Annotated in this window: 40 protein-coding genes, 1 other RNA gene and 1 pseudogene; 20 read left to right on the top strand and 22 right to left on the bottom strand. The window is 71.5% G+C overall.

Annotated elements, in window-relative coordinates; all coding sequences use genetic code 11:
* The 3 genes from QQM72_RS25585 to QQM72_RS25595 form a co-directional block, all read left to right on the top strand.
* On the top strand, positions 1–914 hold a 914-nt coding region (locus QQM72_RS25585; RefSeq protein ID WP_399078588.1), incomplete at its 5' end, for a ComF family protein.
* Between the two features lie 313 nt (positions 915–1,227).
* Positions 1,228–1,920 (top strand): ribosome hibernation-promoting factor, HPF/YfiA family, encoded by a 693-nt coding sequence (gene hpf / locus QQM72_RS25590; protein ID WP_314223205.1) that lies wholly within the window; start codon positions 1,228–1,230, stop codon positions 1,918–1,920.
* 206 nt (positions 1,921–2,126) lie between these two features.
* Entirely contained in the window at positions 2,127–2,873 is a 747-nt protein-coding gene (locus QQM72_RS25595; RefSeq protein ID WP_020133042.1) for a response regulator, read from the top strand.
* 154 nt (positions 2,874–3,027) lie between these two features.
* On the opposite strand, the gene QQM72_RS25600 is transcribed toward QQM72_RS25595, so the two are convergent.
* The gene (locus QQM72_RS25600; RefSeq protein WP_314223206.1) at positions 3,028–4,227 is read right to left on the bottom strand and encodes a winged helix-turn-helix domain-containing protein; all 1,200 of its coding nucleotides are present in this window, start codon (positions 4,225–4,227) and stop codon (positions 3,028–3,030) included.
* A gap of 256 nt (positions 4,228–4,483) precedes the next feature.
* Positions 4,484–5,140: a GNAT family N-acetyltransferase gene (locus tag QQM72_RS25605; protein ID WP_314223207.1), complete on the bottom strand. Its 657-nt coding sequence runs from the start codon at positions 5,138–5,140 to the stop codon at positions 4,484–4,486.
* A 281-nt stretch (positions 5,141–5,421) separates the two neighbouring features.
* Here QQM72_RS25605 and secA point away from each other — a divergent pair, with 281 nt between their 5' ends.
* A complete protein-coding gene (secA, locus tag QQM72_RS25610) occupies positions 5,422–8,268 on the top strand; it encodes a preprotein translocase subunit SecA (protein WP_314223208.1) in 2,847 nt (948 codons plus the stop codon).
* Positions 8,269–8,443: 175 nt separating this feature from the next.
* On the opposite strand, the gene QQM72_RS25615 is transcribed toward secA, so the two are convergent.
* Positions 8,444–9,175, bottom strand: a complete 732-nt coding sequence (locus QQM72_RS25615) for an Rv3235 family protein (RefSeq protein WP_314223209.1) — start codon at positions 9,173–9,175, stop codon at positions 8,444–8,446.
* A 335-nt stretch (positions 9,176–9,510) separates the two neighbouring features.
* Between QQM72_RS25615 and QQM72_RS25620 the strand changes: the two genes are divergently transcribed.
* Together QQM72_RS25620 and QQM72_RS25625 are read left to right on the top strand one after the other, a co-directional pair.
* Entirely contained in the window at positions 9,511–10,026 is a 516-nt protein-coding gene (locus QQM72_RS25620) for a DUF6912 family protein (protein ID WP_314223210.1), read from the top strand.
* A gap of 308 nt (positions 10,027–10,334) precedes the next feature.
* The gene (locus QQM72_RS25625) at positions 10,335–11,006 is read left to right on the top strand and encodes an HAD family hydrolase (protein WP_267022805.1); all 672 of its coding nucleotides are present in this window, start codon (positions 10,335–10,337) and stop codon (positions 11,004–11,006) included.
* Between the two features lie 95 nt (positions 11,007–11,101).
* On the opposite strand, the gene QQM72_RS25630 is transcribed toward QQM72_RS25625, so the two are convergent.
* On the bottom strand, positions 11,102–11,668 hold the full coding sequence (locus QQM72_RS25630; RefSeq protein WP_314223211.1) for a DJ-1/PfpI family protein: 567 nt from the start codon (positions 11,666–11,668) through the stop codon (positions 11,102–11,104).
* Positions 11,669–12,581: 913 nt separating this feature from the next.
* On the opposite strand from QQM72_RS25630, the gene QQM72_RS25635 reads away from it, so the two are divergent.
* Positions 12,582–17,534, top strand: a complete 4,953-nt coding sequence (locus tag QQM72_RS25635) for an NAD-glutamate dehydrogenase (RefSeq protein ID WP_314223212.1) — start codon at positions 12,582–12,584, stop codon at positions 17,532–17,534.
* Here QQM72_RS25635 and QQM72_RS25640 read toward each other — a convergent pair.
* Together QQM72_RS25640 and QQM72_RS25645 are read right to left on the bottom strand one after the other, a co-directional pair.
* Positions 17,490–18,167 (bottom strand): annotated as a pseudogene (locus QQM72_RS25640) (ABC transporter ATP-binding protein); the annotation flags it as partial. The gene QQM72_RS25635 and the pseudogene QQM72_RS25640 overlap by 45 nt on opposite strands.
* The gene (locus QQM72_RS25645; protein ID WP_314223213.1) at positions 18,160–19,077 is read right to left on the bottom strand and encodes an ABC transporter permease; all 918 of its coding nucleotides are present in this window, start codon (positions 19,075–19,077) and stop codon (positions 18,160–18,162) included. The gene QQM72_RS25645 and the pseudogene QQM72_RS25640, both read right to left, overlap by 8 nt.
* Positions 19,078–19,247: 170 nt before the next feature.
* Between QQM72_RS25645 and QQM72_RS25650 the strand changes: the two genes are divergently transcribed.
* Positions 19,248–19,895 (top strand): TetR/AcrR family transcriptional regulator, encoded by a 648-nt coding sequence (locus tag QQM72_RS25650; RefSeq protein ID WP_314223214.1) that lies wholly within the window; start codon positions 19,248–19,250, stop codon positions 19,893–19,895.
* A gap of 34 nt (positions 19,896–19,929) precedes the next feature.
* Entirely contained in the window at positions 19,930–20,574 is a 645-nt protein-coding gene (locus tag QQM72_RS25655; protein ID WP_054240270.1) for a LuxR C-terminal-related transcriptional regulator, read from the top strand.
* 269 nt (positions 20,575–20,843) lie between these two features.
* Here the strand turns inward: QQM72_RS25655 and QQM72_RS25660 are convergent, their stop codons facing one another.
* The gene (locus tag QQM72_RS25660) at positions 20,844–21,341 is read right to left on the bottom strand and encodes a MarR family winged helix-turn-helix transcriptional regulator (RefSeq protein ID WP_314223215.1); all 498 of its coding nucleotides are present in this window, start codon (positions 21,339–21,341) and stop codon (positions 20,844–20,846) included.
* 142 nt (positions 21,342–21,483) lie between these two features.
* On the opposite strand from QQM72_RS25660, the gene QQM72_RS25665 reads away from it, so the two are divergent.
* The gene (locus QQM72_RS25665) at positions 21,484–21,897 is read left to right on the top strand and encodes an organic hydroperoxide resistance protein (RefSeq protein WP_020132372.1); all 414 of its coding nucleotides are present in this window, start codon (positions 21,484–21,486) and stop codon (positions 21,895–21,897) included.
* Positions 21,898–21,919: 22 nt separating this feature from the next.
* Here QQM72_RS25665 and QQM72_RS25670 read toward each other — a convergent pair whose 3' ends face one another.
* The 9 genes from QQM72_RS25670 to QQM72_RS25710 form a co-directional block, all read right to left on the bottom strand.
* Positions 21,920–23,479 (bottom strand): hypothetical protein, encoded by a 1,560-nt coding sequence (locus tag QQM72_RS25670; protein ID WP_314223216.1) that lies wholly within the window; start codon positions 23,477–23,479, stop codon positions 21,920–21,922.
* A gap of 237 nt (positions 23,480–23,716) precedes the next feature.
* Positions 23,717–24,976 carry a hypothetical protein gene (locus QQM72_RS25675; RefSeq protein WP_314223343.1) on the bottom strand — a complete coding sequence of 420 codons (1,260 nt, stop codon included), beginning with the start codon at positions 24,974–24,976 and terminating at the stop codon, positions 23,717–23,719.
* A gap of 26 nt (positions 24,977–25,002) precedes the next feature.
* A complete protein-coding gene (locus QQM72_RS25680) occupies positions 25,003–27,222 on the bottom strand; it encodes a bifunctional glycosyltransferase/CDP-glycerol:glycerophosphate glycerophosphotransferase (protein ID WP_314223217.1) in 2,220 nt (739 codons plus the stop codon).
* Positions 27,223–27,230: 8 nt separating this feature from the next.
* Positions 27,231–29,435 carry a bifunctional glycosyltransferase/CDP-glycerol:glycerophosphate glycerophosphotransferase gene (locus tag QQM72_RS25685; protein WP_314223218.1) on the bottom strand — a complete coding sequence of 735 codons (2,205 nt, stop codon included), beginning with the start codon at positions 29,433–29,435 and terminating at the stop codon, positions 27,231–27,233.
* Positions 29,436–29,698: 263 nt separating this feature from the next.
* Positions 29,699–31,975, bottom strand: a complete 2,277-nt coding sequence (locus tag QQM72_RS25690; RefSeq protein WP_314223219.1) for a bifunctional glycosyltransferase/CDP-glycerol:glycerophosphate glycerophosphotransferase — start codon at positions 31,973–31,975, stop codon at positions 29,699–29,701.
* Positions 31,976–32,161: 186 nt separating this feature from the next.
* Complete coding sequence (locus tag QQM72_RS25695) at positions 32,162–32,989, bottom strand: carbohydrate ABC transporter permease (protein WP_314223344.1); 828 nt, start codon at positions 32,987–32,989, stop codon at positions 32,162–32,164.
* A gap of 92 nt (positions 32,990–33,081) precedes the next feature.
* The gene (locus QQM72_RS25700; RefSeq protein WP_314223220.1) at positions 33,082–34,425 is read right to left on the bottom strand and encodes a carbohydrate ABC transporter permease; all 1,344 of its coding nucleotides are present in this window, start codon (positions 34,423–34,425) and stop codon (positions 33,082–33,084) included.
* Positions 34,426–34,432: 7 nt separating this feature from the next.
* Positions 34,433–35,815: an ABC transporter substrate-binding protein gene (locus QQM72_RS25705; RefSeq protein ID WP_314223221.1), complete on the bottom strand. Its 1,383-nt coding sequence runs from the start codon at positions 35,813–35,815 to the stop codon at positions 34,433–34,435.
* A gap of 271 nt (positions 35,816–36,086) precedes the next feature.
* Positions 36,087–39,770: an FHA domain-containing protein gene (locus QQM72_RS25710; RefSeq protein WP_314223345.1), complete on the bottom strand. Its 3,684-nt coding sequence runs from the start codon at positions 39,768–39,770 to the stop codon at positions 36,087–36,089.
* Positions 39,771–40,107: 337 nt separating this feature from the next.
* Between QQM72_RS25710 and QQM72_RS25715 the strand changes: the two genes are divergently transcribed.
* The 4 genes from QQM72_RS25715 to QQM72_RS25730 all read left to right on the top strand — a co-directional run bounded on the left by QQM72_RS25715 (position 40,108) and on the right by QQM72_RS25730 (position 45,705).
* Positions 40,108–41,832, top strand: a complete 1,725-nt coding sequence (locus QQM72_RS25715; protein ID WP_314223222.1) for a serine/threonine-protein kinase — start codon at positions 40,108–40,110, stop codon at positions 41,830–41,832.
* Between the two features lie 144 nt (positions 41,833–41,976).
* Positions 41,977–43,230, top strand: a complete 1,254-nt coding sequence (locus QQM72_RS25720) for a serine/threonine-protein kinase (protein WP_314223223.1) — start codon at positions 41,977–41,979, stop codon at positions 43,228–43,230.
* Positions 43,231–43,527: 297 nt separating this feature from the next.
* Complete coding sequence (gene prfB, locus QQM72_RS25725; RefSeq protein WP_054240261.1) at positions 43,528–44,634, top strand: peptide chain release factor 2; 1,107 nt, start codon at positions 43,528–43,530, stop codon at positions 44,632–44,634.
* 270 nt (positions 44,635–44,904) lie between these two features.
* Positions 44,905–45,705 carry a hypothetical protein gene (locus tag QQM72_RS25730; protein ID WP_314223224.1) on the top strand — a complete coding sequence of 267 codons (801 nt, stop codon included), beginning with the start codon at positions 44,905–44,907 and terminating at the stop codon, positions 45,703–45,705.
* An 88-nt stretch (positions 45,706–45,793) separates the two neighbouring features.
* Here the strand turns inward: QQM72_RS25730 and QQM72_RS25735 are convergent, their stop codons facing one another.
* Positions 45,794–45,988 carry a hypothetical protein gene (locus QQM72_RS25735; protein ID WP_020132389.1) on the bottom strand — a complete coding sequence of 65 codons (195 nt, stop codon included), beginning with the start codon at positions 45,986–45,988 and terminating at the stop codon, positions 45,794–45,796.
* Positions 45,989–46,224: 236 nt separating this feature from the next.
* Between QQM72_RS25735 and ftsE the strand changes: the two genes are divergently transcribed.
* The 6 genes from ftsE to QQM72_RS25765 all read left to right on the top strand — a co-directional run bounded on the left by ftsE (position 46,225) and on the right by QQM72_RS25765 (position 50,831).
* Entirely contained in the window at positions 46,225–46,914 is a 690-nt protein-coding gene (gene ftsE / locus QQM72_RS25740; protein ID WP_020132390.1) for a cell division ATP-binding protein FtsE, read from the top strand.
* A 60-nt stretch (positions 46,915–46,974) separates the two neighbouring features.
* On the top strand, positions 46,975–47,892 hold the full coding sequence (ftsX, locus tag QQM72_RS25745) for a permease-like cell division protein FtsX (RefSeq protein WP_020132391.1): 918 nt from the start codon (positions 46,975–46,977) through the stop codon (positions 47,890–47,892).
* A 67-nt stretch (positions 47,893–47,959) separates the two neighbouring features.
* The gene (locus QQM72_RS25750; RefSeq protein ID WP_314223225.1) at positions 47,960–49,138 is read left to right on the top strand and encodes a S41 family peptidase; all 1,179 of its coding nucleotides are present in this window, start codon (positions 47,960–47,962) and stop codon (positions 49,136–49,138) included.
* Between the two features lie 61 nt (positions 49,139–49,199).
* Complete coding sequence (smpB, locus tag QQM72_RS25755; protein WP_037736523.1) at positions 49,200–49,748, top strand: SsrA-binding protein SmpB; 549 nt, start codon at positions 49,200–49,202, stop codon at positions 49,746–49,748.
* A gap of 168 nt (positions 49,749–49,916) precedes the next feature.
* Positions 49,917–50,303, top strand: a transfer-messenger RNA (tmRNA) gene (gene ssrA / locus QQM72_RS25760).
* Between the two features lie 165 nt (positions 50,304–50,468).
* A complete protein-coding gene (locus QQM72_RS25765) occupies positions 50,469–50,831 on the top strand; it encodes a hypothetical protein (RefSeq protein WP_314223226.1) in 363 nt (120 codons plus the stop codon).
* On the opposite strand, the gene QQM72_RS25770 is transcribed toward QQM72_RS25765, so the two are convergent.
* Genes QQM72_RS25770 through QQM72_RS25790 form a run of 5 tightly spaced genes read right to left on the bottom strand, consistent with a single transcriptional unit; the run spans position 50,818 to position 57,233 of the window.
* The gene (locus QQM72_RS25770; RefSeq protein ID WP_314223227.1) at positions 50,818–51,834 is read right to left on the bottom strand and encodes a LacI family DNA-binding transcriptional regulator; all 1,017 of its coding nucleotides are present in this window, start codon (positions 51,832–51,834) and stop codon (positions 50,818–50,820) included. The genes QQM72_RS25765 and QQM72_RS25770 overlap by 14 nt on opposite strands.
* Entirely contained in the window at positions 51,834–54,101 is a 2,268-nt protein-coding gene (gene yicI / locus QQM72_RS25775; RefSeq protein ID WP_314223228.1) for an alpha-xylosidase, read from the bottom strand. The genes QQM72_RS25770 and yicI overlap by 1 nt, the downstream gene beginning before the upstream one ends.
* A gap of 29 nt (positions 54,102–54,130) precedes the next feature.
* Positions 54,131–54,961, bottom strand: a complete 831-nt coding sequence (locus QQM72_RS25780; RefSeq protein WP_314223229.1) for a carbohydrate ABC transporter permease — start codon at positions 54,959–54,961, stop codon at positions 54,131–54,133.
* Positions 54,958–55,923, bottom strand: coding sequence for a carbohydrate ABC transporter permease (locus QQM72_RS25785; protein ID WP_314223230.1), 966 nt, complete (start codon positions 55,921–55,923; stop codon positions 54,958–54,960). Before QQM72_RS25785 ends, QQM72_RS25780 begins: the two co-directional genes overlap by 4 nt.
* A complete protein-coding gene (locus QQM72_RS25790; protein WP_314223231.1) occupies positions 55,920–57,233 on the bottom strand; it encodes an ABC transporter substrate-binding protein in 1,314 nt (437 codons plus the stop codon). Before QQM72_RS25790 ends, QQM72_RS25785 begins: the two co-directional genes overlap by 4 nt.
* Between the last annotated feature and the right edge of the window lie 438 nt (positions 57,234–57,671).

The following is a 57,671-nucleotide window of genomic DNA, read 5'->3' on the forward strand; positions in this document are numbered from 1 at the left end:
AGGCACTCGCCGGCCTGGAGCTGCCCGCCGAGTGCGGGGGCTGCGGAAGTGCGCGTACGGTGCTCTGCCCGCAGTGCCGTGCGGCGCTGAGCGGGGCCGAGCCGTTCCGGGTCCGTCCGGTGCCGGAGCCGCCAGGGCTGCCCGCCGTGCACGCGGCGGCCCGGTACGCGGACGAGGCACGGGCGGCGCTGCTGGCCCACAAGGAACGCGGCGCGCTGGCACTGGCGCGACCGCTGGGCGCGGCGTTGGCGGGGGCTGTGCGGGCGGGGATGGGGGAGGTGGGGTGGGGGGAGGGGGAGGGCCCCCAGGCCACCGGAGATCTCCTGCTCGTCCCGGTCCCCTCCACCCGGGCCGCCGTGCGGGCGCGTGGGCATGATCCGGCTCGGCGGATCGCGTTGGCGGCCGCCGGTGAGTTGCGGAGGGCGGGGGTGCCGGCGCGGGTGGCCGCGGTGTTGCGGCAGCGGCGGGCGGTGGCCGACCAGTCGGGGCTCGGCTCCCGGCAGCGGCTGGACAACCTGGTGGGCGCGCTGACGGTGGTGCCCGGGGGTGCGCGGGTGCTGGGCGGTGGGCCGGTGGTTCTCGTGGACGACGTGGTGACGACGGGGGCCTCGCTGGCGGAGGCCGCGCGGGCGGTTCGGGCGGTTCGGGTGGCTGCGGCGGCGCAGTGGGCGGGACAGGGGGAGAGTGGGCTGTGTGAGGAGGAGGAGACGAAGGGTGCGTTGTGTGGTGAAGCGGCGACGGCCGGGTACGTGGGTAGGACTCGGGAAGACAGTAGGAAGCCGTCGGAAGCGGAGGTGGCAGGCGTGTACGGGGTGTCGGTGAGACCGCTGGGCGACGCGGGCGGAGCCGGTGACGTGCTCTGCGCGGCCGTGGTCGCCGCGTCGCCGGACTCTTTCGAAATAAACCGGAACTGAGTGGGAACTTGCGTCGTTGCAGGTAATGAGAGGGCCAATTCGCCTGAACGGAGGTACGCCGCGGTAGAGGGTGACGACATCCGTCCGGGCGAGATATGTTCGGTTGTGAGGGAAAGCCGCAGGCCACACCTCTCATATCTGAATGTCGTGCTGCGGTTTTCGAAATCTTCCGCAGCACCTGGGGTGTAGATCTCGCTCATGGGGGAGGAGGAGGTGGAAGTCACCGAGTCCGAGGTTCCGGTGCTCACCGGAGCCTGGTGCAAAAGGGAGACGCTCCGCACCGAAGCGGAGTGATCCGGGAACGGAGTTCTGCGTGGACATCGTCGTCAAGGGCCGCAAGACCGAGGTGCCCGAGCGGTTCCGCAAGCACGTGGCCGACAAGCTGAACCTGGAGAAGATCCAGAAGCTCGACGGCAAGGTGATCAGCCTCGACGTGGAGGTGTCCAAGGAGCCCAACCCCCGACAGGCCGACCGGTGCGACCGAGTGGAGATCACACTCCGGTCCCGCGGCCCTGTGATCCGGGCGGAGGCGGCCGCCAGCGACGCGTACGCGGCACTCGACCTGGCGGCGGAGAAGCTGGATGCCCAGCTGCGCAAGCAGCACGACAAGCGTTACACGCGCCGCGGCGCCCGCAGGATCTCCGCGGCGGAGGTTTCCGACTACGTCCCCGGTGTGGCGACGCTCAACGGCAACGGCCGTCCCGTCCCCGCCGACGAGTCGGACAGCGTGCCGACCAAGCGGATCGGTTCGCTGGAGGTGCAGGGCGACGGCCCCCTCGTGGTGCGCGAGAAGACCCACGTCGCCGCTCCGATGACTCTCGACCAGGCCCTCTACGAGATGGAACTGGTCGGACACGACTTCTATCTGTTCGTCGACTCCGAGACCAAGCAGCCCAGCGTCGTCTACCGGCGTCACGCCTACGACTACGGCGTGATCTACCTCGACACCGACCCGATGGTGGCCCAGGCGCACGCGCCCGAGGCGGGCGGCGTGTTGGGTGGCTGACGCTGCCCGGTGACAGCTGAGCGGTGTGCCCCTGGAGCGCTGTGTGCGCCCCCAGGGGCACCCGTGTGCGACCCCTTCGGGCACCGCTCTGTCACCGCGTTGTCGTCCGGGCATGGAATCATGGCCAGGGCGGCTCAACCGGTGGGCCGCTGCCTTGGGTTGGCGACGGCACAGGACCACGGCCACAGCCTTCAGGGGGAGGAACGATGGCGGACAGCTTCGGACCGATGCGGGACGACGATGCCGACGACGGCGTCGTCGGCATGGGCCCGGACGGCGGCACCTCGCGCAAGGAGCCGATCAGAGTCCTTGTCGTGGACGACCACGCCCTGTTCCGCCGCGGACTGGAGATCGTGCTCGCGGCCGAGGAGGACATCCAGGTCGTCGGCGAGGCGGGTGACGGCGCCGAGGCCGTGGACAAGGCGGCCGACCTGCTGCCGGACATCGTGCTGATGGACGTACGGATGCCCAAGCGCGGCGGCATCGAGGCCTGCACCTCCATCAAGGAGGTGGCTCCCAGCGCGAAGATCATCATGCTGACGATCAGCGACGAGGAGGCCGACCTCTACGAGGCGATCAAGGCGGGCGCGACCGGCTATCTCCTCAAGGAGATCTCCACGGACGAGGTCGCCACCGCGATCCGCGCGGTCGCCGACGGGCAGTCGCAGATCAGCCCCTCCATGGCGTCGAAGCTGCTCACCGAGTTCAAGTCGATGATCCAGCGGACCGACGAGCGTCGCCTCGTCCCCGCGCCTCGGCTGACGGACCGGGAGCTGGAGGTGCTCAAGCTGGTCGCCACGGGAATGAACAACCGTGACATCGCCAAGGAGTTGTTCATCTCCGAGAACACCGTGAAGAACCACGTGCGCAACATCCTGGAGAAGCTTCAGCTGCACTCCCGGATGGAGGCGGTCGTGTACGCGATGCGGGAGAAGATTCTCGAGATCCGGTGAGCCGGATCGCCGGATCATCGTCGTTGGTCCGGATCGCCTGTGGTCCGGATCGCCTGTGGTCCTTGAGCCAGGCCCGGGCCTGGCTCGGATCAGTCTCGACGCAGTCCTGACGCAGTCCTGACGCAGCCCGGCTCGGACGCGGCTCGGGCCCGGGTCAGGCCAGTGCGCGGGTGAGTTCCCTGGCGAGGGGCTCGCGCAGGTCAGGGGTGTCCACGCGCTCGACGCGTACGTCCGTGCAGTCCACCCAGGTGGCCGCCTCGAGCAGGGCCTGGGCCACCGCCGGGACCGCCTTCGGGCCGTCCAGCGTGATCTGCCTGGCGATCAGGGTGCGGCCCTCGCGCGCCGGGTCCACGCGGCCGACGAGCCGGCCGCCGGCCAGGACCGGCATCGCGAAGTAGCCGTGGATCCGCTTCGGCTTGGGGACGTAGGCCTCCAGGCGGTGGGTGAAGCCGAAGATCCGCTCGGTGCGCGCCCGCTCCCAGATCAGGGAGTCGAAGGGGGACAGGAGCGTGGTGCGGTGGCGGCCGCGCGGGGGCGTTTCCAGAGCCGCCGGGTCGGCCCAGGCGGGCTTGCCCCAGCCTTCGACCGTGACCGGTACCAGGCCCGAGTCGGCGATCACGGTGTCGACCTGCTCGCCCCTGAGACGGTGGTAGTCGGCGATGTCCGCGCGCGTGCCCACGCCGAGCGACTGGCCGGCCAGGCGGACGAGGCGACGCAGGCACTCGGTGTCGTCCAGCTCGTCGTGCAGCAGGCCGGCGGGGACGGCGCGTTCGGCGAGGTCGTACACGCGCTTCCAGCCGCGGCGCTCGACGCAGACCACCTCGCCGTACATCAGCGCGCGTTCCACCGCGACCTTGGTGCCGGACCAGTCCCACCACTCGCTCGTCTTCTTCGCCCCGCCCAACTCGGTCGCGGTGAGGGGGCCTTCGGTGCGGAGCTGCTTGACGACCTGGTCGTACGTGCCGTCCGGGAGAGCGTGGTTCCAGTGCGGGCGGGCCCGGTAGGCGCGGCGGCGGAAGGCGAAGTGGGGCCATTCCTCGATGGGGAGGATGCAGGCGGCGTGGGACCAGTACTCGAAGGCGTGCGGTCGTGCCGTGGGCGTGCCCGCGGACTCGGGCTTCCAGTACGCGTCCTCGATCGTCTTGCGGCCTACCGATCCCAGGCGGGCGTAGGGGATCAGCTCGTGGGAGCGGGCCAGGACCGAGATGGTGTCGAGCTGGACCGCGCCGAGATGACGGAGGACGCCGCGGACTCCGGCCTTGCGGTCGGGTGTGCCGAGGAAGCCTTGCGCGCGTAGGGCGATGCGGCGGGCTTCGTCTGCCGAGAGGGCGGTGTCGGGGCGCGGGGTCGTCATGGCTCGCACGATAGGGGGTGGGACTGACAGTGCCGGGTGAGCTGGGGGTTTGAGGGGGCGGGGTTGGGGTGAGGGCGGCTTCGCCGCGTCCTTCGCCCCCCGCCGCCCCTGCTCCCGCCCCTGCCCTTCCCGTCCCTGGGCCCTTCCCGTTCCCGTTCCCGGGCCCTTCCCCTTCCCCTTCCCGTTCCTGGGCCCTTCCCGTTCCCGGGGGCTGCTGCCCCCCGGACTCCCGCTTTCGGCCTGGACGGCCTCGTCCTCAAGCGCCGGACAGGCTGGCTGTACCGCCGGACGCCCCGGACGCCCCGGACGCCCCGGACGGGCTGGGCGGGCTGGGCGGGCTGGACGGTGCCGGGACGTACGGTGCCGTCGAGGGCAGTCCCAGGTCCGACGGGAGCAGGGAGGCCAGCCAGCAGTCGCGGCGTACGCCCTTGTTGGCGATGGCCGAGCGGAGGGTGCCTTCCAGGGTGAAGCCGGCTTTCTCGGCGACCGTGCGAGAGGCGGTGTTGCCGATTTCGGCCCGCCATTCGAGGCGGTCGACGGGCAGGGTGGTGAAGGCCCAGCGGGCCGCGGTGAGGGTGGCCTCGGTGGTGTAGCCGTGGCCGCGGTGTTCCTCGGCCGCCCAGAAGCCGACCTCGGCCGTGCCGGGGGAGCGCATGGTGAGGCTGAGGACGCCGGTGAGGGCTCCGTCGGGGAGGAAGACGCCGAAGGTGAACATGGAGCCGCTCGCCCAGCCCTCCGGGGCGAGCAGTTCGGTGAAGCTGCGGGCGTGCTCGGGGAGGTAGGGGGAGGGGATCGTGGTCCAGCGCTGGATGTCGGGGTCCTGGGCGGCGGTGTACACGGCGTCGGCGTCCTGCGGGCCGAGGGGGCGCAGGACGAGTCGGGGGGTGGTGAGGGTGACGGGCTCGGGCTCCATCGGCCGATTCTGCGCGGGGTGTCCCGGCGGGCGCCATCTTTTTGCCGTGTGTGAGCGCGTGATCACAATTCGCGCAATTCGTCCGGCGGACGCGGCACCATCGGCGGGGCCCGGCCGTTGTCCCCTTTGAAGAAGATTTTGGAGCAGGTGCGCAGCAGTGTGTGGTCCTCGTCGCGGCAGGCCTCCCAGGGTGGCGGGGTCCTCGCATACGATGGCCGTTGCTCAGCAAGTCCACTGGAAACCGACCGTCCCAGGCCCGACCGGCAAGGAGACCAACCCCCGTGTCCGTCCTCTCGAAGATCATGCGTGCAGGCGAAGGCAAGATCCTGCGCAAGCTGCACCGCATCGCGGACCAGGTCAACTCCATCGAAGAGGACTTCGTCGACCTCTCCGACGCCGAGCTGCGGGCCCTCACCGATGAGTACAAGCAGCGGTACGCCGACGGTGAGAGCTTGGACGACCTGCTGCCCGAGGCGTTCGCCACTGTGCGCGAGGCCGCCAAGCGTGTCCTCGGTCAGCGTCACTACGACGTGCAGATCATGGGTGGTGCCGCCCTGCACCTCGGCTATGTGGCCGAGATGAAGACCGGTGAGGGCAAGACGCTCGTCGGCACGCTGCCCGCGTATCTGAACGCGCTGTCCGGCAAGGGCGTCCACCTGATCACGGTCAACGACTATCTGGCCGAGCGCGACTCCGAGATGATGGGTCGTGTCCACAAGTTCCTGGGCCTGGAAGTCGGCTGCATCCTCGCCAACATGACGCCGGCGCAGCGCCGTGAGATGTACGCGTGCGACATCACGTACGGCACGAACAACGAGTTCGGCTTCGACTACCTGCGTGACAACATGGCGTGGGCGCAGGACGAGCTGGTCCAGCGCGGCCACAACTTCGCCATTGTCGACGAGGTCGACTCCATCCTGGTCGACGAGGCGCGTACGCCGCTGATCATCTCCGGTCCGGCGGACCAGGCCACCAAGTGGTACGGCGACTTCGCCAAGCTGGTGACGCGCCTGAAGAAGGGCGAGGCCGGCAACCCGCTCAAGGGCCTCGAGGAGACCGGCGACTACGAGGTCGACGAGAAGAAGCGCACGGTCGCCATCCACGAGACCGGTGTCAGCAAGGTCGAGGACTGGCTGGGCATCGACAACCTCTACGAGTCGGTGAACACCCCTCTGGTGGGCTACCTGAACAACGCCATCAAGGCGAAGGAGCTCTTCAAGAAGGACAAGGACTACGTCGTCATGGACGGCGAAGTCATGATCGTCGACGAGCACACGGGTCGTATCCTCGCGGGCCGCCGGTACAACGAGGGCATGCACCAGGCGATCGAGGCGAAGGAAGGGGTGGACATCAAGGACGAGAACCAGACGCTCGCCACGATCACCCTTCAGAACTTCTTCCGCCTCTACAAGCGCCACGACCACAACGAGAAGGAACAGCCCGGCCTCTGCGGCATGACCGGTACGGCGATGACCGAGGCCGCCGAGTTCCACCAGATCTACAAGCTCGGCGTGGTCCCGATCCCGACGAACCGGCCGATGGTCCGCAAGGACCAGTCCGACCTGATCTACCGCACCGAGGTCGCGAAGTTCGAGGCGGTAGTCGACGACATCGCCGAGAAGCACGAGAAGGGCCAGCCGATCCTCGTCGGTACGACGTCGGTCGAGAAGTCCGAGTACCTGTCGCAGCAGCTCTCCAAGCGGGGTGTCCAGCACGAGGTGCTGAACGCCAAGCACCACGAGCGTGAGGCGTCGATCGTCGCCCAGGCCGGTCGCAAGGGTGCCGTGACGGTCGCCACGAACATGGCCGGCCGTGGTACCGACATCAAGCTCGGCGGCAACCCCGACGACCTCGCGGAGGCGGAGCTGCGCCAGCGTGGCCTCGACCCCGAGGAGCACATCGAGGAGTGGGCCGCCGCGCTGCCCGCCGCCCTGGAGAAGGCCGAGCAGGCGGTCAAGGCCGAGTTCAACGAGGTCAAGGAGCTGGGCGGCCTCTACGTGCTGGGTACCGAGCGGCACGAGTCGCGTCGTATCGACAACCAGCTGCGCGGTCGTTCCGGCCGTCAGGGCGACCCGGGCGAGTCCCGTTTCTACCTGTCGCTGGGTGACGACCTGATGCGGCTGTTCAAGGCGCAGATGGTCGAGCGCGTGATGTCGATGGCGAACGTGCCGGACGACGTGCCGATCGAGAACAAGATGGTCACGCGCGCGATCGCGTCCGCGCAGTCGCAGGTGGAGCAGCAGAACTTCGAGACGCGTAAGAACGTCCTGAAGTACGACGAGGTGCTCAACCGTCAGCGTGAGGTCATCTACGGTGAGCGGCGCCGCGTTCTGGAGGGCGAGGACCTGCAGGAGCAGATCCACCACTTCATGGACGACACGATCGACGCGTACGTCGGCGCGGAGACCGCCGAGGGTTTCCCGGAGGACTGGGACCTGGACCGGCTGTGGGGCGCCTTCAAGCAGCTCTACCCGGTGAAGGTCACCGTCGAGGAGCTGGAGGAGGCGGCGGGTGACCGGGCCGGTCTGACCGCCGAGTTCATCTCCGAGTCCATCAAGGACGACATCCGCGAGCAGTACGAGTCGCGGGAGTCGCAGCTCGGTTCCGAGATCATGCGTGAGCTGGAGCGGCGGGTCGTGCTGTCGGTCCTGGACCGCAAGTGGCGCGAGCACCTCTACGAGATGGACTACCTCCAGGAGGGCATCGGTCTGCGCGCGATGGCGCAGAAGGACCCGCTGGTCGAGTACCAGCGCGAGGGCTTCGACATGTTCTCCGCGATGATGGACGGCATCAAGGAGGAGTCCGTCGGCTACCTGTTCAACCTGGAGGTCCAGGTCGAGCAGCAGGTCGAGGAGGTCCCGGTGGCGGACGCCGCGCCGGTGGACATGGAGAAGCAGGACGTGGTGCCGGCGCAGGCGGGTTCGCGTCCGGAGATCCGGGCGAAGGGCCTGGACGCTCCGCAGCGTCGTCAGCTGCACTTCTCGGCCCCGACGGTGGACGGCGAGGGCGGCACGATCGAGGGCGACTTCGACAGTGACGAGGACGAGCCGGTGCGCTCGGAGGCCGATGGCCTGACGCGCGCGGAGCGTCGCAAGCAGGCGAAGGCCGGGCGACGCCGGAAGAAGTAGGGCGGGCGCGGCCGCCCGCGGCGCGGCGTCTGCCGGGCCGTGATGCGTGACGGTGTGGCGTGCCGTGTGCCGTGTGCCGTGTGACGTGACGGAGCCGTGGGCTTCGTAGCGGCTTGAGGGCCGGGTCACCTTCGGGTGAGCCCGGCCCTTTGCTGTCCGGCGGTTCCGGGACGGCTCAGTCGTCCTGGGAGTGTGGCCTGCGGGTGCCGTCGAGTTCCACGGCGGTGCAGCGCCAGCGGTGGTCGGTGCCGAGCTCCAGGCGGAAGGCCATGGCCCGTAGGCGGTCGCCGGCGCTGATGCGGGCGAAGGCCTCGATGGCGCCGGTGCGGGGGACGTAGTAGCCGATGTCCCGGACGACGGGGCGGGCGCCGCGGGTGGTGCGCAGGGGGCCGTGTTCGGCGAGGTGGGCCAGGTCGTCGTAGGCGTGGCCGAGGGTGTGCCGGAGCATGAAGTGCACGGGGCGCCGGCCGGTCAGGACCGCGAGGAGGCGGTCGGCGAAGAGGTCGGTGGGGCGAGGCTGGGAGACGGGGCGACGGAGGGTCTGGGGGGGGGCGGGGGCGGGGACGGTCGGGGAGCCGGTGGGAGCCTTGGTGGCGATTCCCGTTCCGGTACCTGTACTGGCACCTGCACTGACACCGGCACCGGCACCGGCACCGCCACCGCCACCGGGTCGGAGGGTCGGGTGGTGGGTGAGGGACCGGGGGGTCGCGGGGCGGCCGTCGGTGGGGCGGGTGCCGGTGGGGGACGTGGTGCCGGAGGGACCGGGTGGGCGGCCGCCGCCGGGTGCCGTGCGGGCGGCGCCGCCGCTCGGGGTGCGGGGTGGGGCGCCCGTGGGGCGGCGGGTGTCGCGTCGGCCGGGAGGGCGGGCGCCGGGGTGGTGTTGCGTCCTCGTCATGACCTTGTTCATGGGTGTCCCCGTTCGGTGGGCTCGGCTCTACCAGTCGGTAACTTGCCGTTGTGGATCTTGTACGTGGTCGCGGTGTGTGACGGCAAGGAAGCGGAGAGTCCTCGGTCAAGGGTCGGGAAGTTCACCTATCAGGGGTGGTGGGGGGTGGTGGAAGCCTGATGCTGCGGGGGCGGGCCGGGTGAGTGGCGTGGCTCGGGGTTGACGGTCGCGGGGGTGCGGGCAGGGGCTCGAAAGGGGACGGCCGCACGTATCCTGAAGGCCTTCGGGGACACGCGGAACCGTCTTTGCCCCGGGGTACCGAGTCCGAGCCTGCGACCACGAAAGAGCGGCCAGTCATGCGCGTCTACGTCCCCCTGACCCTCCCTGGTCTCGCCGAGGCGCACAAGACGGGTGAGCTGGGGTCCGGGCCGCTCGTCGCGTACGCCGTCACGCCCGCGTTGCGCGAGTGGTATGTCTCCGACGACATCGAGGAGCTGGAGTACGCGGCGCTCAGCAGGGCCGCGCTCGCCTCGCTGCGGATGCTCGCGGCGGATCCGGGTGCCCCGCGGCGCCGGGTCGTGCTCGCCGTCGACGTACCCGACCGCGCGGCCGCCGCGGATCCCGGCCGGGCGCTCGATCCGGCGGCGCTGGGCGAGGTCCGGGTGACGGGTGCCGTGCCGCTGACCAAGGCGGCCGCGGTGCACGTCGACGCCGGTGAGGCCGAGGCGGACGTGACCGCCGCGGCGGAGGCGGTAGTGGCGGCGGACGGCGGGGACGACGACGCGCAGTTCGTCGTCGACGGGGCCGAGGACCATGAGCTGCTGTGGTTCGCCAGGCAGGAGATCCCGACTCTGGTGGGGTCGGGCGACTGAGTTCGCGCGGTCGGCTGCTGGTTGCCGGTCCGTGGGCGGGTCGATGTGCGGGCGGATCGGTCTGCGGGCGGGTCGATGTGCGGGCGGATCGGTCCGTGGGCGGGTCGATGTGCGGGCGGATCGGTCCGTGGGCGGGTCGATGTGCGGGCGGGCCGGTCTGTGGGCGGGTCGATGTGCGGGCGGGTCGGTCTGTGGGCGTTGCCGACCTGTCGAGCTGCCCGGAGCCGCCGGAGTGCCTGGTCCGGTGGGGTGGGGCGCCGCTTCGGCCGGTCACTTGATTGTCGGCGGTGGCGGGTACGTTTGCAGGTATGGGGAAGCAGGAAGCGGCGCACATCGTCTGGGACTGGAACGGGACGCTGTTCCACGACAACGACGCGATCATCGGGGCGACGAACGCGGCGTTCGTCGAGCTGGGCCTGGAGCCGATCACGCTGGAGCGGTACCGGGCGCTGTACTGCGTTCCGGTGCCGAAGTTCTACGAGCGGCTGATGGGCAGGCTGCCCACCGATGCCGAGTGGGAGGTCATGGACGACGTCTTCCATCGGTACTACGCCGAGCACCGGGTGCGGTGCGGGCTCACCGAGGGCGCGGTGGAGCTGCTCGCGGGGTGGCGGTCGGCGGGGCACAGTCAGTCCCTGCTGAGCATGTACGTGCACGATGAACTCGTGCCGCTGGTCCGGGGGTTCGGGATCGAGCCGCACTTCGTACGGGTCGACGGGCGGACCGGGCCCTCAGGCGGCAGCAAGGCCGAGCACATGGTGCGGCACCTCGAGGCGCTGACCGGCGTGCAGGCGGCGCGCACGGTGGTGATCGGGGATGCCGCCGATGACGCGGTGGCCGCGTTGCATGTGGGCGCGCGGGCCGTCCTGTACACCGGCGGGTCGCACAGCCGGGCCAGCCTGGAGGTGGTGGGGGTGCCCGTGGTGGACACGCTGGGGGAGGCGGTCGAGGTCGCGGGGCGGTTGGCTGCGGCTGCGTAGGGGTTTGCGGGTCGGTGCCTCGAGCGTCGGATCGGGTGCGGCGTCCTGCGGCGTCCTGGGGGACGCCGCACCCGGGAGGGTCAGGTCAGGTCACGTCAGGTCACTGGCGCCTTGGTGCGGAGCACCTTCAGGAACTCGCGCATCCAGGCCGAGTGGTCCGGCCAGGCGCGGGCGGAGACCAGGGTGCCGTCGACCACGGCCTCGGCGTCCTGGAAGGTGGCGCCTGCCGACTGCATGTCGAGCTCCAGGGCCGGGTACGCCGTGACGCGTCGGCCGCGGAGGGCGTCGGCGGCCGCGGTGAGCAGGGGGCCGTGGCAGATCTGGGCGACGGGTTTGTCGGCGTCGAAGAACGACTTGAGGATCTTGCGGAGTTCGGGGTCGTTGCGGAGGTACTCGGGGGCCCGGCCGCCGGGGATGACGACGGCGGCGTACTGGCCGGGGTCGACCTCGGAGAAGGCGAGGTCGGCGGGCCAGGTGTAGCCGGGCTTCTCGGTGTAGGTGTCGAAACCGGGTTCGAAGTCGTGGACGACGAACTGGAGCTTCTTGCGGGCGGGGGCGGCGATGTGCACCTCGTAGCCTTCCTCGCGGAGGCGCTGGTAGGGGTAGAGGACTTCCAGGGATTCCGCTGCGTCGCCGGTGACGATGAGGATCTTCGAGGACATGGTGGGCGGCTCCTCTCGGGCGGGCGTTGCTCTGGGCAACGTGTCTCTTGGGGGTGGGCTTGCCAAGAGGGGGCGCTTTCAGCGTCCCGCGGGGTGAGGCCGGCGTCGACTTTTCTCGCCCCCGCCGCCCCTGCCCTTCCCATCCCAGGGGCTCCGCCCCTTCCACCCGGCCTCGGGTCCCCGGCCTCGGGTCCCCCGTGCGCCCGGGCCAGCGCGCGGGTCGCTCGGGTCTCCCACCTGGGGTCCCCCACCCCGGGTCCCCGACCCGTCTCCCACCTCGGGTCCCCCACCTCGGGTCCCCGACCCGTCTCCCACCTCGGGTCCCCCACCTCCGGTCCCCGACCCGTCTCCCGCCCCCGGTCCCCGACCCGTCTCCCGCCCCCGGTCCCCGACCCGGCTCCGCCCCGGGTCCCCGACCCGTCTCCCGCCCTGGGCTCCGCCCTCGCCCCCTTCCCACGTCACCCCCCGTTCTGCCTCTGTGCAGAACGGCAAAGTTCTGGGCTGGGTTTTGTACACATACGGCTCATGACGGGAGGCCTGGGAGGGGCGATAGCCTTGGTGGCGTGATCAGCGCGATAGCTTGCGGAGGCAGTGTTGCCTCCGCCCTGCGCCCGGTGTGTGCGGACCATCTCCGCAGCCGGGTGGCGGACGCTGGTCGGGCGCGGGCGGGACGGGGCCGAAGGGGCCCCCAGGACGCCGTGTACCCCCCGGATGCACCTGGCGCGGAGAGCAGCGTCACACCCGGGAGTGGTGTCGAGAATGGCTGATAACCCCCCGCTCATCTCACCTTGCGGCATAGCGTCGGAGCAGACCGGAGAACCCGGGCCGTGGCGTCGAGCCGCAGGGGAAGAGACCGTACTTCACGTACTTCCTTCTACGTCACGCAACGGCGCGCGACAGGAGCCAGAGGACAATGCAGACCAAGCTGGACGAAGCCAAGGCCGAGCTGCTCGAGAGGGCGGCGCGGGTCGCTGAGAACAGCCCGGTCGGGGGGCATCTACCGACTGGGACGACGGGCGAGGGCGGCGGTACTCCGGGGACCCCGGACCACGTCTCCCTCCTCGCGTTCCTCCAGCGCTACTACCTGCACACCGCCCCGGAGGACCTGAACGGCCGTGACCCGGTCGACGTCTTCGGAGCCGCGCTCTCGCACTACCGGCTGGCCGAGAACCGGCCGCAGGGGACGGCCAACGTACGGGTCCACACGCCGACCGTCGAGGAGAACGGGTGGACGTGCAGCCACTCGGTCGTCGAGGTCGTGACCGACGACATGCCGTTCCTCGTCGACTCCGTCACCAACGAGCTGACCCGGCAGGGGCGGGGGATCCACCTCGTCATCCACCCGCAGGTCGTCGTGCGGCGCGATGTGGCCGGCAAGCTCATCGAGGTGCTCAGCGCCCCGCCCGCCGCGGGCGAGCTGCCGCACGACGGGCATGTCGAGTCGTGGATCCACGTCGAGATCGACCGTGAGACCGACCGGGCCGACCTGAAGCAGATCACCGCCGACCTGGTGCGCGTCCTGTCCGACGTGCGGGAGGCCGTCGAGGACTGGGAGAAGATGCGGGACACCGCGCTGCGGGTCGCCGATCAGCTCCGGGAGGAGCCCGTCCCCGGTGATCTGGCGCGGCCCGAGGTCGAGGAGGCCCGTGAGCTGCTGCGCTGGCTGGCCGCCGACCACTTCACGTTCCTCGGCTACCGGGAGTACCAGCTGCGCGGGGACGACTCCCTCACCGCCGTTCCCGGGACCGGGCTCGGCATTCTGCGCTCCGACCCGCATCACGCCGACGCCGACAGCCACCCCGTCAGCCCCTCCTTCGAGCGGCTGCCCGCCGACGCCCGCGCCAAGGCGCGTGAGCACAAGCTGCTGGTGCTGACCAAGGCGAACAGCCGGGCCACCGTGCACCGGCCCTCCTACCTCGACTACGTCGGTGTGAAGAAGTTCGACGAGGACGGGAACGTCGTCGGGGAGCGGCGTTTCCTCGGGCTGTTCTCCTCCGCCGCCTACACCGAGTCGGTGGTGCGGGTGCCGGTCGTGCGGCGCAAGGTCGAGGCCGTGCTGAAGGGCGCCGGGTTCTCGCCCAACAGCCATGACGGGCGCGACCTGCTCCAGATCATGGAGACCTACCCGCGCGACGAGCTCTTCCAGACGCCGGTGGACGAACTCCGGTCCATCGTCACGTCCGTGCTCTACCTCCAGGAGCGGCGCAGGCTGCGGCTGTACCTGCGGCAGGACGAGTACGGGCGCTACTACTCGGCGATCGTCTACCTGCCCCGCGACCGGTACACGACGGGCGTGCGGCTGCGGATCATCGACATCCTCAAGGAGGAGCTGGGCGGGACGAACGTCGACTTCACCGCCTGGAACACCGAGTCGATCCTGTCCCGGCTGCACTTCGTCGTGCGGGTCCCGCAGGGCACCGAGCTGCCGGAGCTGTCCGACGCCGACAAGGAGCGCATCGAGGCGCGGCTCGTCGAGGCGGCGCGTTCCTGGGCCGACGCGTTCCAGGAGGCGCTGAACGCCGAACTCGGCGAGGAGCGGGCCGCGGAGCTGCTGCGGCGCTACAACAACGCCTTCGCCGAGGGGTACAAGGCCGACCACAGTCCGCGTTCCGCCGTCGCCGACCTGTGCCATCTGGAGCGGCTCACCGAGGAGCGGAACTTCTCGCTCAGCCTGTACGAGCCGGTGGGCGCGGCGCCCGACGAGCGCCGCTTCAAGATCTACCGCAAGGGTGACGCGATCTCCCTGTCGGCGGTGCTGCCGGTCCTGAACCGGCTCGGTGTCGAGGTGATCGACGAGCGGCCGTACGAACTGCGCTGCGCGGACCGCAGCAACGCCTGGATCTACGACTTCGGTCTGCGTATCCCCAAGTCGCCGGCGGGTCCCGGTGGGGACTTGCTCGGTGACGACGGGCGTGAGCGGTTCCAGGAGGCGTTCTCGGCGACCTGGACCGGCAAGGCGGAGAACGACGGGTTCAACGCGCTGGTGCTGGGCGCCGGGCTGCACTGGCGGCAGGCGATGGTGCTGCGTGCGTACGCCAAGTACCTGCGTCAGGCCGGGTCCACGTTCAGCCAGGACTACATGGAGGACACCCTCCGGACCAATGTCCACACCACCCGGCTGCTCGTGTCGCTGTTCGAGGCGCGGATGTCGCCCGACCGGCAGCGTGCCGGGCACGAGATCGTCGACGCGCTGCTCGAGGAGCTGGACGCGGCCCTCGACGAGGTGGCCTCGCTCGACGAGGACCGGATCCTGCGGTCCTTCCTCACGGTCATCAAGGCGACCCTGCGGACGAACTTCTTCCAGGAGCGCGCGGGCGGCGAGCCGCACGACTACGTGTCCATGAAGTTCGACCCGCAGGCCATCCCGGACCTGCCGGCGCCCCGGCCGGCGTTCGAGATCTGGGTGTACTCGCCGCAGGTGGAGGGCGTGCACCTGCGGTTCGGGAAGGTCGCGCGCGGTGGTCTGCGCTGGTCCGACCGGCGTGAGGACTTCCGTACCGAGGTGCTCGGCCTGGTCAAGGCGCAGATGGTGAAGAACACCGTCATCGTGCCGGTCGGCGCCAAGGGCGGCTTCGTCGCCAAGCAGCTGCCCGACCCGGGCGTGGACCGTGACGCGTGGCTGGCCGAGGGCATCGCCAGCTACAAGACGTTCATCTCGGCGCTGCTCGACATCACCGACAACCTGGTCGGCGGGGAGGTCGTGCCGCCGGCCGACGTCGTGCGGCACGACGAGGACGACACCTACCTGGTGGTCGCCGCCGACAAGGGCACGGCGACGTTCTCCGACATCGCCAACCAGGTCGCGGAGTCGTACAACTTCTGGCTCGGCGACGCCTTCGCCTCCGGTGGCTCGGCCGGCTACGACCACAAGGGCATGGGCATCACCGCCCGCGGCGCCTGGGAGTCCGTGAAGCGGCACTTCCGGGAGCTGGGCGTGGACACCCAGACCGAGGACTTCACGGTCGTCGGCGTCGGGGACATGTCGGGTGACGTGTTCGGCAACGGCATGCTGCTCAGCGAGCACATCCGGCTGATCGCCGCCTTCGACCACCGGCACATCTTCATCGACCCGAAGCCGGACGCGGCGACCTCCTACGCGGAGCGCCGCCGGCTGTTCGAGCTGCCCCGCTCCAGCTGGGCCGACTACGACGGCGACCTGATCTCGGCCGGCGGCGGTGTCTTCCCGCGGACGGCGAAGGCGATCCCGGTCAACGCTCACATCCGTGAGGCGCTGGGCATCGAGGCGGCCGTCACCAAGCTGACCCCGGCCGACCTGATGAAGGCGATCCTGCGGGCGCAGGTGGACCTGCTGTGGAACGGCGGCATCGGCACGTACGTGAAGTCCGGTGCGGAGTCGAACGCCGACGTCGGCGACAAGGCCAACGACCCGATCCGGGTGGACGGCGCCGACCTGCGCGTCAGGGTCGTCGGCGAGGGCGGCAACCTGGGCCTGACCCAGCTCGGCCGGATCGAGTTCGCGCTGCACGGCGGCAAGATCAACACGGATGCCATCGACAACAGCGCGGGCGTGGACACCTCCGACCACGAGGTGAACATCAAGATCCTGCTCAACGGTCTGGTCGGCGAGGGCGACATGACCGTCAAGCAGCGCAACAAGGTGCTCGCGGAGATGACCGACGAGGTCGGCGCTCTCGTCCTGCGCAACAACTACGCGCAGAACACGGCGATCGCCAACGCCCTCGCCCAGTCCAAGGACATGCTCCACGCCCAGCAGCGCTTCATGCGCCACCTGGTCAGGGAGAAGCACCTGGACCGGGCCCTGGAGTTCCTGCCCACCGACCGGCAGATCCGTGAGCGTCTCGGCGCCGGCCAGGGCCTGACCAGCCCGGAGACGGCCGTCCTGATGGCCTACACGAAGATCACGGTGTCGGACGAGCTGCTGCACACCTCGCTGCCCGACGACCCGTACCTGCGCGGCCTGCTGCACGCGTACTTCCCGACGGCGTTGCGCGAGCGGTTCCCCGAGGGCATCGACAGCCACCCGCTGCGCCGCGAGATCACCACGACCGTCCTCGTCAACGACACGGTCAACACGGGCGGTACGACGTATCTGCACCGGCTGCGGGAGGAGACCGGCGCCTCGCTCGAGGAGATCGTGCGGGCCCAGACCGCGGCCCGGGCGATCTTCCGCTCGGCGCCGGTGTGGGATGCGGTGGAGGCACTCGACAACCAGGTCGAGGCCGATGTCCAGACCCGTATCCGGCTGCACTCGCGGCGGCTCGTCGAGCGCGGTACGCGCTGGCTGCTGAACAACCGGCCGCAGCCGCTCCAGCTCGCCGAGACCGTCGACTTCTTCGCCGAGCGCGTCGAGCAGGTGTGGTCCCAGCTGACGAAGCTGCTGCGGGGCGCGGACCTGGAGTGGTGGCAGCGGATCCACGACGAGCTGGCCGACGCCGGTGTCCCGGACGAGCTGGCCACCCGGGTGGCCGGGTTCTCCTCGGCCTTCCCGGCACTGGACATCGTCTCCGTGGCCGACCGCATGGGGCGGGACCCGCTGGACGTCGCCGAGGTCTACTACGACCTCGCCGACCGTCTGCGCATCGCCCAGCTCATGGACCGCATCATCGAGCTGCCGCGTGCCGACCGCTGGCAGTCCATGGCCCGCGCCTCCATCCGCGAGGACCTGTACGCGGCCCACGCGGCGCTGACGGCGGACGTGCTGGCCGTCGGCAACGGCACCTCGACGCCCGAGCAGCGCTTCAAGGCCTGGGACGAGAAGAACGCGGCGATCCTGGGCCGGGCGCGCACCACGCTGGAGGAGATCCAGAGCTCGGAGACGTTCGACCTGGCCAACCTGTCGGTGGCCATGCGCACGATGCGTACGCTGCTGCGGACGCACTCGTAAGCACCGGGCGTCGCCGGTCGACAGCGCCTCGTCGATGAGGAGTACGTCGTGGTCCTTGGCGGCGGCGATGGAGAAGCGCAGCCGGGAGCCCATGCCGGAGGAGTAGGTGCGCATCGGCAGGGAGATGAAGTCGCCCTTCTCGTTGATGCCGGAGAAGTCGACGATCTCCTGGTAGCGCTCCTTGATCTGCTCGCGCGTCATCCCCATGGCGAGCCCGCCCAGGTAGACGTTGCGTTCGCCGGTCAGATCGCCCATCAGGGCCGCGTTGACGCCGAGGAGGGAGGGCTGGCCGTCGGTGTAGATCTTGCCGTTCTCCACCGGCTGGAGGCCCGCGATCCCCTTGAGCAGGGTCGACTTGCCGGAGCCGTTGGTGCCGATGAGGCCGATCGCCTCGCCCTTGTACGCGACGAAGGTGACGTTCTTGACGGCGTGCACCGTGCGCATGCCGGCGGCCTTCTGGGCCTGCCGGGGGCGCATGATGCGGTTGAGGGCCGCCGTCGCGCTGCCCCGGCCGCTGCCGGTGCCGTTGATCCGGTAGACGATGTCGACGCCGTCCGCGATGACGGTGGGGGCCCGCTCGTCGACGGGCTCGGTGGGCGCGGTGGGTGCGGTGCGCGTTGCGTTCTCAGCCACGGCCGTACGTCTCCTCAGCCTTCCAGAAGTAGATGAAGCCGCCGACGCCGGCGAGCAGCGCCCAGCCGGTCGCGACCAGCCACACGTGGGGCGGCAGCTGGCTCGCGTGGAAGCTGTCGATCAGCGCGAAGCGCATCAGGTCGATGTAGACGGCGGCGGGGTTGGCCCGCAGCAGGTCGGCGACCCAGGTCGGCATGCCCTGGTGCTTCTCGAGCAGGTTGTCGATGCTCCACATCACGCCCGAGATGTACATCCAGGTGCGCAGGATGAACGGCATCAGCTGGGAGATGTCCGGGGTGTTCGCGCCGAGCCGGGCCAGGATCATCGAGACGCCGGCGTTGAAGACGAACTGGAGTGTCAGGGCCGGGATGACGAGGACCCAGGACAGCGCCGGCGGCACGCCCACGGCGAACAGGATGATCAGCAGGGCGGCCATCGAGAACAGCAGCTGCTGGAGTTGCTGGAGGCAGAACGAGATCGGCAGGGCGGCCCGGGGGAAGTGCAGGGCCCGCACCAGTCCGATGCTGCCGCCGATGGCCCGGGTGCCCGCCATGATCGAGCTCTGCGTGAACGTCCAGACGAACACGCCCGTGACCAGGAACGGGATGAAGTCCGCCACGCCCTTCTTGGTCTCCAGCAGGACACCGAAGATGAAGTAGTAGACCGCCGCGTTCAGCAGGGGGGTCATCACCTGCCAGACCTGGCCCAGCTTCGCCTGGCTGTACTGGGCGGTGAGCTTGGCGGTGGCGAACGCGGTGATGAAGTGGCGGCGCGCCCAGAGCTGGCGAATGTACTCGGGCAGGGACGGGCGGGCACCGCTGACCGTGAGGCCGTGACGGGCGGCCAGAGCCGCGAGGTCGCCGTGGGGGGCGGCCTGTGTCTGGGGCGGTGTGTGGAGGACCTGACTCACATCCGCTGCTTTCGCTCGGGGGAAGGTGCGGGCGGCGGCGTTTCCGTGGCCGCTCGACGTTTCCTTACGCTTTTCTTTACGTTTTCTTACGTCGGGACGGGACCGTATCGTCGCAACGTGAGAGTAGGCCGATTCATCGTCGCAACGCAACCGTTTCGTCGTAACGCCCTATGCTGGTCCGCATGACGACGAACGCGACGAACGCCGATGGACCCCAGGTGCGCCCGCGCCGCCGGGCCCCCGCGGGCGCGGCCGTGCTCCGCGAGGACGTGACGGAGGCCATCCGGGCCGCCGTGTTCGAGGAGCTCGCGACCGTCGGCTACGCGCGGATGTCCATCGAGGGGATCGCCCGGCGGGCCGGGGTGGGCAAGACCGCGGTGTACCGGCGCTGGCGCTCCAAGCTGCACCTGGTCCTCGACATCGTCTCGGTGATAGCCGTGCAGGGCCTGCCGGCCCCGGAGACGGGCAGCCTGGAGGGCGACCTGCGCATGCTCTACGAGGTGAGCTCCCGGGCCCTGCGGCATCCGGTGGCCTCGCAGATCATCCCCGACCTCCAGGCGGAGGCGGCCCGCAACCCGGAGATCGCCGAGGCCCTGCAGAAGGCGCTGAAGCAGGGTCAGGAGGAGGTCGCCCTGAAGATCGTGGCGGCGGCGCAGCGGCGCGGCGAGGTCCGCGCGGGGCTGGACGAGGAGCTGGCGCTCGACCTGATCTCGGGTCCGCTTTACTGGCGTTCGGTGGTGATCCGCAGCCCGAAGCTGCCCAAGGGCTACCTGGGCGCGCTGGCTCGTGCGACCACCGAGGCGATCAAGGCGCTGTAAGGGGCGCGGACGCCGTGACGGGAGCCGAGGTGGCATGAGAATCGTGATGGCCGAGGACAACGCCCTGCTCAGGGAGGGCCTGGTCCTGCTCCTGACATCGGCCGGGCACGAGGTCGTGGCCGTCGTCGGCTCCGGCCCCGAGGTCCTGCCGGCGCTCCTGCGGCACCGGCCTGACGTGGCGGTGCTCGACGTACGGATGCCGCCGGGCTTCCGTGACGAGGGGCTGCGGGCGGCGCTGGAGGCTCGCGAGAGGATTCCGGGCCTGCCGGTGCTGGTGCTCTCCCAGTACGTCGAGGAGTCCTACGCCGCCGAACTGCTGGGCGGGGGCGCGAGCGGGGTCGGCTATCTGCTGAAGGACCGCGTCGGCCGGGTGGACGAGTTCCTCGACGCCCTGGAGCGGGTCGCCTCCGGCGGTACGGCTCTCGACCCCGAGGTCGTCACGGAGCTGATGTCCCGCCGCCGCGACTCACCGCTGGACTCGCTCACCCCGCGCGAGCGCGAGGTGCTGAAGCTCATGGCCGAGGGCCGCGACAACGCCACCATCGCCGACACCCTCGTCATCACCGAACGGTCCGTCAGCAAGCACATCGGCAACGTGTTCCTGAAGCTGAGCCTCCCCCCGAGCGACAGCGGCCACCGTCGGGTGCTGGCGGTGCTGGCGTATCTGAACAACGCCTGACCCGGGTCGGCGGGGGAGCCGGCGGACCCGCTCCGCCGGCTCGGCGCGCGGCAGCCGGCCGAGGGCGGGAGCGGTGAGGGCGGGGGCGGTGAGGGGGTGCGGGGAGGGCGGGGAGAAGGCTGCGTTCCGGCACGCGCGGATCGTGAGTCCGGCGCGACTTGGCCGGACGCCCATCGGCGCCGAACTGCCTGCCGATGACGCGAACTGCCTGCCGATGACGCGAACGGTCTGTCACCGGCGCCGGTATCGCGCCCGTGGGGACCGGCCGGTCAGCCGCGCTCCGGCTCCTCCTCCAGGGCCGCCGCGTCGAGGGCCGAGGTGAGCTGGTCGAGGTGCTCGCGCAGGTCCCGGATCTCGTCCAGGTCGAACCCGGTCGCCGAAACGATCCGGCGCGGCACCAACAGCGCCCGCTCGCGCAGGGCCGTGCCCTCCTCGGTGAGCCGGATCTCCACCGAGCGCTCGTCGCGCGCACTGCGCTCCCTGCGCACCAGGCCGGCCGACTCCAGCCGCTTGAGCAGCGGGGACAGCGTGCCGGAGTCGAGGCGCAGGTGCTCGCCGAGCTTCTTGACGGGCAGTTCGCCGTGCTCCCACAGGACCAGCAGCACCAGGTACTGCGGGTAGGTCAGCCCGAGTTCCTTGAGGATCACGCGGTACACGCCGTTGAAGGCGCGCGAGGCGGCGTGCAGGGAGAAGCAGATCTGGCTGTCCAGGCGGAGCCAGTTCTCCTCGGCGTTCTCCTGCGCTGCGGGTGTGGGCGTCGCGGTCATGCCTCCAGGGTAGCTCCAGCGAGCCATTTAGTTGTGCACAACTTAATTGTGTGCTCTACTTATCTCCGTGAGGCGGTCCGGACGCGAACAGCGCGAGGGCCGGCCACCCCCCGACACGACTTCCGAGAGGGATGGTTCATCCATGGACGCGCTCTACACCGCAGTCGCCACCGCCACCCACGGCCGCGACGGTCGCGCCGTCTCCTCCGACGGCAGGATCGACCTCCAGCTGGCCCCGCCGGTGGAGCTGGGCGGCAACGGTCAGGGCACCAACCCCGAGCAGCTCTTCGCCGCCGGCTACGCGGCCTGCTTCGGCAGCGCCCTCGGTCTCGTCGGACGCCAGGCGAAGGTCGACGTCACCGACGCCGCCGTGACCGCCGAGGTCGGCATAGGCAAGCAGGGCGAGGGCTTCGGCCTCAAGGTGACGCTGCGCGTCGAGCTGCCCGAAGGCCTGGACGAGGCGACCGGCCGCAAGCTGGTCGAGACCGCCCACCAGGTCTGCCCCTACTCCAACGCCACCCGCGGCAACATCGAGGTCGACCTCGTCATCGAGTAGTCGCCGACCGCTTCCGGGCGGTTCAGCGGTTCCCGACCCGTGCCAGCACCTCCCCCGTCCGCCTGCTCCACGCCACCACCACGGCCTCCTCGGGCACCGGGTGCCAGCGCGTCAGCAGCAGCCAGCGGATGCGGTAGCGGTGGGCGATCCCCACCCGCTCGGCGCGGGTCGACCCGGGGGAGAGGTAGGTGCGGACGTCGTCGAGCCGCCGTAGCCGCTCCCGTTCGTCCAGGGCCGCGTCCGGCCAGGCCGGCGCGGCCAGGTTCGGCCCGTACCCGGCGATCGTGTGGACGGCGTAGTACCCGTCGGTGACCACCACCTCGCCGGGCCCGATGTGCCGCGCGGCCCAGTCGTACGCGGGCCAGCGCGGCGGCGGCTCGAAGCCGACCGGGTCCAGTGCGCGCGGCACGACCGCCCCCGCCTGCACCGTGAGGAAACCGAGGCAGGCCGCGCCCGCCGCGACCGCGCCCAGCACCCGCCGCCCCACCCGCCAGGGCCGGGGCGCCGCCAGTTCCACGGCCAGCGCGAACTGGAGCGGCACCAGGGTGAGCCCGAGGATCCGCCCACACGTGTAGTGGCCGCTGACGAAGCCGTACGCCACCACCAGGCACTCCAGGGCGAACATCAGCACCAGCGGGTCGCGCACCGAGCGGCGGCCCCGCGCCCACAGCGCCGGCACTCCCAGCAGCGCCAGCCAGAAGTGGCCCGGCAGATCGTCGTACAGCCGCCGGTGCATCGCGTCCACGCTGCCGTCCCCGACCAGCCCGAACACGTCGAAGTACGGCCAGAGAGCCGCCACCAGCAGCGCCACGGCCCCCGCCGCCGCCCACCGGGCGGCCACCGCGGCCCGCCACCCGCGCTGCCACCCCACGACGAAGGCCGCGCCCCCGGCCACCGCCGCGATCGCCGTGATCGGATGCACCAGCAGGATCACCCCGTACAGCGCGCCCAGGGTCACGTACCCCGAGTAGCCGCGCAGCCCGCTCGGACCCACGTAGCGCACCCGGCGCGCGTCACGCGCGCGCGTGCCCGCCAGAGCCCACGCCCAGAAGGTGAGCCCGATGGCGAAGGTGGACGGGTAGCCGAGGTTGCCGGTCATCGACATCAGGCCCAGGTAGCCGCTCCACCAGGCCCGCTCCGTGCCCCACAGCAGTGTCATCGCCGCCAGCGCGAGCACCGGCGCCCACGGCCTCGGCGTCAGCACGCGCGTGAAGCGGCCGATGCCGGTCAGCAGCACCAGCAGGTTCACCGGGCCGGCGACCCGCAACACCGCCCAGCCCGTCAGCCCGCTCACCCGGGCGAACGCGCCCTCCGCCACCGCGTACGGCGAGTAGTAGGGGCTGCCCGCGCCCGGCAGGTCGCCCATCGGGTGCCGCGGGTTCAGCAGACGGTCCTTCAGGCGTTCGACGACCGCCGCGTGCTGGCCGGCGTCGCAGCACTGCGGCACCCGCCAGTACGCCAGCGACATCAGCAGCCAGAACAGGAACCCGAGGGCCTGGTACGGGGTCGGCCGCCACCCCCGACCGCCGTGCAGCGCCGTCGCGCCGAGCGTGGGCCGCCGGGTCTGGACACCGGTGCTCAAAGGACGGCACCGGACCGGACGGCACCACATCCGGCCGCACCACATCCGGCCGCACCGGGGAGGGCCCCGCTGCATCGGTCCGGGCCGCATCGGTCCGCACCGGACCGGGCCGCGCCGGGGAGGGAGTCGAACAGGGAACCGGGCAGGGAACGCGACAGCGCGCCGCACCGGGGTCCGAGCTGGGCAAAGAGGGGCATTGGCCGTATCTTCCCGCCCGGTCAACGCCCTTGCCGAAAGTCACCTCAAGGAGTGAGCCCGATCGGAGCCTTCCTGGGCCGGGAGGGCCACCCGCCCCCGCAGCACGGGCTCCAGCAGCAGCGGCACCCCCAGCACCGGCAGCAGCCACGCCAGCACGATCAACCGGTCGCCCCAGATGCCGATGTCCGGGTGTCCGGCCTGGGTGAGGACCCCGGTGCAGGCGGCGCCGAGCACGAAGACGCCGAACGCCCGCCGCCGCCCCCGCGCCACCCCCCACGCCCCGGCCGCCAGCGCGGCCACGAACAGCGGTTCCCACAGCTGCCGCCGCAGCCACTCCACCCAGAAGTTCCCCTGCAGACGCAGGAACTCCGGCCACACCTGCGCGCGGTCCGGCCGGTCGAAGTGGTGGGTCAGCAGATCCTGGAGACTCTCCGACTCCGACGGATAGTGCAGCAGCCTCGCCAGTACCAGCGTCCCCAGCACCCCGAAACCACCCACGACGGCCACCACGACCACCCCCCGCCCCGGCGGCCGCCCGCGCCGCCGGCGCCGTACGGCGATCAGCGCGCCCGCGCCCGCCAGACACAGCCCGAGGAACAGCGCCTGCGAGTGCTTGACGGTGAACAGGGCGGCCAGCGAACCGCCGACCAGCCACGCCCCCGCCCGCACCTCGTCGTCCAGTGCCAGCGCGCACCCCCACACCGCCGCCAGCGTCAGCGCCAGCATCAGGCCCTCGGTCATGGGGCGCATGGCGGTCGTCCCGCACGGCAGCACGTAGTACAGGGCCTGCCCGGTCAGACAGGCACAGGCCGGCGCGCGCCGGGTGCGCAGGATCAGGAACACCAGCACCCCGCCCGCCGCCGTCACCGCGACACCCGCCAGCCACACACCCCAGGTCACGCCGAACAGGGTGAGGAACGGCAGCAGGAACACCGGGTAGCCGGGCCGCGCCTCGAAGATGCGCATGAACCGCTCCGGCATGAACGGCACGGTGTGCCCGCCGGTCTGCCCCGCCCGCAGCCGCGCGTCGACGGCGCGCCACTCCCGCTCGCCGCACTCGGCGGTGACCCGGCGGCCCGGGTCGGGAGCGTCGAAGCGGAGCACGTCCACGCTCTGCCGGCGGGCCGCGATCGAGGCCTCGCCCGCGCAGACGTAGGCGATGGTCACGGCCGCCGCCTCGCGCTTGCCCTCACCGCGCAGACTCAGCGCGTACGACAGGTAGTTCTTGCTGTCCGGGGTGTCCCGGCCGGTCACGTTCGCGAGCTGGAGCAGCGCGAAGACGGCGGCCAGGACCAGCACCCAGGTGCGCGGCCGCGGGGGAGGTGTCACGTCGACGCGAGCAGATCGCGGGCCCCGGCCTGGCCGGGCACCTTCGGGACGGCGGCCCCTTCGGGGAGCTCCTCGCCCAGCAGCAGCCGCCGGACGACCCGCTCGGCGGCCCGCCCGTCGTCGTAGGCGCAGAACCGCTCCCGGAAGCCCGCCCGCAGCCGTGCCGACTCCTCGTCGCGCCAGCTGCCGGAGGCCAGCAGCCGGGCCAGCTCCCGGTAGCTGCGCGAGACCTGGCCGGGCGCGTCGGCGGTGATGTCGAAGTAGGCGCCCCGGCTCGCCGTGTACGCGGCCCAGTCGTCGGCGTGGACGACGATCGGCCGGTCCAGGTTGGCGTAGTCGAACATCAGGGCCGAGTAGTCGGTGACCAGGACGTCGGAGGCGAGCATGACGTCCTCGACGCGCGGCTCGTCGGTCGCGTCCACCAGCACCCCGCGCCGGTGCAGGTCGGCCAGGCCCGTCCCGCGCGCCGGACCGGTCGCCAGCGACGGGTGCAGCCGTACGACGAGGGTGTGCCCTTCGCCCAGGTCGGCGGCGAGCCGGGCCAGGTCGAGCCGGTCGACGTGCCCGCCGCGCACGTACTCGCGGCGGGTCGGCGCGTACAGCACGACCGTGTGACCGGGCGGGATCCCGAGCCGCGCGCGGACCGCGAGACCCGCCTGCGCGTCGGCGTTCACCAGCACGTCGTTGCGCGGGCTCCCGGTCCGCACCGAGGTGAAGTGGCACGGGTACGCCCGCTCCCACACCAGCTCGGAGTGCTGGTTGGCGACCAGGCTGTAGTCCCAGCGGTCGGCGCGGCGCAGCATCTGCGGCACGTCCACGCCGTACCGGGCGCCGGGCCGCCGGAGCAGGTCGGCCGCCATGTACTTCAGCGGGGTGCCCTGGTGGGTGTGGATGTGGACGCTGCCCGGCCGTTTGGCCAGGGTGCCGGGCCAGTTGACGTTGTTGACGAGGAAGCCGGCCCGCGCGCCGGCCCGGCGGTAGGCGGGTGAGTCGAGCAGTACGTGCTCCACGCCCGCCGGGAGCCGCTCGGCCGTCTCCTCGTCGCGCACCACCCACACCCCGCGCAGTTGCGGTGCGATCTCCCGCGCCTTCTCGTAGACGGCTCCGGGATCGCCGAGGACGCCCCGGTGGGAGAACGCGGAGTACAGGACGAGGTGCGGGTCCAACGGACGAAGCCGGCGCAGGGCGTTCGGCCCCCGGCGCAGCCGCCCGGCGGCCGCCCGGCCCGCCTGCCCGCCGCGCCGGGCGAACTCCCGGCCCGTCTGCCCGGCCTTCCGCTTGATCCGATAGGCCGCGTAACCGCCTTCCAGCAGGCGGAGTTCGGCGGGCACCGGCTCACCGGCCGGTTTGTGGCGGGCGAACAGCTCGGCCGTACGGCGGAAGAACTCGTGCTTGTCCGACGGCGGCAGCCGGTCCGGCTTGGCGAGGATGTCGAGACAGTGCTCGCCCATCTTGCGGTGCAGATACGGCCGCCAGCCGGCCAGTGCGGGGCGGGAGTCGACGAAGGCGAAGACCCGCTCGTACTGGTCGTGGATGTCGAAGTGCTTACGGCTGGTGGTGGACAGGATGTTGCCCTGCCTCCGCTGGCGGTAGTTCAGGCAGATCCGGTCCAGCGTGGCGATCCGCTCCGCGCTGAGCATGACCGGGAACGTCCAGGGGGTGTCCTCGTAGTAGCCGGGCGGGAAGGAGAAGCCGTTCCGCTCGACGAACTCCCGCCGGTGGACCTTGTTCCACACGACCATCAACAGGTCGAGGATCTCCGGGCGTTCGACGGCCGTGAAGGTGCCGTCACCCGCCTCCGCGAGGATGTGGGCCAGGGCGTTCCTGCGGGTGCCGCCCCACCAGTAGGTGCGCGCGTAGTCGAAGACCAGCACGTCCGGGTCGCCGGTCTCGTCGAGCCGGTCGGCCATCGCGCGCAGCGCGCCCGGAGTGAGGGCGTCGTCGCTGTCGAGGAAGAACAGGTAGTCGCCGCCCGCGAGCGGCATACCGGCGTTGCGGGCGCGGCCGAGGCCCGCGTTCTCCGGCAGGTGCAGGACCCGGACACGGTCGTCGCGGGCCGCGTACTCGTCGAGGATCGCACCGCAGCCGTCGGGCGAGCGGTCGTCGACGGCGATCACCTCGATGTCCCGGTACGACTGCTCCAGGACCGAGTCGAGACACTCGCGCAGGAAGCCCTGCACCTTGAAGCAGGGGACGATGATGCTGAAGCGGGGCACTGCGGAGGTCAGCTCCTTACGAGGGTGGAGGCGGCGGGGGCCGGGACGCGCTCGGCGAGCGGCCGCACGGGCTCGATCGCCTCCGGCGGCTCGCCGAGCAGCACCCGGCGCACCACGCGCTCGGCGGCCCGGCCGTCGTCGAACTGGCAGAAACGGGACCGGAACGCGGCCCGGCGGGCGGCGGCCCCGGCGTCCGCGTACGAGCCGTCGCGGAACAACCGGGCCAGCTCCTCGGGCGTGCCGGCGACCGGCCCGGGCGGGGACTCCAGCAGGTCGAAGTAGACGCCGCGGGTCTCCCGGTAGACGTCCCAGTCGTCGGCGTACACGACGATCGGGCGGTCCAGGTTGGCGTAGTCGAACATGATCGACGAGTAGTCGGTGACCAGCGCGTCGGCGGCCAGACAGACCTCCTCGGAGGAGCGGTGACCGGTGACGTCGATGACCCGGCCGGTGCCGCGCCGGCCGCCCCCGTCGTAGAAGTAGTGCGCCCGCAGCAGCACGACCACGTCCTCGCCGGCCGCCTCGCAGAAGGCCTCCAGGTCCAGGCCCGGCTCGAAGCCGGTGCGGTAGTCGCGGTGGGTGGGCGCGTACAGGACGGCCGTGCTGCCCTCCGGCACCCCGAGCTCCCGCCGGACCCGGGCCACGTCGGCCGCGGTCGCCGTGTAGAAGACGTCGTTGCGCGGATAGCCGTACTCCAGCTGCTCGTAGGAGCCAGGGAAGGCGCGCTCCCACATCTGGGTGGAGTGGGTGTTGGAGGAGAGGTTGTAGTCCCAGCGGTCCACGCGGCCCAGCAGCTTGGTGAAGGAGCCGGTCGCGGCGGCGACGACCGGGTACGTCGACTGGTCGACGCCCATCTTCTTGAGCGGGGTGCCGTGCTGGGTCTGCACATGCACACTGCCCTCGCGCTTGACCACGCCCTCCGCGAAGTTGGCGTTGTTGACGAGGTACTTGGCGCGGGCCAGGACCTCCCAGCAGCGGCGGCTGCCGATGACGGCGTGGTCGACGCCGGCCGGCATCGCGTGCGCCTGGCCCGCCTCGACGAGGAACACCGAGCGGATGTGCGGGGCGAGTTCGGCGGCCTTGGCGTGGATCGCGGCCGGGCTGCACGCGTAGCCGCGCCCCCAGTAGGCGCAGTACACCGCCAGGTTCGGGTCGATAGGGCGGCGCAGCCGGCGCCGGTAGAACAGGCGGGTGCGCAGACCCTGGGGACGCGGGAGGCGCTCGAGCGCGCCCGCGGCCTTCCGGTTGGCGCCGCGCAGCGCGCGGAACGCGGTGTACGCCCCCGCCGCCAGCAGCCGGTGCTGCACCCCCAGGCTGCCGCCCGGCCCGCGGAAGCCGGCCGGGCGGTGACGCCGGTACAGCCGGCCCGCGCGGCGGAAGAAGGCCCGGCGGCGGCGCCCGGTCAGCCGGGCCGGATCCGCGGCCGTCTTCAGGACGGCCGCGAAGAGCTGTTCGAAGAGGGCGCCCGACCGTTCGCCGGACAGCCCGCATTCGGCAGCCCGGGTCAGCACCGCCTCGGTCCGGTCGAGAAGCTCAGGATGGTGCGCGCCCGGCAGGTTCAGCCGGTTGCCCTGCCGCCGCAGCAGATGCCGTACGACGACCGAGCGCAGCACCGCGATCCGCTCGGCGTGCACGGTGACCAGGCCGCCGAAGCCGACGTCCGTGAAGTGCCCGTCGGGGAAGTCGAGCCGGTGCTCGGCGACGAAGGAGCGCCGGTAGACCGTGCCCCACGCGGGCAGCCGCACGCCGGTGACGTGCGGGGCCTCGGCGGGGGAGAAGGCGCCCTTCGGTGTCCCCGCCAGCAGCGGGGCGGCCGGGTTGGCCGGCTCGCCGTCCCACCACGGGGTGCGCTCGTGCTCGGTGTACAGCACGTCGACGTCGCCGGTCTCGGTCAGCCGGGCGTCCAGCGTCGCCAGGGCGCCCGGGGCGAGGACGTCGTCGCCGTCGAGGAACAGCAGATACGCGCCGGTCGCCGCCCGCATCCCGGTGTTGCGCGCCCCGCTCAGCCCGGCGGACGGTGGCGAGTGCACCGGGGCCACCCGGGAGTCCCGCCGCGCGTACCCGGCGGCGAGGGCCGCGGCCGGGGTGCCGGGCGCGTCGCTGACCGGGATCAGCTCGAAGTCGCCGAAGGACTGGGCCAGGACGGAGTCCAGCGCCAGGGACAACCGGCCCGCGACCCCATGGGACGGGACGATGATGCTGAAGCGGGGCATGCTGCTCTTTCTCTGTCGTTGCGGCGGACGGTCCCCGGCGGAGGGTCTGCGGCGGACCTCTGTGGCGGATCGTCTGCGGCTGTCGGGCCGTGGCGGTCGGTCTGCGGCGGTCGGACTGGGGCGGGGGCCGTGGCGGTCGGTCTCGGCGGCGTTCTTCAGGCGGTACGGCCGGGCCGCCCGGCGGGCCGCCGGCTGGACGGCCGGGTCGGGGTGGGCCGTGACGGGCCGGAGGGCATGGCAACTCCCCTGAGGGCGGGCGGGGTTCAGCGTCGGTCGGTGACGGGGAGGGCCGGGCCGGCGGGCGGTGGCACATGGGCGAGCGCCGGGCGCCCCGCGGGCATCGTCGCCGAGGCGGCGGCCGACGGCACCGGACGGCGCTGGGCGAGCGGCACGACCGGGGGCAGCAGCGTCTCGCCCAGCACCACCCGCCGCACGACGCGCTCGGCGGCGCGGCCGTCGTCGTACGGGCAGAACCGCTCGCGGAACGCGGCCCGCAGCTGGGTGGAACGGGAGCCGCGCCAGTGACCGGTCGCGAAGATGCCGACCAGTTCGTCCTCGCTGCGGGCGAGTGCGCCCGGCGGGCAGGCGCGCAGGTCGAAGTAGGTGCCGCGGGCCGCCTCGTAGGCCTCCCGGTCGTCGGCGTGGATCACGATCGGGCGGTCCAGGCCGGCGTAGTCGAACATGAGGGACGAGTAGTCGGTGACCAGGGCGTCCGAGGCCAGGCAGAGGGACTCCACGCTCGGGTGGTCGGTGACGTCGATGACGCCGGGCACCGGCCGGCCGGCCGGCGCCTCCTGCCAGTAGTGGGACCGGGCCAGGATCACGAAGCGGGGCCCCAGCCGGCGCAGGACCCGCTCCAGGTCGAGGGGGGAGCGCTGGACGCGGCGGTAGTCGCGGTGGGTGGGCGCGTAGAGGACGGCGACCGTGTCGCGGGGGATGCCGAGGGACTCGCGCAGCCGGGCCACGTCCGCCGGGGTCGCCCGCTGGAAGACGTCGTTGCGGGGATAGCCGTACTCGAGGGTCTCGTACCGCCCCGGGTAGACGCGCTCCCAGGTGAGGGTGGTGTGGCGGTTGGCCGACAGGACGTAGTCCCATTTGTCGACGCCTCTCAGCAGCTCGGCGAAGTCCATGCCGCGGGCGGCCGCCGGGCGCTCCTGGAGGTCGAGGCCCATGTGCTTGAGGGGCGTGCCGTGCTGGGTCTGCACGAAGACCTGGCCGGGGCGCTTGACCAGCCGCCGGTCGAAGTTGACGTTGTTCACCAGGTACTTGGAGCGGGCCAGCGCCGTCCAGTAGGCGGCCGTCCCGGGACGCACCTGGCGGGGGCCCGGCGGGACGGACGCCTGGTGCTCGGGGCGGGCGATCCACGCCGTGCGCACCTGCGGCGCGAAGGTACGGAACGCGGCCTCCAGCGCCCCCGGGTTGCAGCTGTGCCCGCGGCCCCAGTACGCGGCGAACACGGCCCGGTCGGCGCGCAGCGGCAGCTTCAACTGGACGCGGTAGTGGGCCTGGAGGACGGCCGCCCGCAGCCCGCGGGCGAGTTTCGAGACGGCCTTGTGGGTGCGCCGGCGCACGGTCATGGACGCCTGGAGCACCCGGTAGGTGCGGTGCACGCCGAAGTGGACCAGCGTGTGGCGCAGCCGGGAGCGCAACGGGACCGGGACGCCCGGGGTGCGGTAGCGGCGGTAGTGCGCGCGGGCCCTGCGCAGGAACTCGGCGCGCGAACCGCGCGGGAGCCGGTCGCGCTTGGTGAAGACCGTCGAGAGGTGGTCGACCATGCGGCGGAACAACACCGGTCGCCAGTGGGCGAGTTCGGGCCGCTGCTCGACGAACGCGAAGACCCGGTCGTACTGCTCGAAGACGTCGAAGTGGCCCCGGCTGGTGGTGGACAGGATGTTGCCCCGGCGGCGCTGGCGGTAGTGCACGCAGACCCGGTCGAGCGTCGCGAGCGACTCCGCGGCCATCAGCGCCGGGTACGTCCACGGGGTGTCCTCGTAGTAGCCGGACGGGAACGTCAGGCCCACGCCCTCGACGAACTCCCGCCGGTAGGCCTTGTTCCAGGCCACCATCAGCACCCTGAGCAGCCCCGGGCGGTCCTCGAGCCGGAAGGGCGCGGTGCCCTCCTCGGAGAGCTGCGCCGCGAACTGGTTGCGGACGGTCTCGCCCGACCAGTACGTGCTCGCGTAGTCGTAGACCAGGACGTCCGGCTCGTCCGTCTCCCGCAACCGGTCGGCGATCGCGCGCAGGGCGTCCGGGGTGAGCGTGTCGTCGGAGTCCAGGAACAGCAGGTAGTCGCCGGTCGCCCGCTCCAGCCCGGCATTGCGGGCCTGCCCCAGGCCGACGTTCTCCGGGAGGTGCACGGCGCGCACGCGCGTGTCACGGGCCGCGAACTCGTCGATGATCTCGCCGCAGGCGTCCGGCGAACGGTCGTCGACGACGATCAGCTCGAGATCGGCGAACGACTGGGACAGCACCGATTCGAGGCACTCGTGCAGGTACGCCTGAACCTTGTACGCGGGGACGATGACACTGAACCTGGGCAAGGCACATCCATGGGTCGGCGCGGACGGAAGACAGGGCCTTGCCCGGGAACGGCCGATGGAGTGAATTGGTTACGGTTCGTACGGCATACGGGGGATTGCGGGTGAACGGAAAGGGGCGGGCCGATGACCCGGCCCGCCCCTGCTCCACCGGCCACTTGACCAGCCGCCCGACGACCGCACGCTCGGCTACTTGACCGCGCCCGCCATCACGCCGGACACGAACTGCCGCTGGAACGCGAAGAACACGGCCAGCGGGATCACCATCGAGATGAACGCGCCGGGCGCGAGCACGTCGATGTTGTTGCCGAACTGCCGTACCTGTGTCTGGAGGGCGACCGTGATCGGCTGGCTGTCGGCGTTGGTGAACACCAGCGCGACCAGCATGTCGTTCCACACCCACAGGAACTGGAAGATGCCCAGGGACGCGATCGCGGGGGCGCCCAGCGGCATCACGACACGGGCGAACAGCCGCAGTTCACCGGCTCCGTCGAGACGGGCCGCCTCCAGCAGCTCGCGCGGGATCTCCGCGAAGAAGTTCCGCAGCAGGAACACCGAGAAGGGCAGTCCGAACCCGACGTGGAACAGGATCACGCCCAGGATGTTCCCGAACAGGCCGACTTTGCCGAACAGTTCGGCGATCGGGATGAGCGCCACCTGCACGGGCACGACCAGCAGCCCCACGACGCCCAGGAACCACCAGTCCCGGCCCGGGAACTCCATCCACGCGAACGCGTAGCCCGCGAGCGCGCCGATGACGACGACCAGGACCGTCGCCGGCACCGTGATCAGCACGGTGTTGACCAGGGAGCCGGTGATGTCGCCGTTCTCCAGCAGCTTCCGGTAGCTGTCGAAGGTGAGTTGGGAGGGTTCGCTGAACACCGTCCACCAGCCGTCGGCGCTCATGTCCTCCGGGGAGCGCAGCGAGGAGATGAGCAGCCCGATGGTCGGCACCAGCCAGAACAGGCCGACGACGACCAGGAAGGCGCGCACCAGCCCGCCGTTGAGCTTCTCCAGGACCCACTCGAGCCGCTTCCTCGCCCCTGTCGGCCCCGTCGCCCCTGTCGGCCCCGTCGGCCCCGTCGCCCTCGTCGTCTCCGTCGTCCCCGTCACCGCCGCACCTCCCGCCTGAGCCGACGCACGTTGAACCACATCACCGGGATCACCAGCAGCAGCAGGAACACCGCGATGGCGCTGGCGATGCCGGGCTGGTCCTCGGAGAAGCCCTTGCGGTACAGCTCCAGGGCGAGCACGTTCGCGTCGTCCTGCGAGGAACCGGGGGCGATGATGAAGACCAGGTCGAAGACCTTCAGCACGTTGATCATCAGGGTGACGGCGACGACCGCGAGGACCGGCGCCAGCAGCGGGACGGTGACTCTGCGGAACACCTGCCACTCGTTGGCGCCGTCCACCCGGGCCGCTTCGAGCAGCTCCCGCGGGATCCCCGCCAGGCCGGCCGCGATCAGCACCATCGCGAAGCCCGCCCACATCCAGATGTACGAGCCGATGATGGCCGGCGTGACCAGCGACGGGCCGAGCCAGTCCAGGCCGTTGTACGCCTCCTTGAAGTTGCCCGCGGGCAAACGGAGTCGGGCTCCGTCGGCCTTGGCGGGAAGCGTGAAGGTGCCGTCGTCGGCCGCCTTCGTCGAGGCCACCACCCTGCCGTCCTTGACCGCCTCGATCTTCATTCCGGCGTAGCCCAGTTCGGACGGGTCGGGCGTGCCGAGGGTGCCGACGCCCTTGCCGCGGGTGAAGTCCTGCCAGGCGGTACCGGTGATCTTCCCTTGCTCGGGCCGCGCCTGCACGGCCTTCTCCGCGCCGCCGGGCATCTGGTCGGGGGCGACGCCGACCAGCGGAAGGGCGACCGGGACGCCGGTGCGGACCGGGGCCTTGGTGATGAAGCCGCCGTCCTGCGGTCGCAGCGGCGAGTCGCGGCCCGGGTGGGCCTTCGGGAACGCCGACGACTCGGCGAACGTGTCGTGGACGCCCACCCACACCGCGTTGGCGACGCCCTTGTCCGGGTCCTGGTCGTAGACCAGCCGGAAGATGATGCCGGCGGCGAGCATCGAGATCGCCATCGGCATGAAGACGACCAGCTTGAACGCGGTGCCCCAGCGCACCCGTTCGGTCAGTACCGCGAAGACGAGACCGAGCGCGGTCGCGACGGTCGGCGCGAACACCACCCAGATCACGTTGTTCTTCAGGGCGGTACGGATGCCCTCGTCCGTGAAGAGGGCCTTGTAGTTGTCGACGCCGGCGAAGCCGTCGCCGGACTGGTCGTAGAAACTGCGCACGACCGAGTACCCGATCGGGTAGACCACGAGCGCGCCGAGCAGCACCAGGGCGGGCAGCAGGAACAGCGCTGCCACGGTCCTTCGGGTGCCGGTCACACTCCTGCGCGGGCGAGGAGGGGCGGGGGCCCCGGGGGCCCCCGCCGCCGCGGGCGTCGCCATCTCCGCGTCAGTTCCCGTACGCCGCTGCCGCGTCCGACTCCAGTTTCGCCTGGATGCCGGCCACGTCCGTCGGGTTCTTCAGGAAGTCCTGGAGGTCCTTCCACTCGCCCTTGCCGGGGGTGCCGCCGAAGGCCTGCGGGGCCTGGTCGGACATGTCGAAGCGGAAGTCGTCGCCGGCCGCGATCAGCGCCTTGGCGATCGTGCGCTGGACCTCGTTCGGGTACACGGAGACATCGACGTTCTTGTTCGGCGAGAGATAGCCGCCGAGCTTCGCCTGGATCTCCGCCGCGTCCGGCGAGGCCAGGAAGGTCGCCAGCGCCTGCGCGCCCTTGGAGTCCTTCAGGATGACGGCCGCGTCACCGCCGGAGACCACCGGCGCGGTGTCGCCGGCCTTCGGGAACGGGAACACCTTGGCGTCCGTGCCGACCTTCGACTTGGTGTCGGCGATGTTGACCTGGACGAAGTCGCCCTCGTAGACCATGGCCGCCTTCGGCTGCTCGCCGCCGGTGAAGGTCTGGGTCACCGAGGCGGGGAACTCGGTCTGGAGCGCGCCGCTCGCGCCGCCCGCCACCCAGTCCTTCTTGCCCCAGATCTGGGCCAGGGTGGTCAGGGCCTCCTTCACGGAGGGGTCCGTCCACTTGATCTTGTGCTGGGCGAGCTGGTCGTACTTCTCCGGACCCGCCTGGGAGAGGTAGACGTTCTCGAACCAGTCGGTGAGGGTCCAGCCGTCGGCGCCGCCGATGGAGAACGGGGTGACGCCGGAGTCGTACACCGTCTGCGCGGTGGTCAGCAGGTCCTTCCACGTCGCGGGGTCGGTGGCGCCCGCGTTCTCGAAGACCTTGGCGTTGTACCAGATCAGCGACTTGTTGGCGGCCTTGTAGTAGACGCCGTACTGCTTGTCGCCCACCTTCCCGATGTCCTGCCAGCCCTGCGAGTAGTTCTTCGCGAGCTCCGCCTGGGCCTCGACGCCCAGCGGTTTGGCCCAGCCCTTGTCGGCGGCCTGCTTGATGGCGCCGGGCTGCGGCAGCATCGCGACGTCCGGCGGTGAGCCGCCCGCGATCTTCGAGCCCAGGAAGTTGATGATCGGGTCCTGGGCGGGCACGAAGGTGATCTTCGCGCCGGTGCGTTTCTCGAACTCGGCGAGGACCTTCTTGAAGTTCGCCTGTTCGGTGCCGGTCCATACGGCGGCCACTTCGAGCGTGGTGCCGTCGAGCTTGGGGAGGGTGAGGGTGCCGCCGGATTCCTTGGCTCCGGTGCTGCTTTCGCTTCCGCCGCTCTTGTCGTCGTCGCTGCCGCACGCCGTGAGCGAGAGCGCGAGCGCTCCCGCCAGGAGCGTGGCGGCCGCCTTCACGGTCCTGCGTGTCCGGATGGTGTTGCTCGTGCTGCGCATCACTGCCCCGTTCTTCGTCCTCGTCGACTCGTGAACGTTCGAGCGCTGTCCCGTGAGCACTGGTCTACGCCGGGTGCCTGGGCTCGGCAAGGGCGCCTGTGCTGTCAAGCGGGGGATCGTGACCGCGTCGTGATCGCGAGGTGCGCGAATTTCGATGCGGGGGCGGTGCGTGTGGCCCGACGCGCGCGCCGACCGGGGGCCACCGCCCCCGGTCACCCGTTCAGGTCACCCGTTGCGGACCCGCTCGGACCGGCTTCGGCCCGGACGGGCCTCACGCGCCCCCGGCGGGTGCGCCCCCGGACGGGCTGAGCTGCCGCGCGGCTCGCTCCAGGGCGCTGGCCAGCAGGGCCAGGTCCGTCGGGCCGTTGCCCAGTTCCCGTACCGGGCGACGGGCCGGGGGGTCGCCCATGCGCTGCCACTCCAGGGGGACCACCGTGGGGCGCAGCGTCGCCGTACGGGGGATGCGGCCCGTGACGCGGCCGCCCTGGAAGGGGGTGAGGCGGCCGTCCGCGCCCTTGAGCCGGCCGCGGCCCGGCGCCGGTTCGTCCGTGCCGGAACCCGGCGGGTCCAGAGTGATCCGAACGGTGGACAGCCGGGCCGGTTCCGACTCCGCCGTGCGGCCCCCGGGGCCCGCCGCGGCCACCAGGTGCACGCCGAGCCGCTCGCCCTCGCGGGCCACCGCCTCCAGCGCGCGCATGACCGAGCCGGCGGCCGGCCGGCCCGGGGAGCCGAGGGCGGGGGAGACGAGAGCGTCCAGGTCGTCGACGACCACCACCAGACGGGGCAGCGGGGGTATCGTCTCGGCCCGCTGCCGGGCGGCCGCTCCCGGGCGCAGCCGCAGCGTGGTGCTGGGCGGGGCCTCGATGTCGGCGGCGCCGCCGCCGGAGCCGCCGGGTCCGGCCCCCGGCGACGGGGCGTTCGGGGTGCGCTGCGGGACGATCCGGCCGGACACCGCGCGCTGCGTGTGCCACTCCACGAAGCCGCAACGGCCCAGCAGTTCGGACCGCCGCTTCAGCTCGGCGCTCAGTGACTGCGCGAACTCCCGCATGCGGACCGGGTCGTTGGCGGTGAGGTGGGTGGTGACATGCGGTACGTCCGTACAGATCCGCAGGCCGTCGCCGTGACCGCCGCCGCCCTTGCCGACGCTGTCACGGCCGTCCAGCAGGATGATGCCCAGCCGGTCCGGCCGCTCGGCCGCGGCCAGCGAGGCCACGACAGCCCGCAGCAGCTCCGTACGCCCGCTGCCGGTCGGGCCCTCGATCAGCAGGTGCGGGCCCTCGGCGACCAGGTCCACGCCGACCGGTCCGCGCGGCCCGGCGCCGAGCACGGCCCACGCCCGTCCGCCGAGCGCCTCGGCGTCGTCGGCCGCGTCCGCCCAGCGGGCCATCAGTGAGGCGGGCGTGGCCCGGGCGAGGCCCAGCTTGTCCAGGAGCCGGGCCGACTGGGGCAGCGGAGCCGACACCCGCGTGTGCCGCTCGCCGCCGCCCGCGCCGTCCGGGCGCAGTGGCGCGAGGGCGCGCGCGAAGCGTTCGGCCCAGGCGAGGGAGACCGCGTCCACCGCGCCGACCGTGCCGGGTCCCACCGGTCCTGGCCGCTCCGTCTCCGCCCCGGCCGGCGCGACCCGCAGCAGCCGCAGCGCCGTCGCCACGTCCCCGCTGAGCAGCGCGACGGCTCCGCACGCGCGGAAGGTGGGCGCCGCCGCGCAGGCCGCTTCGTAGGTGTCGGTCACCGGAGAGGAAGGGGAGGCGGCGGGCGTCTCGGCCAGGCAGACGACGTGTATCCCGGCGCGCGGTCCGGCCACCGCCAGCCGGGCCACCGCCTCGCGCAGGTCCGCGCCGCCGGGATCGCCGTCCACGACGACGACGGTGTACGGGCCGGGGAAACCGCCCTCGTCGGTCTCGTCCGGCACGGCCCAGGAGGGGCGGCGGCCGGCGCCGCGGGGCGCGGGTACCTGGACCGGTGCCGTACCGCTCTGGCCGCTCGTACCGCTCGGGCCGCCCGCGCTGTCGGCCAGGTGGTCCTCCAGACGGCGCAGCAGTTCGTCGGCGCGGGCCGTGGCCTGGTCGCGGTCGTAGGCGAGCAGGAGACGGCAGTCCTGTCCGTGCCCCGGGCGCAGCTGCGGCAGCCAGCCCAGCCAGGCCCACTCGGCGACCCGCTCCTCCTCGGAACGCGCGCGGTCCGTGCTGATCAGGACGATTTCCAGGGTGTCGGGGGAGTGCAGCGCGGCGAGCTGGGCCAGCACCGCGCGCGCCAGCCCGGACAGCCGGGGGCGCGGCCCGGCCAGACCGAGCGCGCCGACCTCGCGCAGCCCCGTCGTCACCGGTACGGCGGGCAGCAGGCCCGAGCCGTCGGGCGCCGGCCGGTCGGCGGTGCCGAGCCGCACGGTGAGCGCCTCGGGGTGCCCCGGGCCGCGTTCCCACAGCCGGGGGCCGGGGCCCAGCGCCGTCAGCAGCAGCGCGGCCGGGTCCGGCCAGGTCTCCGGCGCGGGGGACGCGGCGGCCGACGGGTACGACCGCGCTGCGGCCTCCTCGTCCTCGTGGGTCCCGGGGGCGTCCGTGTCCTGCGTGTCGCCGCGACCGCCGGCCAGCCGGCGCGCCCACGCGGAGAGACCGCCGCGTTTGCGCATGCCCGGGGGCACGTCGGTGCCGCGCAGCGGGGTGCCTTTACGGCGGGAGGACGCGCGCGGATCGGCTTCGGACGCGTCGTCGTAGGGGGACGCGGCCGGGGAACCGGACGAAGGGTGGGACGAAGGGCCGGACAGGGCGGCGGGGTCGGGAGCGGAGGCGGCGGGGCGGTGCGGGGTGCCCGCGTCCTCCGGCGCGCCGTGCGGTCCCCTGACGTCGTCGTACGGCCCCGTGAACGAGCCGAGGCCCGAGCGTCCGGCGTGGGTGGCAGAGGAACCCTCACCCGCTCCGGACCCACCACCGGAAGCAGCCGCTCCGGGCGGGTTCCGGCGTGCGGGGTCCCCCGCGCGTGCCTCGCCGCCGCGCCGGCTCTCGATGCGCGGCGCCGTGCCCTGGCCGGGCACCACCGGAGGTGTCGCGTGGGATTCCCCGGTGCCGCGCGTCCGCCCGCCCCGGCCCTCCGACGAGCCGTTCCAGTCGACCGTGCCGTGGGCGTGGCCGGTCGGGCCGGAGGGGCCTTCCCGGTCGCCCGCGCCGCCGCCCGCCGCCCGCGCGTGTGCCGCGCCCGTGGCCGGGCCGTGGCTTCCGCCGGACGGGCCGTCGCCCGCCGCCGGGTCCGTGCCGGCGCAGGGCACCCGGACATGGCCCTCGCCGTCCGGAGTGGTCGCCGCCCGTGGACCCGGACCGCCGGGCGGGGCCAGGCGCAGGGCCGACTCGCCGACGCGCAGCAGAGCGCCGGGGGTGAGGCGGACGGGACGGTCCTGTACCCGGGCGCCGTCCAGGGTGGTGCCGTTGGTGGAGCCGAGGTCGGCGACCGTGACACGGCCCTCGGGGGAGAGCGTCACCGTGCAGTGCAGGCGCGAGACGTCCGGGTCGTCGAGGGGCACGTCGGCGTCGGCGGAGCGGCCCACACGGACCTGGCCGCCGTGCAGCAGATGGACCCCGCCCGAGTCGGGCCCGGCCACCACGTGCAGACGCGCCGGGGCTTCGTCCACCTCGGGATGCGGTTCGGGGTCGGCCGGGGTGCCCAGGGACAGCACGGCGCCGTCGATCAACGGCGGCTCGCCGAGCGTGCAGCGCTGGGTGTCGAGCCGCTCCACGCCCGCGTAGAGCACGACCGCCGCCGCGGAGGAGGCCGACGCGGCGCCCTCCCCGGAGACCGCCGCGGCCAGCGCGGACGCCACCGCGGCCAGCGCCGTGCCGGCGGGCGCGGTGACCAGCACGTCGCAGCTCGCGGTGCGGGCCCTCGCCTGAACTCCCCCCGCGCGAGCGGAGCCCGGCGCGGGGAAGGGCGGGCCCGCCGGGTCTACGACGGTCAGCCGGATCTGCATCGCCGTCAGCGGTCCCTTCTGCACGGGCGCGGGCTTCCCCCCCACCCCACACGAGCACAGCGGCCAGTACTGAAGGCATCCTCGCACCTGTCACTGACAACGCGCCCCACACCCGGGGACAAGTGATCTTGATTGGTCGGCTCTGCCCGCAAAAGTGCCTGACAAGTGGGTCACCGACGATCAGTTGAGATCGGTCACGTACGGCCCCGGCAACCAGGAAGACCGCTCTGAGCGTCTTTCCTTCGGACCACGACGACAGCCCGGTGTCCGCACTGCGGCACTACAGTGGGTCGGAACACGGACAGGACAGGCAAGCAAGCAGCAGGGAGCGCGTGACGTGCGGCCAGTCGGCAGCAAGTACCTGCTCGAGGAGCCGCTCGGACGCGGCGCCACGGGCACCGTCTGGCGAGCGCGCCAGCGCGAGACCGCGGGCGCCGAGGCGGCCGTGGCCGGTCAGCCCGGGGAGACCGTCGCGATCAAGGTCCTCAAGGAGGAGCTCGCGAACGACCCCGATGTCGTGATGCGCTTCCTGCGCGAGCGTTCGGTGCTGCTGCGCCTGACCCACCCGAACATCGTCCGGGTCCGCGACCTGGTCGTCGAGGGCGATCTGCTGGCGCTGGTCATGGACCTCGTCGACGGCCCCGACCTGCACCGCTACCTGCGCGAGAACGGCCCCTTCACACCCGTCGCCGCCGCCCTGCTCACCGCGCAGGTCGCCGACGCGCTCGCCGCCAGCCACGCCGACGGCGTCGTGCACCGCGACCTGAAGCCGGCCAACGTCCTGCTGATGCAGAACGGCGGGCAGATGCACCCGCTGCTCACCGACTTCGGCATCGCGCGCCTCGCCGACTCCCCGGGCCTGACCCGGACCAGCGAGTTCGTCGGCACGCCCGCGTACGTCGCGCCGGAGTCCGCCGAGGGCCGTCCGCAGACCTCGGCCGTGGACATCTACGGCGCCGGCATCCTGCTGTACGAGCTGGTCACCGGGCGTCCGCCGTTCTCCGGCGGCTCCGCCCTCGAGGTCCTGCACCAGCACCTGAACGCCGAGCCGCGCCGTCCGTCCACGGTCCCCGACCCGCTCTGGACGGTCATCGAGCGCTGTCTGCGCAAGAACCCCGACGACCGGCCGGGCGCCGAGAACCTCGCGCGCGGGCTGCGCATCGTGGCCGAGGGCATCGGGGTGCACGCGAACTCGATGCAGATCGCCGCCGCCGACGGCGTCGGCCACCTCCTCGCGCCCGACCCGACGCCCGCGACCGTGCCGGGCGGCGCCTACGGCCCGAACGCCGCGACCAGCGTGCTGCCGCACACCAGCGGTCCCGCCGGCGCAGCCGACCCCACCGCCGTGCTGCCGCACACCAGCGGTCCGGCGGGCGCCGCCGATCCGACGGCCGTCCTGCCGCCGGTGCCGCCGCACCAGGCGGGACACCAGGGCCAGGGCCAGCAGGGACAGCAGGGCCAGGAGCCGCATCCCTGGCAGTCCCAGATGCGGGCCGCCCGCGACCGCAACGAGCCGACCCAGGTCCAGCAGTACCTCGACCCCGGCGAGGACCCGCTGCGCCGCCGCCCCCAGCGGCAGGTCTCCCGCCAGCAGCAGCAGCCGCAGCAGCAGTACCCGCAGCAGAACCAGCAGCAACAGCAGCGCCGGCAGCAGCCCCCCGGCTACGGCTACCCGGGGCAGCCGCAGGCGCAGCCGCAGCAGCAGTACGCGCCGCCGCAGCACCAGCAGCCGCAGCACCAGCCCCAGCGGTACGCGCCGGCGCCCCAGCAGCAGCCGAGGCAGCGGCCGGAGCCGGAACCCCGGCAACCGCGGGAGCCGAGGCAGCGCGGTGCCAACCCGATGAAGATCCCCGGGCTGGGCTGCCTGAAGGGCTGTCTGTTCACGATCGTCATCCTGTTCGTGGCCGGATGGCTGATCTGGGAGCTGAGCCCGCTCCAGGGCTGGATCGGCACCGGCAAGAACTACTGGCAGCTGATCAGCGGCTGGTTCAACGACGTCACCGGCTGGATCGGCGACCTGGCCGACTCGGGCGGCAGCGGCACGGGCGGCACGGGCAACTGAGGCACCGGCGAGCGCCACGGGCTCCGGTTCCGACCGTGAGCTTGTGTACTTGTCGACATCCGGCGGGTGATTTCCGTCTCCGCGGTGAAGGTTGGCTCCTCGGACGCGTACTTTGATGGGCAACACGCGTCTGTAGGAGCAGCCTTGGCACGGAAGATCGGCAGCCGGTACACCGCCCACCAGATCCTGGGACGGGGCAGCGCCGGCACGGTGTGGCTGGGCGACGGACCGGACGGGCCCGTCGCCGTCAAGCTGCTGCGCGAGGACCTCGCCTCCGACGAGGAGCTCGTGGGCCGCTTCGTGCAGGAGCGCACGGCACTGCTCGGCCTGGAGCACCCGCACGTGGTCTCCGTACGGGACCTGGTGGTCGACGGCAACGACCTGGCCCTGGTCATGGACCTCGTCCGCGGCACGGACCTGCGCACCCGCCTCGAACGGGACCGACGGCTCGCGCCCGAGGCCGCCGTGGCGATCGTCGCGGACATCGCCGAGGGACTGGCCGCCGCGCACGCGGCCGGGATCGTCCACCGCGACGTGAAGCCCGAGAACATCCTGCTCGACATGCAGGGTCCGCTCGGCCCCGGCGGCTCGCACCGCGCGCTGCTGACCGACTTCGGCGTCGCGAAACTGATCGACACCCCCAAACGGACCCGCGCCACGAAGATCATCGGCACCCCGGACTACCTGGCCCCGGAGATCGTGGAGGGCCTGCCGCCGCGCGCCTCGGTGGACATCTACGCCCTGGCGACCGTGCTGTACGAGCTCCTCGCGGGCTTCACCCCGTTCGGCGGCGGCCATCCCGGCGCGGTGCTGCGCCGGCACGTCACGGAGTCCGTCGCCCCGCTCCCCGGCATCACGGACGAGCTGTGGCAGCTTCTCGTGCAGTGCCTGGCGAAGGCGCCGGCCTCCCGGCTGCGGGCGTCCGAACTGGCGGCGCGGCTGCGGGAGCAGCTGCCGACGCTGGCCGGGATGCCGCCGCTGGACGTCGACGAGCCGGACCCGGAGCAGGAGGAGGGGGAGGGCGAGCCGGCCGAGGCCGCGCCCTCCGCGTCCTCGCCCGCGGCGCCCTCCGGGCGGGCGCGGCGCGGGTCGGTCCCGCTGGTGCCCGGCGCGAAGCCGGACTCCAACCGGGACACCCACACGTCGATGCGGGTGCCCGCGCCGGACGAGCTGGCGGGCGGGGCGCACGGCACGGCACGGGTGCCGAGGGCGGCGGGCGCGCCGCGGCCCGGCTCGGCACGGAACCGTTCCGCCACCCGGCGGCGGCGGATCACGCTCGGCGTGGCGGCGGTGGCCCTGGTCGCCGCCGCGGGCATCGGCACCTGGGCGGCCACCTCCGGCGACGACGCGGGGGCGACTCCGCAGGACACGAAGAACTCGGCGCCGGATTCTCCCTGACCCTGGGCGCCGCCGCCCCCCGGACCCCCGCATCGGCCCTGAAGGGGACCCGTCCTCGATTCGCCGGACGGGGCCGGGACGTGCTGCCCCAGGCCCGTCGGCCGGCGTAGGGCGGGTTGGGATGTGTCGAGCGGGCTCGCCGGTCGGGGCCGGCGGTCGAGGTCGGATGGGCTGGGATGTCCAGGCCGGGGCGAGGCGGGCCGGGTCGAGGCGAGGCGAGGCGGGGCGGGGCGGGGTGGTCGGGCTCGGCGGCCGAGGCCGGGCGGGCCCGGATGCCGGGTCCGTTAGGCTGGAGGCGTGGCAGTCGTCGATGTATCCGAAGAGCTCAAGTCCCTCTCCTCGACCATGGAGTCGATCGAGGCCGTTCTGGACCTCGACAAGCTGAGGGCAGATATCGCCGTGCTCGAGGAGCAGGCGGCCGCGCCGTCCCTGTGGGACAACCCGGACGAGGCGCAGAAGATCACCAGCAAGCTGTCCCACCTCCAGGCCGAGGTCAGGAAGGCGGACGCGCTGCGCAGCCGGATCGACGATCTCTCCGTGCTGTTCGAGATGGCCCAGGAGGAGGACGACCCGGACACCCTCGCCGAGGCCGAGTCCGAGCTCACCTCCGTCAAGAAGGCGCTGGACGAGATGGAGGTCCGTACGCTGCTCAGCGGCGAGTACGACTCCCGCGAGGCGCTCGTGAACATCCGTGCCGAGGCCGGTGGCGTCGACGCCGCCGACTTCGCGGAGAAGCTCCAGCGGATGTACCTGCGGTGGGCGGAGCAGCACGGCTACAAGACCGAGATCTACGAGACGTCGTACGCCGAAGAGGCCGGCATCAAGTCGACCACCTTCGCCGTGCAGATCCCGTACGCCTACGGCACCCTCTCCGTGGAGCAGGGCACGCACCGGCTGGTGCGGATCTCCCCCTTCGACAACCAGGGGCGTCGGCAGACCTCCTTCGCGGGTGTCGAGATCCTTCCCGTGGTGGAGACCACCGACCACATCGAGATCGACGAGTCCGAGCTGCGCGTCGACGTCTACCGGTCCTCCGGCCCCGGCGGCCAGGGCGTGAACACCACCGACTCCGCGGTGCGCCTCACCCACCTCCCCACCGGCATCGTCGTCTCCTGCCAGAACGAGCGGTCGCAGATCCAGAACAAGGCGTCCGCGATGAACGTCCTCCAGGCCAAGCTGCTCGACCGGCGCCGGCAGGAGGAGCAGGCCAAGATGGACGCGCTCAAGGGCGACGGCGGCAACTCCTGGGGCAACCAGATGCGTTCGTACGTCCTGCACCCGTACCAGATGGTCAAGGACCTGCGCACCGAGTTCGAGGTCGGTAACCCCGAGGCCGTGTTCAACGGCGAGATCGACGGGTTCCTGGAAGCCGGAATTCGCTGGCGCAAGCAGCAAGAGAAGTAACTTTGTCGACAAGGTAACCGCCCCTGAATCAGGGGCGGTTGCTTTTTATGTCACATTCACAGCACCAACGCCGCGCAAAGCGCCCCGACTTGGACATTGCGTACGCAACGACCTTGACGATGCTTTGAAAAGTGGGGAGGGTGCAGTGTGGCATGCGTATCTCCGGGGCGCATGTGAACCGGGGGCTTCAGCTACAGCTCAGCTACCTCCGTCGATCACGGCCCCGGGCGCGGCCTCATCGACGATTCAGCTACTGGGGGTAGCAGCTATATGACCAAGAAGACGCGGATCCGGTTCGCGCGGATAGCCGCCGGCGCCGTGATCGCCGCGGGCGCCTCGCTGACGGTCGCCGGCGTCGCCTCGGCCGACGACGACGCTCTTGTCGACACGAGCACGGTCGCCACGGCCGACGTCCAGACCCAGGACGACCCGCCGCTCTGCGACCTCTTCCCGACCAACCCCGAGTGCACCGACCCCGGCGCGTCGGAGGGTACGTCCTCGGGCACGTCGGAGGGTACGTCCTCGGGCACGTCGGAGGGTACGTCCTCGGGCACGTCGGAGGGTACGTCCTCGGGCACGTCGGAGGGTACGTCCTCCGGTACGTCGGAGGGTACGTCCTCCGGTACGTCGGCGGGCACGTCCTCCGGTACGTCGGAGGGTACGTCCACCGGCACCTCGAACGGCAACACGTCCTCCGGCAGCTCCAGCGAGGGCAACACCTCGTCGGGCTCGTCCGAGGGCAGCACCTCGTCCGGCTCGTCCTCGCAGGGCAGCACCTCGACCGGCGGCTCCGGCACCACCGGCGGTTCGAGCTCCACCGGCGGTGGCTCCACCGCCGGCGGTACGGACACCGACGGCACCTCCACCCAGGAGGAGGGCAGCTCCGCGCTGACCGACACCTCGGACTCCGCCGTCGACACCAGCGCGCAGGGTGGTGGCAAGGAGCTCGCCGAGACCGGTGCCGGTCAGACCAGCTTCCTGATCATCGGTGCCGCCACGATGATCGCCGGCGGCATCGGCTTCCGGGTGCTGCCGCGCCTCGCGGCCGGCCGTGACGGAGCCGCTGCCTGACGTCAGGTGGTCGCGTCCGTACATGACGTACACGCGAAGGGGCCCGGGGCGATGAGCTCCGGGCCCCTTTCCGTGCGTGTCCGGGGGGCTACGCGGTCTGGTGGGCCAGCAGCGCCAGCGCTGCCACCAGCACCGCGAGCAGCGCGATCAGCGCCATCGGGTTCAGCCCCGCGAAGAAGTTGTCCTGTTGCTGCAGCCGCTCGCGGTTCGCGCGGCACACCGGGCACCGGCCCTCGCTCACGGGCGCGGCGCAGTTAGCGCACACCAGCCGGTCGTACGTCATGCGCTCGCCCTCCTTGCACCGGTTCCACGTACACAACGCTTCGGGGAACGGGAACGTTCCCCCTCCACTGTGCCAGGTTCCTCCGGGGGCCGCGCGGCCCACCCGGACAGCGGGGGGCGCACAAAGTCCCGTACAAAAACGCACAAGCCCCACTCAACCCCTCCCGACGCCTGCGCCGCCCTCCCCGGTTCGCGTATGGTCACGCTCATCTACCCCCGGCGACCCGTGGTGCACCCGTGATCCGATTCGACAACGTCTCCAAGGTCTACCCCAAGCAGACCCGCCCCGCACTCAGGGATGTCTCCCTCGAGGTGGAGAAGGGCGAGTTCGTGTTCCTCGTGGGATCCTCCGGCTCCGGCAAGTCCACCTTCCTGCGGCTGGTACTCCGCGAGGAGCGGACCAGCCACGGTCAGGTGCACGTCCTGGGCAAGGATCTCGCGCGCCTCTCCAACTGGAAGGTGCCGCAGATGCGCCGCCAGCTGGGGACGGTCTTCCAGGACTTCCGGCTGCTGCCGAACAAGACGGTGGCGGAGAACGTCGCCTTCGCGCAGGAGGTCATCGGTAAGTCGAAGGGCGAGATCCGCAAGTCCGTGCCGCAGGTGCTCGACCTCGTCGGGCTCGGCGGCAAGGAGGACCGGATGCCCGGTGAGCTGTCCGGCGGTGAGCAGCAGCGCGTCGCCATCGCGCGCGCCTTCGTGAACCGGCCCAAGCTGCTGATCGCGGACGAGCCCACCGGCAACCTCGACCCGCAGACCTCCGTCGGCATCATGAAGCTGCTCGACCGGATCAACCGGACGGGCACCACCGTGCTGATGGCCACGCACGACCAGAACATCGTGGACCAGATGCGCAAGCGCGTCATCGAGCTGGAGCAGGGCCGCCTCGTCCGCGACCAGGCGCGTGGCGTCTACGGCTACCAGCACTGACCGCCCCCGCCATCGCCCCCGCCCTCGCGGACGTCCCCGGAAAGGCCTGAACAACTCGCCATGCGCGCCCAGTTCGTACTGTCGGAGATCGGTGTCGGTCTCCGCCGCAACCTGACGATGACCTTCGCCGTCGTCGTCTCCGTCGCCCTGTCCCTGGCGCTCTTCGGCGGGTCGCTCCTGATGAGCGACCAGGTCAGCACGATGAAGGGCTACTGGTACGACAAGGTCAACGTCTCGGTGTTCCTCTGCAACAAGAGCGACGCCGAGTCCGACCCGAACTGCGCCAAGGGCGCGGTCACCGCGGACCAGAAGAAGCAGATCAAGTCCGACCTCGACAAGATGGGGGTCGTCGAGAAGGTGACGTACGAGTCGCAGGACGACGCGTACAAGCACTACAAGGAGCAGTTCGGCGACTCCCCGCTGGCCAGCTCCCTCACGCCGGACCAGATGCAGGAGTCGTACCGCATCAAGCTGAAGGACCCGGAGAAGTACCAGGTCATCGCGACCGCCTTCGACGGGCGCGACGGCGTGCAGTCCGTGCAGGACCAGAAGGGCATCCTGGACAACCTCTTCGGGCTGCTCAACGGCATGAACTGGGCGGCGCGGGCGGTCATGGCGCTGATGCTCGTCGTGGCGCTGATGCTGATCGTCAACACCGTGCGCGTCTCGGCCTTCAGCCGACGGCGTGAGACGGGGATCATGCGGCTCGTCGGCGCCTCCGGCTTCTACATCCAGGCGCCGTTCATCGCCGAGGCCGCGGTCGCCGGGCTGATCGGCGGCACGGTCGCCTGCGGATTCCTGGTGATCGCCCGGTACTTCATCATCGACAACGGCCTGGCCCTGTCCGAGAAGCTGAACCTGATCAACTTCATCGGCTGGGACGCCGTGTTGACGAAACTTCCGCTCATCCTGGCCACGAGCCTGCTGATGCCCGCGTTGGCCGCGTTCTTCGCGCTGCGCAAGTACCTGAAGGTGTGACGCACGCCCCGCGGGCCGTACGGTCAACCGACCGTACGGCCCTTCGCGTTCCCCTAGACTCACCGCCATGTCAGGCCGTGACCTGTTCTGTCAGCCCCGCCGTTTCGGCCGCGGGGCCGCCCTGACATTGATGTTCGCGAGCGTGCTCGTCGCCGGCGCCGCCACCGGATCGCTGCCGGGCGACCCCGCGCAGGGCGGGCGGAGCGCCGCGGGCGCCGCCCCCTCCCCGGCCTCCGCCGGCCACTCCGAGGACGTGACACGGGCCGCCGAGGAGGCCGCCGCGGACGGCAAGTCCCCGATGGAGGCCGCCGAGCGCGCCGTCAGCCGCAGCGGGGACCGCTGGGCGGCCGTCTACTCCGAGGGTGAGTACGAGGAGTTCGAGGCGTCCCTCGACGGCCGGTACACCGGCGTCGGCCTGGAGGCGCGAGGCGACCGGGACGGCCGGATCGAGGTGACCAAGGTGCGGTCGGGATCGCCCGCGGCCGCCGCCGGGATCCGCGCGGGCGACTGCCTGCGCAGCGTGGACGGACGGTCCGTCGAAGGCCTCCCGGTCACCGACGTCGTCTCCTTACTCCGCGGTGACGCCACGGGCGCGAGCGCGGGCAGCCCCGTCCGGCTCGGCCTGCAGCGCGGCACGCGCGCGTGGACCGAGACCCTGCGCCGGGCGCTCCTGTCCACGGACTCCGTCACCGTCCACCGGCTTTCCGACGACACCACCGTCATCACCGTCGCCGCGTTCACCAAGGGCGTCGGCGACAGCGTGCGCAGCGCCGTCCGCGGGACCCCCGCGGGGGCCGGGATCGTCCTCGATCTGCGCGGCAACTCCGGCGGCCTGGTCACCGAGGCCGTCTCCGCCGCCTCCGCCTTCCTCGACGGCGGCCTGGTCGCCACCTACGACGTCGACGGCGACCAGCGCGCCCTGCACGCCGAGGGCGGTGGCGACACCACCAGCCCCCTGGTCGCACTCGTCGACGGCGGCACGATGAGCGCCGCCGAACTGCTCACCGGCGCCCTCCAGGACCGTGGCCGCGCGGTCGTGGTGGGCTCCCGTACCTTCGGCAAGGGCTCGGTCCAGATGCCGAGCCGGCTGCCCGACGGCTCCGTCGCCGAGCTGACCGTCGGGCACTACCGCACCCCTTCCGGTCACGGTGTCGACGGCCGGGGCATCACCCCCGACCTGGAGGCGGACGACGGGGCGCTGGAGCGGGCCGAGACCGTGCTGAGCGGCCTCGGGGACGCGCCCTGAGCGACCGCCCGCGTAATCGGCTTTCCCTCGGTGGGCCTCCGGGTGCGAAACTGGCTGCACTATGAGCAAGGGAATGTACGTACCGAAGGAGTCCCAGCCGAAGCAGGGCGGGGCGGCCGCGTCCGGCAAGGTCAAGGACGGCAAGCGCAAGATCGTCGCGCAGAACAAGAAGGCCCGGCACGACTACGCGATCATCGACGTCTACGAGGCCGGGCTCGTCCTCACCGGCACCGAGGTGAAGTCGCTGCGCGAGGGGCGCGCCTCGCTGACCGACGCCTTCGTCCAGATCGAGGGGAACGAGGCGTGGCTGCACGCCGCGCACATCCCCGAGTACTTCCAGGGCAGCTGGACCAACCACTCCGCGCGCCGCAAGCGCAAGCTGCTGCTGCACCGCGAGGAGATCGACAAGCTGGCGGTGAAGTCCGAGGAGACGGGCCACACGATCGTGGCCCTCGCCGTCTACTTCAAGGACGGCCGGGCGAAGGCCGAGATCGCGCTGGCGCGCGGCAAGAAGGAGTACGACAAGCGGCAGACCCTGCGCGAGCAGCAGGACCGCCGGGAGACGGACCGGGTGATCGCGGCCGCGAAGCGCAGGCAGCGCCACGCGTAACCGCCGCACCTGTCACCCGTGGCCGCCGGGACCGCTCGGAGGCGGAGCTCGCCGGGAATACGGTGGCACCGTCGTGCGTTGGTCACGTACGATGGCACCAGTGCCTCACAGCAGGCGCGAAAACCCTCTCCGGAGGGGCCCTCCTCGGAGGGATTGAAAAATCAACATGGGGATGATCGGTTTCGACAGCGACTGTTGAAGCAGGGGAAGCGTGTCGAGGAAGCGGCAATGATCTCGTAAACCATATGTCGCAAAAAATAATCGCCAATACCAAGAGCGATTCCCAGTCCTACGCTCTCGCTGCCTAATAAGCAGTGAGGTAGGACCCTAAAGGGTGTCAGCCCGGGAGTGTTCCCGGCCCGGATCCTGGCATAATCTAGGGAACTAAACCATCTGGCCCGGTCACGGGGTCGGATGGGAAATCAAACAGTGACTGGGCCCGTCGGCGACTTGTTCGCGTGATCACCGGGGCCGAGAAAATCACAGCGAACTGCACACGGAGAAGCCCTGATTCTGCACCGTTGGACGCGGGTTCGATTCCCGCCATCTCCACGAGATGGAGGTGGCCTGTGCTCGCACACTGCGCGAGCCCAGGCCACCTCGCCTTCGGTCTGGGGGGCATGCCCCCCAGACCCCCTCATCCCATGTGAACAAGAACCCCGTCGCTCCCGAGCGGCGGGGTTCTTGTCGTGACACGTCGGACGAAGAGAGGGAGGCCCGGTGGACGAGCCGCCGCACATCACGCTCCTGGGCGAATACCACGCGCAGCCGCTCCGCACGGGCTCCTACGACGACTTCGCCCCGGACGACCCCGCGGCCGCCCTCGGCCTGTCCGCCGCCCTGGTCGCCGACCTGTCCGCATGGGCGACCGGCATCGACGCGGCCATGAACACCTGGCTGGCCGACCGCGACGACTTCCGCTGGGACACCGCGTTCCTGCGGCTGCACGAGGAGGGCGAGACGCTGGCCGAACGCCTCGCCCGGGAACTCGCCCCCGGACGGACCGTGGGCTACGAAGGCGTCCAGGGCGTGTCCTGCGCGCTGCTGGGGACCCGCCTCGGCAACCCGGTCAGCGTGGACTGACCGTCCGCGGGGCCGTACTCGCCCGCACGGTCAGCGCGGGCGGCAGCAGGGTCGCCTCGGGTGCGGTCCCGCCGTCGAGCTTGCGCATCAGCAGCTCCACCGCACGCTCACCCACCTCCGCCGACGGCAGCGCGACGGAGGTGACCGGCGTCCGCAGCCCCGCTGCCAGCTCGTCCGGGCAGATCGCCGTGACCGACAGGTCGCCGGGGACCCGCAGGCCCAGCTGCTCGAACGCGTCGACGAGCGGCTCCAGGACCGCCTCGTTGTGGACCACCACCCCCGTCAGCGCGGGCTGCTCGCGCAGCAGCCGCTCCGCCACCCGGCGGGCCGCGGCCGGGGTCGCCTCGCAGGGGTGGACCGCGGAGGCGAGCCCCGCCCGGTCGGCGGCCGCGGTGAAACCCTGGACCACACGCTGCGCGAAGGCCGTTTTGCGTACGTACACCTCCGGCGGCGACCCGACCAGAGCGACCACCCGGTGCCCGAGCTGCGCCAGATGCTCCACGCACCGCTCGCCCGCAGCCCGGAAGTCGAGGTCGATGCAGGTCAGCCCGTCGGCCTCGAGCGGGAAACCGATCATCACGGACGGCCGGTCCAAGGAGCGCAGCAACGGCAGCCGGGGATCGTGGAGTTGGACGTCCATCAGGATCAGCGCGTCGACCAGGGCCGTGTCCGCGACCCTGCGCAGCCCCTCCTCGCCCTCCTCCTGGGTCAGCAGCAGCACGTCGTGGTCGTGCCGGCGGGCCGCCGTCACCACCGACACCGCGAACTGCATGACGACCGGGACATGGATGCCGGCCCGCAGCGGCACCACGAGCGCCAGCACGTTCGAGCGGCTGCTGGCCAGCGCCCGGGCGCCGGCGTGCGGGCGGTAGCCCAGGGTGCGGGCGGCCTCCTCGACCCGCCGCCGGGTCTCCTCGGAGATCGGGCGCTTGCCGCTCAGCGCGTACGACACCGTGCTGGGGGAGACTCCGGCGTGCCGCGCCACATCGGTGATCTTCACCATCAGGCCTGCTCCCGGTCGTCCGAGGTCTCCAGGGTCAGGAAGCCGGTGCCCGCCGCCGCCCGCGCGACCCGGTCCCCGGCCGCCAGCGCCCACGGCGCCGAGGGGTCGCTCGCGGACGCCCGCAGGGTGTCCCCCTCCCGTACGACGGTGAAGGTCACGTCCCCGACCCGTACCGTCACCTGGGCGCCGCGCTCCAGGCCGTAGGTGCGCAGCGTGACCCCGTCGGCGTGCGGGTAGTCCGGCCGGTCGGCGTGGGCGCCCACCGGGAGCACCGCGCCCGGCCGCACCAGCAGCGGCAGGCCGAGGAACCCGTGGCGTTCGCGCACCCAGCGCGGCCCGGTCACCGTCCGCCCGGTGAGGTAGTGGGTCCAGGTGCCCTCGGGGACGTAGTACGTCACGTCCCCCGCGTCGCTGAACACCGGCGCGACCAGCAGGTCCGGGCCGAGCATGTACTGCCGTTCCAGGTGCGCGCAGCCGGGGTCCGCCGGGAACTCCAGCACCATCGCCCGCATCATCGGCGTGCCCTCCTCGTGGGCGACCCGGGCGGCCTCGTACAGGTAGGGCATGAGCCGCAGCTTCAGCCGGGTGAAGTGCCGGGCCACGTCCACCGACTCCTCGTCGAACAGCCAGGGCACCCGGTACGAGGAGCTGCCGTGCAGTCTGCTGTGCGAGGACAGCAGGCCGAAGGCCAGCCAGCGCTTGAACAGCGCCGGTGTCGGTGTGCCCTCGAAGCCGCCGATGTCGTGGCTCCAGAAGCCGAACCCGGACAGGCCCAGGGACAGCCCGCCGCGCAGCGACTCCGCCATCGACTCGTACGTCGCCTCGCAGTCGCCGCCCCAGTGCACCGGGAACTGCTGGCTGCCGGTCGTCGCCGACCGCGCGAAGACGACCGCCTCCCCCTCGCCCCGGTGTTTGCGCAGCACGTCGAAGACGGTGCGGTTGTAGAGGTACGTGTAGTGGTTGTGCATCCGCTCCGGGTCCGAGCCGTCGGACCAGGTCACGTCGACCGGGACGCGCTCGCCGAAGTCGGTCTTGAAGCAGTCGACGCCCTGCGCGAGCAGCGCCTCCAGCTTGGCCGCGTACCAGTCGCGGGCGGCGGGGCTGGTGAAGTCCACGAGGGCCATGCCGGGCTGCCACAGGTCCCACTGCCAGACACTCCCGTCCGGCCGCCTCAGCAGATGGCCGAGCGCCCTGCCCTCCGCGAAGAGCGGCGACCGCTGGGCGATGTACGGGTTGATCCACACGCTGACGTGCAGGCCCTTCGCCTTCAGCCGGGCCAGCATGCCCTCCGGGTCGGGGAACACCCGAGGGTCCCAGCGGAAGTCGCACCAGTGGAACTCCCGCATCCAGAAGCAGTCGAAGTGGAAGACGGAGAGCGGGAGTTCGCGCTCGCGCATGCCCTCGATGAAGGAGGTCACCGTCTCCTCGTCGTAGGAGGTGGTGAAGGACGTCGAGAGCCACAGGCCGAACGACCAGGCGGGCGGGAGGGCGGGGCGGCCGGTGAGGGCGGTGTACTTGCGGAGGATGTCCTTCGGGGTGGGACCGTGGATGACGTAGTAGGTCAACTCCTGCGTCTCGGCGCTGAACTGGACCCGGGACACGGCCTCCGAGCCGACCTCGAAGGACACCTTGCCCGGGTGGTCGACGAAGACGCCGTAGCCCGCGTCCGTGAGGTAGAACGGCACGTTCTTGTAGGCCTGTTCGGTCGCCGTGCCGCCGTCGGCGTTCCAGATGTCCACGACCTGGCCGTTCTTGACCAGCGGGCCGAAGCGCTCGCCGAGGCCGTAGACGGAGGTCCCCACTCCCAGGTCGAGCTGCTCGCGCAGATAGTGGCCGCCGGCCGCGTCCCGCATGATGCCCATGCCCTTGGGGCCGCTGGAGGTGAGGATGCGGCCGTGGGCGAGGAACTCCACGTGCCAGGGGCCGGAACGGGCGAACTTCACGCAGAGCGCGCCGGAGGTCAGGGTCGCGTACGCGTCGTCGTGGGAGAGCAGGGGGGCGGGCTCCGCCTCGGTGAGGTCGAAGGCGGGCTCGCGGGGCCGCTCGCCCGTGAAGTGGGTCAGGGTGAGGCCGACGACGTCGGGCATCGGGGTGTGGGCGGTGATCGTCATGACCGGTCCCGTCATCAGGTCGCCGCGGCTGCGGACGGGCCGGGTGGGCGCGTGGATCTCCAGGACGCCGTCCGACTCGACGACGTCGAGGACCTCGGCCGGGTGGGCGGCCGTGACGCCCTCGCGCAGCAGCCAGTAACCGTCGGTGAACTTCATGGGTGGGGGTCCTTACTGCTCGGTCCTCACTACTTCACGGCGCCCACGGCGATTCCGCGGGTGAGGGTCCGCTGGAAGACGAGGAAGAAGACGAGGGCCGGGAGTACGCCGAGGAGGGCGGCGGCGTTGGTCATCGTGGCGTCCATCAGGCGCTGCCCCTGGAGGACGCCGAGGGCCACCGACACGGTCTGGTTGTCGTTGGAGATCAGCATGACGAGCGGGAGCAGGAACTCGTTCCAGGTCCAGACGAAGAAGAAGACCAGCAGCACACCGAGGGTGGGCCGGCTGACGGGGACGACGATCCGCCACAGCACCTGCCACTTGTCGGCGCCGTCGATCCGGGCCGCCTCGATGATCTCGCGCGGGAACCGGCTCAGCACGGCGGAGAGCAGGTAGGTGCCGAAGGCCGCCTGGATCACCGTGAAGACGATGATCACGCTCAGCCGGGTGTCGTACAGACCGGCCTGCTTGCTCAGCCAGTACACCGGGTAGACCAGCGCCTCCTGCGGCAGCATGTTGGCCAGCACGAAGAAGGCCAGGACCCAGGTGCGGCCCCTGATCCGCCCGATGCCGATCGCGTACGCGTTCAGCACCGACAGGACCACCGCCGCCACCGCCACCGACCCGCTGATCAGCACCGAGTTCAGCAGCTTGCGGCTGTAGTCGACGCGCTCCCAGAAGTCCTTCAGACCGTCCAGGTACAGGCCCTCGGGCAGGCTCAACGGGCCGTTGCGCGCGTACTCCGCCGGGGACTTGACCGCGTTCACGGCGACGACCAGAAACGGGACGATCATGAAGAGGGCGGCCAGGCAGAGGGCCAGGAGGACCGGGTAGCGGCGCAGGGCTCGTACGGCCTTCATGTCCGCAGTCCTTCCTCCGCGTCCTGCGCCCGGGTCTGCAGCCGCAGGCCGGCCAGGGAGAGGACGAGGATGATCACGGTGAGCACGGTGGAGATCGCTGCGCCGTAGCCGACCTGCGTCTTCTCGAAGAACGTGGTGAAGGAGAAGTAGGAGGGGACGTTCGTCGCGCCGCCGGGGCCGCCCTTCGTCAGGACGTACACGGCGCCGAACACCTTCAGCGCGGCGATCGTGCACCAGGTCAGGACGACGTAGATCTCCGGGCGGATCTGCGCCAGCGTGATGTGCGCGAAGCGACGCCACCAGCCGGCGCCGTCCAGCTCGGCCGCCTCGTACAGCTGCGGGTCGACGCGTTGAAGTCCCGCCATGAAGACGACCAGCGGGAAGCCGAGTTGCACCCACACCATCACGCCCATGACGCTGTAGAGCGCGAGGCCGGGGTCGCCGAGCCAGTCCTGCCGCCAGGAGCCGAGGCCGACGGCCCGGAGCAGCTCGTTGAGCGAGCCGTCGTCGGGCGCGAGGATCCAGCTCCAGACGATGCCGGCGACCGCGACGGGCAGCACCTGCGGGAGATAGAAACAGGCCCGCAGGACGGCCGCCGTCCGGCTGCCGAAGTGCTTGCCGACGTAGTCGAACAGGGCGGCGGCCAGGACCAGTCCGACGGCCGTGGGGAGCACCGCCATGGCGACGACCATGAAGAGGCTGTGCCGGAAGCTCTCCCAGAACCCCACGTCGTCCAGCAGTTCGCGGTAGTTGGCGAGTCCGGCCCACTCGGGGCTGCCCACGCCCTGCCAGTCGGTGAGGCTCACCCCGGTGTTCATCAGGAACGGCACGATGACGACGGCGAGGAAGGCGAGAGCGCCGGGGAGCAGGAACAGCGCGTAGGAATCGCGGGAACGGCGCGGGTGGACGGCCCTGTCCTGCTTGCCGGTCACCCGCCCGCCGCGTTCGACGGTCACCGTCATGTCTTCGGTACGCCCTTGTCGTACGCCGCTTGCAACGCGTCCAGGTAGTCGTCGGGTTTCTCGCTGCCGGTGATCAGCTTCTGGGTCTCCGAGACGAGGACGTCGTAGAAGCCGGGGACCGGCCAGTCCGGGTAGAAGGCCAGGCCGTCGCGGCCGGACAGGGTGTTGAAGTGGGCGATGAGCTCCTTGGACTTCGGGTCGGTGATGGCGGCGGTGTCCGCCGCGACCGGGACGCCGCCCTTGTTGCCGAGCAGGTTCTGGATCTTCTTCGACAGGGTGATGTCGATGAAGTCGTAGGCGAGCTCCTTGTTGTGGGCGCTCTCGGGGACGACCCAGAGGTTGCCGCCGGAGCCCGGGGTGAGGTTCGAGCCGGGCCACAGGGTGGTGCCCCAGTCGAACGTCGCCTCGTCCTGGAAGCGGCCGTACCACCAGCTGCCGGAGAACAGGATCGGTGCCTTGCCCTGGAGGAAGGAGACGCCCGCGTCCTCGGCCTTGGCGCTGGTGGAGCTCTTGCCGATGTAGCCCTTCCTCACCCAGTCGGCGAAGGTGTCGGCCGCGTACGTCCAGGCGGCGTCGTGGAAGTCGGTCTTCCCCCGGTACAGCTCGTAGGAGTCGACCCAGGAGCGGTCCGCCCTGGACAGGGCCAGCTGGTAGACGTACTGCTGGGCCAGGTACTCGGCGCCGGAGTTGGCGAGCGGGGTGATCCCGTGCCCGGCGAAGGTGTCCATCGCCGCGACCAGGTCGTCGAACGTCTTCGGCTCGGCGAGCCGGTACTTCGCGAACAGGTCCTTGTTGAAGTACACCATCGTGTACTCGGCGTAGTCGGTCACGCCGTACCACTTGCCGGAGCCCATCACGCCGTTGCCGTCGTACCGGCTCGTGGTGCGCACGCCGGGGCTGAGCAGCTTGTCCCAGCCGCGCTTCGTCACCTCGGCGGACAGGTCGGTGAGGAGCCCCTGCCTGGAGAGCAGGCCCGCCGTCGCGTTGCCCTTGTTGTACTCCATGAGGTCGGGCGCGTCGGAGGAGTTGAGGACCATCGGGGCGGTCTTCTGGATCTGCTCGAAGCTCTTCTCCTCGAACTCCACCTTCACGCCCGGGTGCTGGGCCTCGAACTCCTTGATCGCCGCTGCCCAGGCCGCGCCCATCGCGCTGTTCGGGGCCTCGTAGTGCCACAGCCGCAGGGTCTTGGCGTCGGAGGTGCCGCCGCCGTCCGAGCCGCCGCAGGAGGCCAGGAGCAGCGATCCGGCGAGGACCGCCGCCGCGCTCGCCCATCCCCGTCGTGCCATCACACGCCTTCGTGCCGTCAACATCGCGAGCCTCCAGGGGAGTCGGATGGATCTGAGGGCGTCACGGTGCGTCCATCGAATCGATTCGATGGGTGACGTCGAAGCGCTTCGACGGGGGAAGGTATGTGGCTGCTGTGGTCACGTCAATGGGTCGGGTGGGGAAAACGGGCAATCCGGTGTTGGCGCCAGTGAACTTTCCGGCCATGCCTGGGACGGCTCGCCGCCTCTTCGGTGACGCTGCCCCTATGTCCATCTATGCCGCTTGTATGACGAAAGGCGCTGACCCCTTCGATCTTTGATGCGCAGCGAGGGATCACTTTGGCGATCGGGGTGATCGGAGTGCGACCGCCGAGGTCCGAGGAGGGGTGATTTTCAGCCATGGACAAGGCCGTGACTTCTGTCCATGTATGACGCATCGCGAGCACAGGGCCCAAGCCTGCGCTAGATTCATGGATCTGAGCG

This window comes from Streptomyces zaehneri (genome assembly GCF_032248645.1).
Classification (GTDB): domain Bacteria; phylum Actinomycetota; class Actinomycetes; order Streptomycetales; family Streptomycetaceae; genus Streptomyces; species Streptomyces coriariae.

Bases quoted from the DNA above. Each gene is read 5' to 3' on its own strand.
- QQM72_RS25595 (WP_020133042.1), top strand. From the start codon at position 2,127: ATGGCGGACAGCTTCGGACCGATGCGGGACGACGATGCCGACGACGGC.
- QQM72_RS25600 (WP_314223206.1), bottom strand. From the start codon at position 4,227: ATGACGACCCCGCGCCCCGACACCGCCCTCTCGGCAGACGAAGCCCGC.
- QQM72_RS25605 (WP_314223207.1), bottom strand. From the start codon at position 5,140: ATGGAGCCCGAGCCCGTCACCCTCACCACCCCCCGACTCGTCCTGCGC.
- QQM72_RS25615 (WP_314223209.1), bottom strand. From the start codon at position 9,175: ATGAACAAGGTCATGACGAGGACGCAACACCACCCCGGCGCCCGCCCT.
- QQM72_RS25620 (WP_314223210.1), top strand. From the start codon at position 9,511: ATGCGCGTCTACGTCCCCCTGACCCTCCCTGGTCTCGCCGAGGCGCAC.
- QQM72_RS25625 (WP_267022805.1), top strand. From the start codon at position 10,335: ATGGGGAAGCAGGAAGCGGCGCACATCGTCTGGGACTGGAACGGGACG.
- QQM72_RS25630 (WP_314223211.1), bottom strand. From the start codon at position 11,668: ATGTCCTCGAAGATCCTCATCGTCACCGGCGACGCAGCGGAATCCCTG.
- QQM72_RS25635 (WP_314223212.1), top strand. From the start codon at position 12,582: ATGCAGACCAAGCTGGACGAAGCCAAGGCCGAGCTGCTCGAGAGGGCG.
- QQM72_RS25650 (WP_314223214.1), top strand. From the start codon at position 19,248: ATGCTGGTCCGCATGACGACGAACGCGACGAACGCCGATGGACCCCAG.
- QQM72_RS25655 (WP_054240270.1), top strand. From the start codon at position 19,930: ATGAGAATCGTGATGGCCGAGGACAACGCCCTGCTCAGGGAGGGCCTG.
- QQM72_RS25660 (WP_314223215.1), bottom strand. From the start codon at position 21,341: ATGACCGCGACGCCCACACCCGCAGCGCAGGAGAACGCCGAGGAGAAC.
- QQM72_RS25665 (WP_020132372.1), top strand. From the start codon at position 21,484: ATGGACGCGCTCTACACCGCAGTCGCCACCGCCACCCACGGCCGCGAC.
- QQM72_RS25685 (WP_314223218.1), bottom strand. From the start codon at position 29,435: ATGCCCCGCTTCAGCATCATCGTCCCGTCCCATGGGGTCGCGGGCCGG.
- QQM72_RS25700 (WP_314223220.1), bottom strand. From the start codon at position 34,425: ATGGCGACGCCCGCGGCGGCGGGGGCCCCCGGGGCCCCCGCCCCTCCT.
- QQM72_RS25705 (WP_314223221.1), bottom strand. From the start codon at position 35,815: ATGCGCAGCACGAGCAACACCATCCGGACACGCAGGACCGTGAAGGCG.
- QQM72_RS25710 (WP_314223345.1), bottom strand. From the start codon at position 39,770: ATGCAGATCCGGCTGACCGTCGTAGACCCGGCGGGCCCGCCCTTCCCC.
- QQM72_RS25730 (WP_314223224.1), top strand. From the start codon at position 44,905: ATGACCAAGAAGACGCGGATCCGGTTCGCGCGGATAGCCGCCGGCGCC.
- QQM72_RS25735 (WP_020132389.1), bottom strand. From the start codon at position 45,988: ATGACGTACGACCGGCTGGTGTGCGCTAACTGCGCCGCGCCCGTGAGC.
- ftsX (WP_020132391.1), top strand. From the start codon at position 46,975: ATGCGCGCCCAGTTCGTACTGTCGGAGATCGGTGTCGGTCTCCGCCGC.
- QQM72_RS25750 (WP_314223225.1), top strand. From the start codon at position 47,960: ATGTCAGGCCGTGACCTGTTCTGTCAGCCCCGCCGTTTCGGCCGCGGG.
- smpB (WP_037736523.1), top strand. From the start codon at position 49,200: ATGAGCAAGGGAATGTACGTACCGAAGGAGTCCCAGCCGAAGCAGGGC.
- QQM72_RS25770 (WP_314223227.1), bottom strand. From the start codon at position 51,834: ATGGTGAAGATCACCGATGTGGCGCGGCACGCCGGAGTCTCCCCCAGC.
- yicI (WP_314223228.1), bottom strand. From the start codon at position 54,101: ATGAAGTTCACCGACGGTTACTGGCTGCTGCGCGAGGGCGTCACGGCC.
- QQM72_RS25780 (WP_314223229.1), bottom strand. From the start codon at position 54,961: ATGAAGGCCGTACGAGCCCTGCGCCGCTACCCGGTCCTCCTGGCCCTC.
- QQM72_RS25785 (WP_314223230.1), bottom strand. From the start codon at position 55,923: ATGACGGTGACCGTCGAACGCGGCGGGCGGGTGACCGGCAAGCAGGAC.
- QQM72_RS25790 (WP_314223231.1), bottom strand. From the start codon at position 57,233: ATGTTGACGGCACGAAGGCGTGTGATGGCACGACGGGGATGGGCGAGC.